59 protein-coding genes (1 of these 59 cut by a window edge) are annotated in these 55179 nt (G+C 59.3%); 31 read left to right on the top strand and 28 right to left on the bottom strand.

What is annotated here, in order from left to right:
* Nucleotides 1–35: 35 nt before the first annotated feature.
* Genes HDE79_RS16280 through HDE79_RS16265 form a run of 4 tightly spaced genes read left to right on the top strand, consistent with a single transcriptional unit; the run spans nucleotide 36 to nucleotide 6092 of the window.
* Nucleotides 36–1268, top strand: a complete 1233-nt coding sequence (locus HDE79_RS16280; RefSeq protein ID WP_184603365.1) for a TolC family protein — start codon at nucleotides 36–38, stop codon at nucleotides 1266–1268.
* Complete coding sequence (locus HDE79_RS16275) at nucleotides 1265–2563, top strand: efflux RND transporter periplasmic adaptor subunit (RefSeq protein WP_184603363.1); 1299 nt, start codon at nucleotides 1265–1267, stop codon at nucleotides 2561–2563. The genes HDE79_RS16280 and HDE79_RS16275 overlap by 4 nt, the downstream gene beginning before the upstream one ends.
* Nucleotides 2560–5739 (top strand): CusA/CzcA family heavy metal efflux RND transporter, encoded by a 3180-nt coding sequence (locus HDE79_RS16270; protein ID WP_184603361.1) that lies wholly within the window; start codon nucleotides 2560–2562, stop codon nucleotides 5737–5739. The genes HDE79_RS16275 and HDE79_RS16270 overlap by 4 nt, the downstream gene beginning before the upstream one ends.
* Nucleotides 5736–6092, top strand: a complete 357-nt coding sequence (locus HDE79_RS16265; RefSeq protein WP_184603359.1) for a copper-binding protein — start codon at nucleotides 5736–5738, stop codon at nucleotides 6090–6092. Before HDE79_RS16270 ends, HDE79_RS16265 begins: the two co-directional genes overlap by 4 nt.
* Before the next feature lie 134 nt (nucleotides 6093–6226).
* On the opposite strand, the gene mgrA is transcribed toward HDE79_RS16265, so the two are convergent.
* From mgrA to HDE79_RS16240, 5 genes are all read right to left on the bottom strand, one after another.
* Nucleotides 6227–7258 (bottom strand): L-glyceraldehyde 3-phosphate reductase, encoded by a 1032-nt coding sequence (gene mgrA, locus HDE79_RS16260; RefSeq protein WP_184603357.1) that lies wholly within the window; start codon nucleotides 7256–7258, stop codon nucleotides 6227–6229.
* A gap of 564 nt (nucleotides 7259–7822) precedes the next feature.
* Nucleotides 7823–8335, bottom strand: a complete 513-nt coding sequence (locus HDE79_RS16255; RefSeq protein ID WP_255488479.1) for a DUF4142 domain-containing protein — start codon at nucleotides 8333–8335, stop codon at nucleotides 7823–7825.
* 315 nt (nucleotides 8336–8650) lie between these two features.
* Entirely contained in the window at nucleotides 8651–9028 is a 378-nt protein-coding gene (locus HDE79_RS16250) for a response regulator (RefSeq protein ID WP_184603354.1), read from the bottom strand.
* 415 nt (nucleotides 9029–9443) lie between these two features.
* On the bottom strand, nucleotides 9444–9668 hold the full coding sequence (locus tag HDE79_RS16245) for a hypothetical protein (RefSeq protein ID WP_184603352.1): 225 nt from the start codon (nucleotides 9666–9668) through the stop codon (nucleotides 9444–9446).
* A gap of 93 nt (nucleotides 9669–9761) precedes the next feature.
* Nucleotides 9762–10064: a DUF6582 domain-containing protein gene (locus tag HDE79_RS16240; RefSeq protein WP_343205987.1), complete on the bottom strand. Its 303-nt coding sequence runs from the start codon at nucleotides 10062–10064 to the stop codon at nucleotides 9762–9764.
* Between the two features lie 194 nt (nucleotides 10065–10258).
* On the opposite strand from HDE79_RS16240, the gene HDE79_RS16235 reads away from it, so the two are divergent.
* The 6 genes from HDE79_RS16235 to HDE79_RS16210 all read left to right on the top strand — a co-directional run bounded on the left by HDE79_RS16235 (nucleotide 10259) and on the right by HDE79_RS16210 (nucleotide 15604).
* Nucleotides 10259–10525 carry a hypothetical protein gene (locus HDE79_RS16235; RefSeq protein ID WP_184603349.1) on the top strand — a complete coding sequence of 89 codons (267 nt, stop codon included), beginning with the start codon at nucleotides 10259–10261 and terminating at the stop codon, nucleotides 10523–10525.
* Between the two features lie 97 nt (nucleotides 10526–10622).
* Complete coding sequence (locus HDE79_RS16230) at nucleotides 10623–11561, top strand: cation diffusion facilitator family transporter (RefSeq protein ID WP_184603662.1); 939 nt, start codon at nucleotides 10623–10625, stop codon at nucleotides 11559–11561.
* Between the two features lie 97 nt (nucleotides 11562–11658).
* On the top strand, nucleotides 11659–12294 hold the full coding sequence (locus tag HDE79_RS16225; RefSeq protein WP_184603347.1) for an NAD(P)H-dependent oxidoreductase: 636 nt from the start codon (nucleotides 11659–11661) through the stop codon (nucleotides 12292–12294).
* Between the two features lie 322 nt (nucleotides 12295–12616).
* Complete coding sequence (locus tag HDE79_RS16220; RefSeq protein WP_184603345.1) at nucleotides 12617–12775, top strand: DUF3309 family protein; 159 nt, start codon at nucleotides 12617–12619, stop codon at nucleotides 12773–12775.
* A gap of 219 nt (nucleotides 12776–12994) precedes the next feature.
* Nucleotides 12995–14272 (top strand): divalent metal cation transporter, encoded by a 1278-nt coding sequence (locus HDE79_RS16215; protein WP_184603343.1) that lies wholly within the window; start codon nucleotides 12995–12997, stop codon nucleotides 14270–14272.
* Nucleotides 14273–14323: 51 nt separating this feature from the next.
* Entirely contained in the window at nucleotides 14324–15604 is a 1281-nt protein-coding gene (locus HDE79_RS16210) for a carbohydrate porin (protein ID WP_184603342.1), read from the top strand.
* Between the two features lie 264 nt (nucleotides 15605–15868).
* Here HDE79_RS16210 and HDE79_RS16205 read toward each other — a convergent pair whose 3' ends face one another.
* On the bottom strand, nucleotides 15869–16648 hold the full coding sequence (locus HDE79_RS16205) for an alpha/beta hydrolase (RefSeq protein WP_184603340.1): 780 nt from the start codon (nucleotides 16646–16648) through the stop codon (nucleotides 15869–15871).
* 57 nt (nucleotides 16649–16705) lie between these two features.
* On the opposite strand from HDE79_RS16205, the gene HDE79_RS16200 reads away from it, so the two are divergent.
* On the top strand, nucleotides 16706–17704 hold the full coding sequence (locus HDE79_RS16200; protein ID WP_184603338.1) for an AraC family transcriptional regulator: 999 nt from the start codon (nucleotides 16706–16708) through the stop codon (nucleotides 17702–17704).
* Nucleotides 17705–18059: 355 nt separating this feature from the next.
* On the opposite strand, the gene HDE79_RS16195 is transcribed toward HDE79_RS16200, so the two are convergent.
* Entirely contained in the window at nucleotides 18060–18704 is a 645-nt protein-coding gene (locus HDE79_RS16195) for a TetR/AcrR family transcriptional regulator (protein ID WP_184603336.1), read from the bottom strand.
* Nucleotides 18705–18782: 78 nt separating this feature from the next.
* On the opposite strand from HDE79_RS16195, the gene HDE79_RS16190 reads away from it, so the two are divergent.
* From HDE79_RS16190 to HDE79_RS16180, 3 genes are all read left to right on the top strand, one after another.
* A complete protein-coding gene (locus tag HDE79_RS16190) occupies nucleotides 18783–20012 on the top strand; it encodes an MFS transporter (RefSeq protein ID WP_184603334.1) in 1230 nt (409 codons plus the stop codon).
* A gap of 185 nt (nucleotides 20013–20197) precedes the next feature.
* Nucleotides 20198–20560, top strand: coding sequence for a PadR family transcriptional regulator (locus HDE79_RS16185; RefSeq protein ID WP_184603332.1), 363 nt, complete (start codon nucleotides 20198–20200; stop codon nucleotides 20558–20560).
* Nucleotides 20560–21501 carry a sensor domain-containing protein gene (locus HDE79_RS16180; protein ID WP_184603330.1) on the top strand — a complete coding sequence of 314 codons (942 nt, stop codon included), beginning with the start codon at nucleotides 20560–20562 and terminating at the stop codon, nucleotides 21499–21501. Before HDE79_RS16185 ends, HDE79_RS16180 begins: the two co-directional genes overlap by 1 nt.
* Before the next feature lie 33 nt (nucleotides 21502–21534).
* Here HDE79_RS16180 and HDE79_RS16175 read toward each other — a convergent pair whose 3' ends face one another.
* From HDE79_RS16175 to HDE79_RS16160, 4 genes are all read right to left on the bottom strand, one after another.
* On the bottom strand, nucleotides 21535–23031 hold the full coding sequence (locus HDE79_RS16175) for a DUF1800 domain-containing protein (protein WP_255488478.1): 1497 nt from the start codon (nucleotides 23029–23031) through the stop codon (nucleotides 21535–21537).
* A gap of 141 nt (nucleotides 23032–23172) precedes the next feature.
* Nucleotides 23173–24375, bottom strand: coding sequence for a DUF1501 domain-containing protein (locus HDE79_RS16170; protein WP_184603326.1), 1203 nt, complete (start codon nucleotides 24373–24375; stop codon nucleotides 23173–23175).
* Nucleotides 24376–24443: 68 nt separating this feature from the next.
* Complete coding sequence (locus tag HDE79_RS16165; protein WP_184603324.1) at nucleotides 24444–26012, bottom strand: DUF1800 domain-containing protein; 1569 nt, start codon at nucleotides 26010–26012, stop codon at nucleotides 24444–24446.
* Nucleotides 26013–26227: 215 nt separating this feature from the next.
* A complete protein-coding gene (locus HDE79_RS16160; protein WP_184603322.1) occupies nucleotides 26228–26515 on the bottom strand; it encodes a hypothetical protein in 288 nt (95 codons plus the stop codon).
* Between the two features lie 136 nt (nucleotides 26516–26651).
* On the opposite strand from HDE79_RS16160, the gene HDE79_RS16155 reads away from it, so the two are divergent.
* Nucleotides 26652–27260, top strand: coding sequence for a class I SAM-dependent methyltransferase (locus HDE79_RS16155; RefSeq protein ID WP_184603321.1), 609 nt, complete (start codon nucleotides 26652–26654; stop codon nucleotides 27258–27260).
* A gap of 5 nt (nucleotides 27261–27265) precedes the next feature.
* Here HDE79_RS16155 and nth read toward each other — a convergent pair whose 3' ends face one another.
* Both nth and HDE79_RS16145 read right to left on the bottom strand, forming a co-directional pair.
* Nucleotides 27266–27901, bottom strand: coding sequence for an endonuclease III (gene nth / locus HDE79_RS16150; protein ID WP_184603319.1), 636 nt, complete (start codon nucleotides 27899–27901; stop codon nucleotides 27266–27268).
* Nucleotides 27902–27911: 10 nt separating this feature from the next.
* Nucleotides 27912–28640 carry an RnfABCDGE type electron transport complex subunit B gene (locus tag HDE79_RS16145; RefSeq protein WP_184603317.1) on the bottom strand — a complete coding sequence of 243 codons (729 nt, stop codon included), beginning with the start codon at nucleotides 28638–28640 and terminating at the stop codon, nucleotides 27912–27914.
* On the opposite strand from HDE79_RS16145, the gene HDE79_RS16140 reads away from it, so the two are divergent.
* A complete protein-coding gene (locus tag HDE79_RS16140; RefSeq protein ID WP_184603315.1) occupies nucleotides 28639–29334 on the top strand; it encodes an NAD(P)-binding domain-containing protein in 696 nt (231 codons plus the stop codon). The two genes, HDE79_RS16145 and HDE79_RS16140, sit on opposite strands and share 2 nt — an antisense overlap.
* 64 nt (nucleotides 29335–29398) lie before the next feature.
* Here HDE79_RS16140 and metG read toward each other — a convergent pair whose 3' ends face one another.
* Nucleotides 29399–31519: a methionine--tRNA ligase gene (gene metG / locus HDE79_RS16135; protein WP_184603313.1), complete on the bottom strand. Its 2121-nt coding sequence runs from the start codon at nucleotides 31517–31519 to the stop codon at nucleotides 29399–29401.
* A 201-nt stretch (nucleotides 31520–31720) separates the two neighbouring features.
* Between metG and HDE79_RS16130 the strand changes: the two genes are divergently transcribed.
* Genes HDE79_RS16130 through HDE79_RS16120 form a run of 3 tightly spaced genes read left to right on the top strand, consistent with a single transcriptional unit; the run spans nucleotide 31721 to nucleotide 34346 of the window.
* The gene (locus HDE79_RS16130; protein ID WP_221440216.1) at nucleotides 31721–32860 is read left to right on the top strand and encodes an MFS transporter; all 1140 of its coding nucleotides are present in this window, start codon (nucleotides 31721–31723) and stop codon (nucleotides 32858–32860) included.
* A gap of 29 nt (nucleotides 32861–32889) precedes the next feature.
* Nucleotides 32890–33555 carry an HAD family phosphatase gene (locus HDE79_RS16125; RefSeq protein WP_255488458.1) on the top strand — a complete coding sequence of 222 codons (666 nt, stop codon included), beginning with the start codon at nucleotides 32890–32892 and terminating at the stop codon, nucleotides 33553–33555.
* An 8-nt stretch (nucleotides 33556–33563) separates the two neighbouring features.
* Nucleotides 33564–34346: a DeoR/GlpR family DNA-binding transcription regulator gene (locus HDE79_RS16120; RefSeq protein WP_255488457.1), complete on the top strand. Its 783-nt coding sequence runs from the start codon at nucleotides 33564–33566 to the stop codon at nucleotides 34344–34346.
* Nucleotides 34347–34452: 106 nt separating this feature from the next.
* Here the strand turns inward: HDE79_RS16120 and HDE79_RS16115 are convergent, their stop codons facing one another.
* Nucleotides 34453–34920 carry a DUF2147 domain-containing protein gene (locus tag HDE79_RS16115; protein WP_184603304.1) on the bottom strand — a complete coding sequence of 156 codons (468 nt, stop codon included), beginning with the start codon at nucleotides 34918–34920 and terminating at the stop codon, nucleotides 34453–34455.
* 158 nt (nucleotides 34921–35078) lie between these two features.
* Between HDE79_RS16115 and apbC the strand changes: the two genes are divergently transcribed.
* The 4 genes from apbC (at nucleotide 35079) to HDE79_RS16095 (ending at nucleotide 37965) form a co-directional block, all read left to right on the top strand.
* A complete protein-coding gene (gene apbC / locus HDE79_RS16110; protein ID WP_184603302.1) occupies nucleotides 35079–36167 on the top strand; it encodes an iron-sulfur cluster carrier protein ApbC in 1089 nt (362 codons plus the stop codon).
* Between the two features lie 2 nt (nucleotides 36168–36169).
* On the top strand, nucleotides 36170–36706 hold the full coding sequence (locus HDE79_RS16105; RefSeq protein WP_184603300.1) for an NADPH-dependent FMN reductase: 537 nt from the start codon (nucleotides 36170–36172) through the stop codon (nucleotides 36704–36706).
* A 92-nt stretch (nucleotides 36707–36798) separates the two neighbouring features.
* Complete coding sequence (gene dcd, locus HDE79_RS16100) at nucleotides 36799–37365, top strand: dCTP deaminase (protein ID WP_184603298.1); 567 nt, start codon at nucleotides 36799–36801, stop codon at nucleotides 37363–37365.
* A gap of 117 nt (nucleotides 37366–37482) precedes the next feature.
* Nucleotides 37483–37965 carry a hypothetical protein gene (locus HDE79_RS16095; protein ID WP_184603296.1) on the top strand — a complete coding sequence of 161 codons (483 nt, stop codon included), beginning with the start codon at nucleotides 37483–37485 and terminating at the stop codon, nucleotides 37963–37965.
* Nucleotides 37966–38082: 117 nt separating this feature from the next.
* Here the strand turns inward: HDE79_RS16095 and pcp are convergent, their stop codons facing one another.
* From pcp to HDE79_RS16055, 8 genes are read right to left on the bottom strand one after another with little or no spacing between them, the layout of a single operon-like run.
* Nucleotides 38083–38739: a pyroglutamyl-peptidase I gene (gene pcp, locus HDE79_RS16090; protein ID WP_184603294.1), complete on the bottom strand. Its 657-nt coding sequence runs from the start codon at nucleotides 38737–38739 to the stop codon at nucleotides 38083–38085.
* A gap of 41 nt (nucleotides 38740–38780) precedes the next feature.
* Entirely contained in the window at nucleotides 38781–39749 is a 969-nt protein-coding gene (locus tag HDE79_RS16085; protein WP_184603293.1) for a DUF979 family protein, read from the bottom strand.
* Between the two features lie 2 nt (nucleotides 39750–39751).
* The gene (locus tag HDE79_RS16080; protein WP_184603291.1) at nucleotides 39752–40447 is read right to left on the bottom strand and encodes a DUF969 domain-containing protein; all 696 of its coding nucleotides are present in this window, start codon (nucleotides 40445–40447) and stop codon (nucleotides 39752–39754) included.
* A gap of 46 nt (nucleotides 40448–40493) precedes the next feature.
* On the bottom strand, nucleotides 40494–41258 hold the full coding sequence (locus HDE79_RS16075) for a 5-oxoprolinase subunit PxpA (protein ID WP_184603289.1): 765 nt from the start codon (nucleotides 41256–41258) through the stop codon (nucleotides 40494–40496).
* Nucleotides 41255–42256, bottom strand: a complete 1002-nt coding sequence (locus HDE79_RS16070; RefSeq protein WP_184603288.1) for a biotin-dependent carboxyltransferase family protein — start codon at nucleotides 42254–42256, stop codon at nucleotides 41255–41257. Before HDE79_RS16070 ends, HDE79_RS16075 begins: the two co-directional genes overlap by 4 nt.
* Nucleotides 42253–42960, bottom strand: coding sequence for a 5-oxoprolinase subunit PxpB (pxpB, locus tag HDE79_RS16065; protein WP_184603286.1), 708 nt, complete (start codon nucleotides 42958–42960; stop codon nucleotides 42253–42255). The genes HDE79_RS16070 and pxpB overlap by 4 nt, the downstream gene beginning before the upstream one ends.
* A gap of 6 nt (nucleotides 42961–42966) precedes the next feature.
* Complete coding sequence (locus HDE79_RS16060) at nucleotides 42967–43392, bottom strand: HIT family protein (RefSeq protein ID WP_184603278.1); 426 nt, start codon at nucleotides 43390–43392, stop codon at nucleotides 42967–42969.
* A gap of 23 nt (nucleotides 43393–43415) precedes the next feature.
* The gene (locus tag HDE79_RS16055) at nucleotides 43416–44075 is read right to left on the bottom strand and encodes a dienelactone hydrolase family protein (RefSeq protein WP_184603276.1); all 660 of its coding nucleotides are present in this window, start codon (nucleotides 44073–44075) and stop codon (nucleotides 43416–43418) included.
* Nucleotides 44076–44283: 208 nt separating this feature from the next.
* Here HDE79_RS16055 and rimO point away from each other — a divergent pair, with 208 nt between their 5' ends.
* The 3 genes from rimO to HDE79_RS16040 all read left to right on the top strand — a co-directional run bounded on the left by rimO (nucleotide 44284) and on the right by HDE79_RS16040 (nucleotide 47106).
* Complete coding sequence (rimO, locus tag HDE79_RS16050; protein ID WP_184603274.1) at nucleotides 44284–45636, top strand: 30S ribosomal protein S12 methylthiotransferase RimO; 1353 nt, start codon at nucleotides 44284–44286, stop codon at nucleotides 45634–45636.
* A gap of 3 nt (nucleotides 45637–45639) precedes the next feature.
* Nucleotides 45640–46452 carry a DUF3025 domain-containing protein gene (locus HDE79_RS16045; RefSeq protein ID WP_184603272.1) on the top strand — a complete coding sequence of 271 codons (813 nt, stop codon included), beginning with the start codon at nucleotides 45640–45642 and terminating at the stop codon, nucleotides 46450–46452.
* A 135-nt stretch (nucleotides 46453–46587) separates the two neighbouring features.
* Nucleotides 46588–47106: a hypothetical protein gene (locus HDE79_RS16040; protein ID WP_184603270.1), complete on the top strand. Its 519-nt coding sequence runs from the start codon at nucleotides 46588–46590 to the stop codon at nucleotides 47104–47106.
* Between the two features lie 49 nt (nucleotides 47107–47155).
* Here the strand turns inward: HDE79_RS16040 and greB are convergent, their stop codons facing one another.
* From greB to HDE79_RS16025, 3 genes are read right to left on the bottom strand one after another with little or no spacing between them, the layout of a single operon-like run.
* Nucleotides 47156–47662: a transcription elongation factor GreB gene (greB, locus tag HDE79_RS16035; RefSeq protein ID WP_184603268.1), complete on the bottom strand. Its 507-nt coding sequence runs from the start codon at nucleotides 47660–47662 to the stop codon at nucleotides 47156–47158.
* Nucleotides 47659–48909 (bottom strand): hypothetical protein, encoded by a 1251-nt coding sequence (locus HDE79_RS16030; protein WP_184603266.1) that lies wholly within the window; start codon nucleotides 48907–48909, stop codon nucleotides 47659–47661. Before HDE79_RS16030 ends, greB begins: the two co-directional genes overlap by 4 nt.
* Before the next feature lie 7 nt (nucleotides 48910–48916).
* Complete coding sequence (locus HDE79_RS16025) at nucleotides 48917–49180, bottom strand: hypothetical protein (RefSeq protein ID WP_184603264.1); 264 nt, start codon at nucleotides 49178–49180, stop codon at nucleotides 48917–48919.
* 78 nt (nucleotides 49181–49258) lie between these two features.
* Here HDE79_RS16025 and HDE79_RS16020 point away from each other — a divergent pair, with 78 nt between their 5' ends.
* A complete protein-coding gene (locus HDE79_RS16020) occupies nucleotides 49259–50749 on the top strand; it encodes a transglycosylase SLT domain-containing protein (RefSeq protein ID WP_184603262.1) in 1491 nt (496 codons plus the stop codon).
* Nucleotides 50750–50799: 50 nt separating this feature from the next.
* On the opposite strand, the gene HDE79_RS16015 is transcribed toward HDE79_RS16020, so the two are convergent.
* Complete coding sequence (locus HDE79_RS16015; RefSeq protein WP_255488456.1) at nucleotides 50800–51237, bottom strand: hypothetical protein; 438 nt, start codon at nucleotides 51235–51237, stop codon at nucleotides 50800–50802.
* Between the two features lie 171 nt (nucleotides 51238–51408).
* Nucleotides 51409–52245, bottom strand: coding sequence for an archaetidylserine decarboxylase (gene asd, locus HDE79_RS16010; RefSeq protein WP_184603260.1), 837 nt, complete (start codon nucleotides 52243–52245; stop codon nucleotides 51409–51411).
* A gap of 82 nt (nucleotides 52246–52327) precedes the next feature.
* Between asd and prmB the strand changes: the two genes are divergently transcribed.
* The 4 genes in view from prmB to HDE79_RS15990 are tightly spaced (at most 52 nt apart) and all read left to right on the top strand, a layout consistent with a single transcriptional unit that may run on beyond the window.
* Nucleotides 52328–53251 carry a 50S ribosomal protein L3 N(5)-glutamine methyltransferase gene (gene prmB, locus HDE79_RS16005; protein ID WP_184603258.1) on the top strand — a complete coding sequence of 308 codons (924 nt, stop codon included), beginning with the start codon at nucleotides 52328–52330 and terminating at the stop codon, nucleotides 53249–53251.
* A gap of 27 nt (nucleotides 53252–53278) precedes the next feature.
* Nucleotides 53279–53842, top strand: a complete 564-nt coding sequence (locus HDE79_RS16000) for a GNAT family protein (RefSeq protein WP_184603256.1) — start codon at nucleotides 53279–53281, stop codon at nucleotides 53840–53842.
* A gap of 32 nt (nucleotides 53843–53874) precedes the next feature.
* Nucleotides 53875–54963, top strand: coding sequence for a chorismate synthase (gene aroC / locus HDE79_RS15995; RefSeq protein WP_184603255.1), 1089 nt, complete (start codon nucleotides 53875–53877; stop codon nucleotides 54961–54963).
* Nucleotides 54964–55015: 52 nt separating this feature from the next.
* Nucleotides 55016–55179 carry the start of a D-glycerate dehydrogenase gene (locus HDE79_RS15990; protein WP_184603248.1) on the top strand. Its footprint extends 832 nt past the window's final position, so the window shows 164 of its 996 coding nt (coding positions 1–164); its start codon is at nucleotides 55016–55018; the stop codon falls past the right edge of the window.

Genomic DNA, 55179 nt, shown 5'->3' with positions numbered 1-55179 from the left:
GGACCTTGTCGGTCCGCGTTCGGCGTTGCCTATTGATGGCCGCCGCTGTTCTGTTCGTGTCGCCCGCTTGGGCTGACGATCCGGCACCACCTCTAACGCTGGAAACAGCGACACGGCAAGCAGCCTCGCAAGCGTCGTTGCTGGAGGCACGCTACGCCCAACAGCAGTCGGCCCATGAGGAATCCGCGCGTGCCGGCGCGTTGCCGGATCCGCAGCTTTCCGTCGGTATCGACAATCTTGCTATCCAGGGAGCGGGTGCATTTACGGCCGGTGGGGACACGATGACGATGCGCACAGTGGGGCTCACTCAAGTGCTGCCATCACGGGCTAAACGCCAGGCCCAGCGTGACCTCGCCGACGCCAACGTCGAGCAGGCCACATCGACCACGGTAATGACTCGGTTAGGGATCGAGCAACAAGTGGCGGATGCCTGGATAAATGCCTGGGGCGCCCACCATGAATTGAAGATGCTGCAGTCCATGCGACGCGAGTGGGCCGTGGATGTTGAGGTTGCCCAGGCGAGATTGCGAGGGGGTGTCGGATCAGCAGCTGACGTTCTAGCGATGCGGATGGAGGCCCTCGACTTGGAGAATCGCATCGACGATGTGACCTCACGCGAGACTCAGGCTCGCGCAGCTTTAGGCCGCTGGTTGGGCCATCCCATCACCGAACCGCTTGCTGATCCGCCCGATTTTTCTGTACTACCCCATGACGAGCCATCGTTGCTGACCAGTGTTGATCGGCAAGGCAATCTCCTGGATTGGCCTGCACGCGAGCTGGAAGCCGAAGCCGCATTGGCCGAGGCTGAGGCCGAGAAGCATCCGGAGTGGAGCGTTGGTTTGGCTTATGGCTCTCGTGTTCGAGGGTTATCCGACATGGTATCGCTCCAGGTGGGCGTGTCGTTGCCGCTGTTTACGCGCAATCGACAGGATCGCGGCATCAGTGCCCGCTCGGCCGATTTGGATGCGGTTCGTGCAGAACACGACGATGCGAAGCGTCAGCAAGCAGAAGCCGTGCAGGCGGGTTGGGCGCAATGGGATGCGCTGGGTCGACAGACGCGTCGGCATGTCAACGAGCTTCTACCGCAAGCCAACGATCGTGCCGCGCTGGCCTTGGCGACCTATCGGGGTGGCGGCGATATCGAGCCTCTACTCGAAGCGCGTCGTGCCGAAATTACGCATCACACCGACTACGCCCGCATGTTGACCGACTACGGCCGTGCTTGGGCAGCCCTGACCTATTTACTGCCTGAAGGGGATTCCCCATGAAACGCGCACTGTTGATTTCTTCCATCCTCGCAGGGCTGTTCGTTACTGCGGTCGGCGCGTATTTGATAGGTCGCCACCACGATGGTGCTCCAGATGGAACGTCCGCCGATCATTCTGTCGGCACAGGATCGCCCACGCAGGCCGCAACCGCGAAAGTGCTGTACTGGTATGACCCGATGGTGCCCGCGCAGCATTCCAACAAGCCAGGGCTATCGTCGATGGGCATGCAGATGGTGCCCAAATACGCCAACGCCGACGCTGACCCGAACACCGTAAGCATTGATGCCGCGACCGTACAAAACCTCGGCGTGCGTACCGCTCCGGTTGAGCGCCGCATGCTGTCAGCAACGGTACAAGTGCCCGGCACGATCGGCTGGGACCTGAGCCAGGCTGTGGTCGTCAGTGCACGCGTCGACGCGGTGGTGAGCAAGCTCTACGTGCGCACTCCTTACGCGAGCGTCAAGGTAGGCGCTCCTCTAGCCGACGTGTTGGCTCCTCAATGGAGCAGCGCCGTGGCTGAAACCCAAGCGTTGCAGCACGTGCAATCAGCAGAGGCCAAAGCCTTGCGCGGTGCAGCGCAACAGCGCCTGAGCGTGCTCGGTTTATCTCCAGCGGATGGTCGTTCGATAGGAAGCAACGGTGAGATTACGTTGCGAGCCCCTCAGACTGGTGTCCTCAGCACGCTGGACGTACGTGAGGGTCAACGTGTCAACGCGGGTCAAACGTTGATGACGATCAACGGCATTTCCACCGTATGGGTAGACGCCGCTTTACCGCAGTCGGTGGCCGGCACGATGCACGCCGACACACCGGTCACCGTCAGTGTCGACGTGCTGCCAGGACAGGTATTTCATGGCCACGTCGAGTCGTTACTACCCGACATCGACATGACAACCCGAACGCAGCACACGCGCATCGTCCTCGCCAATCCCGACGGGGCATTGAGTCCGGGCATGTTCGCGACGGTGCAGCTTGATCCGGCGCCCGGCAACGCTGTGCCGGTCGTGCCCGACGATGCACTGATTGCGTCGGGCGCCCACACGCGCGTGATCGTTGCCGAAGACGGCGGCCATTTCCGTGCCATTGCCGTTCGCACGGGACGCGCGGCAGGGGGCTATACCGAAATTCTCGAGGGGCTCGCTGGCGGCGAAAAGGTAGTGGTGTCCGGCCAATTCCTCATCGATTCGGAAGCCAGCCTGTCCGGCGCATTGGAACGCCTGGATGACCCAACGGCGAAACCGGCACCCGCATCCAGCGTTGCCATGCCGGGCATGACGATGGGGGCAAACCCATGATCGCCGCCCTTATTCGCGCAGCGATCGCGCATCGCGTATTTGTCCTGCTCGCCGCCTTGGCGTTGGCGCTTGCTGGCGTGTTCGCCGCCCTGCACACGCCGGTTGATGCGCTGCCGGATCTGTCCGACACCCAGGTGATCGTACGCACGAGCTGGCCGGGGCAGTTGCCCCAGACGATCGAGGATCAGGTGACCTATCCGCTGGTCACCACCATGCTCTCCGTACCGGGAGCCAAGACGGTACGCGGATACTCATTCTTTGGGGATTCGTATGTCTACGTGCTGTTCGATGACAGCACGGATCTCTACTGGGCCCGCTCACGGGTACTCGAATACCTCAGTCAGGTACGTGATCGTTTGCCGGCGGGTGTCTCACCAACGCTCGGTCCGGATGCAACCGGTCTGGGTTGGATTTACGAGTACGCGTTGGTCGATCGTACGGGCAAACATGACATCGGCCAGCTTCGCGCATTGCAGGATTGGTTCTTGCGTTTTCAGCTCAAGACCGTTCCGGATGTCGCCGAAGTGGCAAGTCTCGGCGGCATGGAACGCGCCTGGCAGATCGTGCCTGATCCGAATCAGTTAGCCGCCCGCAACGTCACCATTTCGCAATTGGTCGAGGCAGTCCGCGAGGCCAACGGTGCGAATGGTGGCTCGGTGATCGAACAAGGTGAAGCCGAACTGATGGTGCGCAGCGAAGGCTATCTTCGCAGCAGCGAGGACTTTGAGCGTGTGCCGATCACCACCAGCGCCGGCGGGGTGCCGGTGCTGGTGCGCGACGTTGCCACGGTAAGGCGAGGCCCCAGTTTTCGGCGTGGCATCACCGAACTGGATGGCCAGGGCGAAGTTGCCGGTGGCGTGATTGTGTTGCGCACAGGCAAGAACGCCAAAGCCGCAATCGCCGCCGTGAAGGCCAAGCTCGACGAGCTGAAACGCAGCTTGCCTCCTGGCGTTGAGATAGTGCCCACCTACGATCGCTCACAGCTGATTGATGCCGCCGTTGAAAACCTGTGGGGCAAATTGCTGGAGGAATTTCTCGTCGTTGCCTTGGTGTGCGTGCTGTTCCTTGGCCATTTGCGCTCGGCACTGGTCGCGGTGATCACCTTGCCGTTGGGTGTGCTGACCGCTTTCATCGTGATGCATCTGCAAGGTGTGTCGGCCAATCTGATGTCTCTGGGCGGTATCGCGATTGCCATAGGCGCCATGATCGATGCCGCCGTGGTGATGATCGAAAATACGCACAAGCATCTGGAACATTGGCGCGATGCAAACGATGGCAAAGAACCCCAAGGCGCCGCGCGTTGGGCGCTGATCGCCGAGTCAGCGGCTGAGGTCGGGCCAGCGCTCTTTGTCAGCCTGTTGATCATCGCGTTGTCATTCGTGCCCGTATTCGCGCTCGAAGGTCAGGAAGGCAAGCTGTTCAAGCCACTCGCGTTCACCAAGACCTACGCCATGGCGGCTGCCGCTGGTTTGGCGGTCACGCTGGTGCCGGTGCTGATGGGATATCTGGTGCGTGGACGGATTCGCGCTGAAAACGACAATCCGCTCAATCGTGGCCTGATCGCGCTGTATCGACCGATTCTGAATGCCGTGCTGCGCTTTCCCAAGATGACCTTGCTCATGGCCGGGATTATTTTGTTCAGTGCGGCTATTCCGTTGACCCGGTTGGGCAGCGAGTTTATGCCGCCCATGGACGAGGGTACGTTGCTGTACATGCCGACCGCACTGCCGGGTTTATCCGCTGGCAAAGCGTCGCAGATCTTGCAGCTGACTGACCGCATGATCAAGACGGTGCCGGAGGTCGATCACGTTTTTGGAAAGGCTGGACGTGCGGAAAGCGCCACTGATCCGGCACCGCTGGAAATGTTCGAGACGACCATCACCTTCAAGCCGAAGGACCAATGGCGTCCCGGTATGACCATGGCGAAGCTCAAAGTCGAACTGGACAAGGCGGTGCACGTGCCCGGACTGACGAACCTCTTCGTGCCGCCGATTCGTAATCGCATCGACATGTTGGCAACCGGTATCAAGAGTCCTATCGGCATCAAAGTGCTTGGGCCCGATCCGTCCACGTTGCAAACAGTGGCCGACAAAATCGAAACGGTTGCCAAGACCGTACCTGGAGTAAGTTCGGCCATTGCCGAGCGAGCCGAGGGCGCTGGCTACGTCGATGTGCATCTTCGTCGCGAAGACGCAGCGCGCTATGGATTGACGCAACAGAAGGTCCAGGATCTGATCGCGACGGTTGTGGGTGGCGATCCGATCGGGCAAACGGTCGAGGGCAGAGAACGCTATCCGATCGTCGTCCGTTATCCACGGGTTGATCGTGATTCGGTCGCGGCGTTACGGCAGCTACCGATCCTCGCGGCGAGCGGTGCGCAACTGACTCTCGGCCAGATTGCCGACGTCACGTTGACGATGGGTCCTCCGATGCTGAAAAGCGAAAACGGCCAGTTAGCCACTTACGTCTATATCGACACGAGTGGACGTGATCTCGGCACTGTCGTGACGGATCTGCAACAAGCGGTGGCAAAACAGGTGACGTTGCCGCCCGGTGTCACGGTCGCTTGGTCGGGTCAATTCGAGTATCTGGCCAGTGCAATGGCGCGGCTCAAACTCGTCGTGCCGATTGCCTTGGTCATCATCTTCGGGCTGATCTATGCGGTGTTTCGCCGTGCCAGTGAAGCGGCCCTGATCATGGCGAGTGTGCCGCTCGCTCTCGTGGGCGGATTGTGGTTGATCTGGTTGCTAGGGCACGCCGTGTCGGTCGCCACGATGATCGGCTTTATCGCCTTGGCCGGTGTTGCCGCCGAGTTTGGTGTCGTGATGTTGCTCTATCTCGACCACGCATGGCAGCGACAACTGACACTCGATCCACAGGCAGGACCCGCTGCACTCGACGAAGCGATCTGCGAAGGCGCAGTGCAGCGCGTACGGCCCAAGGCGATGACCGTCGCCGTGATTCTCGCTGGCCTCTTTCCCATTCTTCTGGGCCACGGCGCGGGTTCTGAAGTGATGCAACGCATTGCCGCCCCGATGATCGGCGGCATGCTCACTGCGCCATTGCTATCCATGCTCGTTCTCCCCGCAGCCTTCCATCTGCTGATCTTGCGTCGATTGGGCAAGGCAAGCGAAACGAATGTTGTACTCACTACCCACGAAGGAACAAACCCATGAAAAAACTTATTTTAGCCTTCGCGCTCGTCGGCACATTGACCGTCGCGCCCAGCTTTGCCATGGCCCAAGCGATGGATCCCAACATGCCGGGTATGGCAGGCATGCAGCACGACGCCAAACCGGCAGATGCTCGAGGCACGGGCGTCGTCAAAGCGATCGACATCGCCAAGGACACCATCACGCTGCAACACGAGGCAATCACGTCCATCGGCTGGCCGGCAATGACCATGGCCTTCAAGGTGGCCTCGCCGGATTTGCTCAAGACCGTGAAGGTCGGCGACAAGGTGAAGTTCACGCTGCGCCCGGCGGGTATGGACAGCACGGTGACCTCGATCAAACCGATCAAACCCTGAGCAACACCTGGAACGACATAGGAAGATTCATCATGAATTGCTCCTCTTTAGCCCAGGCACGGCGCATGCGTTTTCTTTGATCCGCTGGCCGCCCTTTGCCGCGCTGCTGTGCGCGGCAAAGGGCGGCATGGATATCAAAGTTCCGCCGACTTTTTCCACAGATCCGTGCCGCCATCGGTCGCGTACTTTTCAATTTCGGCCAGTTCTTCAGCAGTGAAGTCGAGCGCATGGACCGCGTCCAGTGAATTGTCCAGCTGCTCGATGGTGCGCGCGCCTATTAGTGCCGAGGTTACGCGCGGATCACGCAGCGCCCACGCGATGGCCATCTGCGCCAGCGTCTGGCCTCGTCGTTCGGCGATTGCGTTGAGTGCGCGGATACGCTCAAGATTCTTCTCGCTCAGCTGGTCCTTGCCTAACGAGCCTTCTCGCGTGGCGCGCGCATCAGCGGGGATCCCTTTGAGGTACTTCGACGTGAGCAGGCCCTGGGCGAGCGGTGAAAATGCGATGCAGCCGGTGCCAAGGTCCTCGAGTGTCTCGAGCAGACCGTCTTCGATCCAGCGGTTGAACATGGAGTAGTTGGGCTGGTGGATGAAGAGTGGCACGCGTTCTTCGGCAAGGATCGCCGCCGCCTTGCGGGTGAGTTCGGGTGAATAGCTGGAGATGCCTATGTAAAGGGCTTTGCCCTGGCGATGCAGATGCGCGAGCGCACCCATGGTTTCTTCCAGCGGCGTGGTCGGATCGACGCGATGCGAATAGAAGATGTCGACGTAGTCGAGACCCATGCGCTTGAGCGATTGGTCGAGACTTGCGATCAGGTACTTCCGGCTGCCGCCGATGCCACCATAAGGACCCGGCCACATGTCCCAGCCGGCCTTGCTGGAGATGATCAACTCATCGCGATACGCCGCGAAGTCGCTGGCCATGATGCGACCGAAGTTTTCCTCGGCCGAGCCGTATGGCGGGCCGTAGTTGTTCGCGAGATCAAAGTGGGTGACGCCGCGATCGAAAGCGCGTCGCAGGATGGCGCGACCCGTCTCGAAAACGTCCGCGCCGCCGAAGTTCTGCCACAGTCCTAGCGAAATGGCTGGAAGGTCAATGCCACTCCTGCCGCAACGGCGATAGGGCATAAGGCCATCGTAGCGATTCGGTGCTGCTTGATAGGTCACAAAGATTCTCCAGAAGGTGGGGCGCTGACGATCTAGCGTTTGATGCGCGTCTGGCTATTTTCCAAGAAAAGTATCGATCTGTGTTCGCGCGTGATCGAGTAGTTCACCTTCGGCCGGCCCATGTATATGAAATTTTCCGGGCATCGAACTTGCCACCGGCATCGTGGAGTGGCTTTCGCTCTGCAAACTTTTCTGGACGTGTCTATCAGCCGGAAGATCAAAGTGGGCGTGATAGAGGTCATCTTGGATCGAGTAACCATATCGAATCTCGATCGCTTCGTAGATCTCTATTTTTGGCAGCATTTTGACGATCCTATCCAGGTCGACGGATGGTTACTTGTCAGGCATGCAAGCGACGTGCAGACGTCACTGGCGCGATGCTGGCGGTGGGCACGATGATGGCCGCCAATAGAGCATCCGAGGTTCCTTCATTGCGCTATCTCGATGTAGTAACAGATGGGAAACGCCACAGGAATTTTCTCGATAGAAAAGCACCAAGCACTTCTGCTTGGTGCCTTGTTACCCTCAGATCCAATCACTTGTCGCAATCACGGCTTGCGGCAGTCAAAGTTTTTTTGCCATTGTCATATGCTGCTGGAGTGTGGGCAATGTCTGCGACGCAAATGACTTCAGGTCGTCGTTCTTACCCACCATGGACTCTTTCTTGAAGAGCGCAATTGTCTCGCGATGATCCTTCAACATCATCGCCGTATAGGCTTTATCGAACGCCGCGCCATTCAGCTTTCCGAGCTGCGACAGCTCCTTTTGTTGCATCGGCATCGGGGCAGCGGATGGCGTGAATCCGTCCTTCTGAGCGATGGAGGACAGCATGTCGCCAGCTTTCGTGTGGTCGGTCACCATCGTCGAGGCGAAGCTCTTGATTGCAGTGGACTGCGCATGGGAGTCAGCCAATTGGCTTGCCTGGATTTCCGTCATGCCGCCTGCCGATGCTTTGGCGACAAACATGGTGTCCTGCTTCGACGGAGCGGTTGCACCTGCATCTGTCTGCGCCATCGCCAAGGGGCTGAGCACCAGAGCGCCGATTGTCGCAAGGGTTCCAAATATCTTGTTGGTCATCTGCACAAGCATCTCTCCAGCGTTAAGGGAGATGCGATCGTGGGCGCGAGACCGTGACGACGTAGTGTCGGTGTGGAATGCGCGTTTTGGTTTTGGAATCAACCGGTCGATGCAACAGGTTGATGAAATCGTTCGGCCGGTGTTGCGCAGGGGACGGCCAAACTACAATCTCGTAACTTCCGCATCAACGTATCCTAGGTGTTCGCCCTTCAGAAGTGACTGGTCCAAAAGGATGGGGCTGAAAAAAACATGGATCGTTGAACTAGCCGTTCAATGGATCTGTTGATCCATGTAAGCCTAAAGGAAAAACGCCGTTCAACTTGAGGCGGCGTTAGGCGGCATCTGACAAGCTCGGGCGATGGCATCTAGCAGATCATGGCTATCGAACGGTTTTATGAGCAATGGCATCGCTCGTATTCGAGGCGAATCAATATTCGCCAGCGTCAGTCCTGTGATCGGAACGAAGGGGATACTTAGTTCTTCCAATAATTCGATCAATGGCAATGCTTGATCGCCAGCGAGATCAATATCCACGACCGCGCAATCGCAGGGTGTTTCTTTGACCAGAGCCATCCCGTCAAGCAAATTGTTGGCGGTGCCGACGATCGTACCGCCCTTTTGCTTCAAGACATCCGCCAGAAGGTTTCGGATCGCGACATCGTCTTCCACAATGACAAGGCGCATAAGTTCCATAGTGTATTCCCCAGCAACCTATTGGCCCCATCATACGCCCGTCCAGATTCGAGACCTTGCAGAGTTAGGAGGCCTGGTGTGCTTTGTGAACTTCAGTCGACGTCACGACTGACATAAAGATCCCAACACCTCGGGCATAGCCGCGAAGTGACCTCCCACACGTGCAAGTCGTTCAGGCGAATCACTGTAGGTGCGAATCGGATTGGTCCGGCGATCTTCTTCGGCTCGAGCCCGCGTGGTGCGACTTCCAGAAAGACACGTCCGGACTCTCATTACGCCGAAAGCTATACAACGAGTACGGCATGCCTTCAAAAACCTTTCAGCGCCGACCGGCTTCTGGCGGCAAACGACGAGCCAGGCGTGCTACTGAGATGGATCGTTTGATATCTTCTCAGCTGCTCGAGTCGACGCATGTCTAAGCGACGCCTTTTGCCCGGTGGTCGAACATGCGCCATTGACCGTCAATGCCCTCGACGGTGATCAGAGAGTCATTGCCCTGCTGATGCGCCTTCAGAGCAGAGCTGACTGCAAACCGAAGTGCGTCATGGCGGCTTTTGAATTCTGGATTACCATCATTGCTCACCTCCACAGACCATTCGCCGCTATGCAACGGCGCATACGGAATATCGAAGATGATCATAAATACCCATAGGCGGTTGGATCATCTGAAGCGTGGCCTTATTGCCGTGACTACACTGTAAAAGTCGACGACGGCTCGTAGCCAACTTTTGTGTCAGCCTTTGCTCATCTCGTGACGACTCTTTTCGCTGAGTTCGACGCCGTACTTCTTCGCAGCTGCCTGGATGCGTTTCCATGCCTCATCTTTTTCTTCAGCGCTTGCGCCTTCGACTTGGTTAAAACGCGCGACGGCATTGCGCACATGCGCGGCGTCTTCAAGATGTTCCTTGCGCTGTCTGGGAAACGCGAAGTGACTCTCTGTTAGGTCGTCGCGTTTTTCCGTGTCGATTTTTGCCATGTCGTTTCTCTTTTCATGCTGATTATTGGAATTTCGCAGTGGAGATGGAGTTTTCACCATCAGAGCCTACTCAAGAGCGACTTTGACCGAGAAACTACTGTGGCCCTCACGCATGCATTTCTTGCGTGAAGTGGTTGCTACGTTGTGTGAGGGACTTCCAGCGAGGCTTGATGCAAACGCGGTCTGAAGCTGGAAATTCTCAGGCTGTTCACGTCGATGAAAGCATCGTGCGAGAGAACTTGAGGAGGCCTTGCATGCTGCAACTCAATCCGCCCCTACCGATGAACACACCCAAAGGCGAAGGATTTGCCCACATCCTTATCGACTATGGCCCGGAATCTGATCTCTATTGGACTGTTTTGATCACGGCGACAGGTGAGATATGGACGTTTGCCAATCGTCATGTGCGCGCGTCAAAGAACATCACACTGGGGCGAACAGATCCTGCCATGCCTCAGGCGTATGGCTCCGACCCCGTTCCGATGCGTCCCCGTGGCGTAGAGAACCAGGAACGATCATGAGCCTTCAGGCGGTGATGCCTTTCATCATGCATCTGACATGACGAGATTGAAGCACCAACTACAGGCCTGACGCTTGCCTACCACCGGTTCGCGCAAAGTGGTCTACGTTGCCCTCGCCGGCAATCTGATGATCGCCATCGCCAAGTTTGTGGCGGCAGGGATATCCGGCAGCTCGGCAATGCTTAGCGAAGGGGTGCATTCCCTGGTCGATACCGTCAACGAACTGTTGCTTCTGTACGGCTTGCACCGCGCGCAGATGCCGCCGGATCGCACGCATCCATTCGGTCACGGTCGTGAGCTGTATTTCTGGAGTTTCATCGTCGCGTTGCTGGTACTGGCACTGGGTGCAGGTGCATCGCTCTACGAGGGAGTGATGCACATACGCCAGCCTGAGCCCATTACTCACCCGTCATTGAATTACGGCGTAATTGCCGTGTCGCTGCTTTTTGAAGGAAGTTCCTGGTATGTGGCACTCCGCGAGTTTCGTTTGCACAAGGGGCGAATGGGTTACTTCGAAGCCTTTCGTCGGAGCAAAGACCCCAGCACGTTCACCGTGCTGCTGGAAGACAGTGCGGCACTGCTCGGCCTGATGGTGGCCTTGGCAGGTCTTGCTGGCGCGCAACTGCTCAACCTGCCCGTGCTCGACGGTGTGGCATCGATCGGCATTGCATGCGTGCTCGCTGTTTCAGCTTCGCTGCTGGCGCGTGAGACCAAGGGGCTGTTGATCGGTGAAGCCGCGCATCCGGTGGTAGCCGATTCCATTCTTGCGATTGCCTCGGGCGATGCCGATGTGCGCTGTGCCAATGGCGTAATGACCGTACAGATGGGCCCGAACCAGGTGGTAGCTGCACTCAGTGCCGAGTTCGAGGACGCGTTGACCACGCCGCAGATCGAGGACTGCATCAACCGTATCGAGAGGCAGGCCAAGATCGCACATCCGGAAATCACCTCTCTTTTCGTCAAGCCCCAGACTGCACAAACCTGGCGTGAGCGGCGCGACGCGATCGAACACAATTCAGATAACGCGGAATCCTAGATTTGCTGACAGTAGTCTGCGTCTACGTTTCATCATCCCACGACGCCTCCCTCCCTAATCTCGATTTCCCTTAGTCAGCTGCAAGGGCAAATGGATCATGGACAAGAAGGGCTCGAAAGAATCCAAGTCACTCACCGCATTCGGAATGAACTGCACGCTCAAGCAAGGGCCGGAGGAGTCCTCTACCCAGAAACTGCTGGACCAGATTCTGCACGCACTGACTCCGTACGGTGTAGGGGTATCCCATGCCCGCGTTGCGGATTACGTCGTCAAACCTGGCGTCAAGGCTGACGAGGGTAATGGCGATGAGTGGCCCGCTCTACGCAGCAAGGTGCTCGATGCGAACATTCTTGTCCTCGCCTCACCGATCTGGATGGGTCAACCTTCCAGCGTGGCCAAGCGCGTGTTGGAGCGGATGGACGCCTTTCTCGATGAGATCGACAAGCAAGGTCGCTACCCCACGTTCGGCCGTGTCGCCATCGTCGCCGTCGTTGGCAATGAAGACGGCGCACACCATGTCACAGCCGAGCTCTACCAGGCACTCGCCGATGTCGGCTTTACCATTCCGGGTGGCAGCTCTGCATACTGGGTCGGTGAAGCCATGGGCAGTGTCAATTACAAAGACCTGGCTCGCATGCCACCCAAACTCGCCAGTACGATCAAAACACCGGCATGCAATGCAGCGCACCTCGCGGCGCTATTGAAAAAGAGTCCTTATCCGGCGCCTGGTTGATCGCAGTACGCCGTCCTGCAAAAAGCTTTACAGCATCACCGAACCGTACCGCCTCGTACTCAAGCTGCGGTCAAAACCGGAACAGCAATTACAATTACGTTCCGGCTTCGATCTCCTTTAAGCATCGCTGATTACGCATGCAGGTAAAGTCATTTCCCCGTGAGCACGCTGTGATCAGTGCAGGGAGGTTTGTATTGACAATCCATGCACTGATGACTGGTTATCATGCATGAGTCGCGCATAGGTTCGAAATTCTGCGCGATGAGACATCCATTGCGAACCTTGCCTAGGGCTCACCGCAGCTGACGACAAGGACACCATCATGTCTCTTTCATTGTTGTTGCTCATCGTGCTTATTCTGCTGTTGATCGGTGCGCTGCCGACGTGGGGCTATAGCCGTTCATGGGGCTACCGCCCGATAGGTGGCCTCGGCATCGTTCTCATTATCGTGATCGTGCTGCTGGTGCTCCACGTTATTTGAAGCACGCATTGGTGCCCCAACGAAGTGTAGTTACCGGGTGGTGTTGCTTTTGCCGTCATCCCGCTTGTCGCCATGCTCGGGATAGTTCTTTACTTGAGTGCTAACGCCAAGGAATTGGGAGTTGGAGCTTACCCGTAACCGAGAGCGTCACCTTCGTAACCGGAAACATTTCGCCACACCTGTGCTTGATGCGTAAACACATTGATAGAGGGTGCCTGCTTGAACGACTTATCGTCCACGAAATCCAAGCCCTCCCTGCTGCGAAAATTGAGTGCGGGTCTGATCACGGGGGCAGCGGACGATGATCCGAGCGGGATTGCCACTTACTCGCAAGTAGGTGCCGCCTATGGCTATGCCACGATTTGGAGCCTCTTTCTTGCGATGCCGCTGATGATCGCGATCCAGGCGATCAGCGCGCGGATTGGTTGCGCCACGGGCAAGGGGCTGTCCAGCAGCATGCGTAAGTACTATCCACGTCCATGGGTTTATGGACTGGTGTTCTCTGTACTGGTAGCCAACGTGATCAACCTGGCAGCCGACATCGGCGCCATGGGAGCCGCGCTGAAACTGCTGATCGGGGGCCCCGCGGTGTTGTATGCAGCAGGTTTCGCAATCGTGTCTCTGCTGCTGCAGATGTATGTCCCGTTTTCCCGGTATTCGCCGATCCTCAAAGTTCTGACACTCAGTCTGTTCGCCTACGTGGCGACGGTATTTGTCATTCATGTTCCTTGGGGTGAAGTGGTGAAAGGCATTGTCGTACCCAAAGTGCGGCCCAATGCCAAGTATGCCGTTGCTATCGTTGCCGTGCTCGGCACGACCATCAGTCCCTACCTTTTCTTCTGGCAAGCGGCTCAGGAGGCCGAGGAAATCCGCGATGATGGCGATCGCCGGTCATTGAAAGCGGATCCATCGCAGGGGCCCGAACAGATCGAACGTATTACCGTCGACACGACGATCGGGATGGTGTTCTCGAACATCGTAGCCATTTTCATCATCTTGACGGCGGCTGTCGTTCTGCATGCGCACGGAAAGACAAATATCCAGTCAGCGTCGGACGCTGCCGAAGCACTGCGCCCCCTCGCTGGACGATTTGCCTTTGGGCTATTTGCCGCAGGCATTATTGGCACAGGTCTACTTGCCGTGCCCGTACTTGCTGGATCGACTGCCTTCGCGGCAGCGGGTGCGCTGGGATACCGCAGCGGGCTTGAGTACAAACCGCATCAAGCGAAGTTCTTCTATGGCGTACTCGTCTTCGCCAGCCTTGTGGGGATCGTGCTCAATTTCACTCCCGTCGATCCCATCAAGGCGCTCTATTGGTGCGCAGTAATCAATGGTGTCGCCGCAGTACCCATGATGATCATGATCATGCTGTTGGCCATGAATAAAAAAGTGATGGGCAAATTCACCCTCAACACATCGCTCAAAGTATGGGGGTGGATCGCTACGGGAGTGATGACAGCCGCCGCTGTCGTGATGTTCGCCACCTGGGGTCAATGAGTGAATCGATGCGCAACAATTATTGTTGCGACAATTGTTGTGTCTGTGAGCATGAGTGACGTCATCGCCGACGAAGTCCAGTACTTTGTGCCGCAATTGCTCGGCGCGCAGTACACGTTCATCACGCAGATCCAAAACAGCTTGCACTCTCCCTACGAGGGTCCTCTCAGCCTGAATCCGCGAGGAGACCATGCACGTTCCCACACATTCGGAGCCTATTTCGGGCTACCCGTGACTTCGCGCCTTTCTGCTTATTTGGATATAGAAATGTTCCGTGGTGAAGCTGTCAGCCACAGCACTGGACTGGCCGGTTTGACCAACGGCGATGTAATCCGTGGTGGCGGTGGCACGCTCGGGCGTGGTGCTTACGTCGCGCGCGCCTTCCTTACGTACGACATCCCACTGGGCGACAAAACCACGAAAGTCAAACGGAAGATGGATCAACTGCCGGGCGATCAGGCTGACGATCGCCTGAGCTTCAAGTTGGGGCTCATGGCTGTGAACGACGACTTCGACCAAAGCCGATATGGCAATTCGACGCGAACCCAGTTCATGAACTGGAGCTTGTTTAACAGTCCAGCTTGGGATTTCGCCGCTGACACGCGAGGCTACACAGTCGGCGGGCTCGTGACTTATGTTACCGGCCCCTGGACTTGGCGTTACGGCGTATATCAGATGCCTACGCAGGCCAACGGGCCAAATCTGGAAGGTCCCATCGGCCGGGCAAATGGCCAGAACGCGCAAGTGACTTGGCAGCACGATCCCCAAAGCAGCAGCGTGTGGCTGCTCGTATTTCAAAACAAGGCACGGATGGGCATCTATGACGATGCTTTGCTTCGAGCTGAAGAAACGGGCAGTGTTCCAAACATTCGCGCCGATGACCAAAACGGTCGGTATAAATATGGAGCGGCGGCGGGCGTTGATGTTCCACTCGCTGACGAGGGGGACACGGGTTTGTTCGGACGTGTCGCGTGGAACGACGGGAAGACGGAGTCATTCGCCTTCACCGAAGCGGACCGCAGCGCCAGCATTGGCGCGCAGCTCGCCGGAACAGAGTGGGAACGTCCAAAGGATCGAATCGCCATTGCGTTTGCAGTGAACGGGCTTTCGCCGGAACACCGAAACTACCTGGCAGCAGGCGGATCAGGCTTCACGTTAGGGGACGGTCGGTTGAACTACGCCACCGAGCAGATCGGGGAGGCGTACTACGATCTTGCCGTCACGTCGTTTGCGTTCGTAACGGCGGATATCCAGCTTGTTCACAACCCTGGCTACAATCGGGACCGCGGACCAGCCCGGGTTGTGGGATTACGTGTCCACTTGGAGTACTGATCGATGAAGGTGACCGAATGGATCATCTGACGTCGGTTCGCTATTTCGACACTACTGAAAAGTAGAGATACGGTCACTTCAGCCGAGCCTGGACAGGGCCGGCTCAAGTAAGTCGTTCGTACTCCCCAAGAGATACGCGATTTTGACCAAAGTTGAATCTTTTGAAATGACCGACGACCTCAGAACAGAGAATGGCCGTCCGCTGCTCAAAACGGAAATATGCCAAATCACGCCAGAGTCTGTTTTAGATGGAATGTGGAGTATTTACTGTTTCGCGTTGGTCTGTGCCCAAGCGAGCGCTTTGCTGGCAACTTCTTCCCAACCCGACTCGGCGATCAACCAATGGCTACGATTCGGAAATTCCATGATGTCCGTGCGACTGGGGGCACGGCTGTGCTTGCTATACATGGCTCGCACCATTGATGGTGTGCTGGTGCGATCCTTCTCAGCCGTGATCAGCAGGAGTGGTGGTCGCTTAGGGTTATTGAAATGGACGGCATTACCGATACCCAGTGCTGCCTGAAAATAGATGCGCCCTGGCGCCGGGACGATCTGCTTGTCATAGGTCCGACGCTGCTCGTCCCTTGCCAAGGTATTGGCGAAAGTATTCGCGAAGCTGTCGAATGACATCGTCAGGATGCGGCTCCAGCCGCGCCACGCCAGCAAAACAGGCAACGCCGCCTTGATCGCCGTGAAGCTAGGCAACACACCACGCGGTGGGCCGGCATCGATCGCCACACCCACAGCACCCAATCCTCGATCGAGCAGCATTTGCACGATCAGTCCACCGAACGAATGGCCCATCAGGATCGGCGGTTCGGGCAGGGTACGGATCTGCTGCTCGAAGTAATCGACCAGATCGCGAATGGTGATATCGGCTAGGCGCGGATCCGGTTGTTGACGAAGATATTCGACCGGTTGGTCAAGGTATGGCCATGCTGGCACCACCACGCGATAACCTTGCTCTTCATACAGACACCGGAAATGGGTCCAGCTCGCGGTGGTCACCCACGCGCCGTGGATCAGCATAATGGTCTTTGACATTGCAGCCCCTCCGTGCAAACGATGTGTCCATCCTAGGGGTTGGACGGACGCTGACGCATGACGAAGAAGCCGGAATTTTATGCTCAAACACCGGTTGGACAGGACGATCAGGCAAACGATCCGTTTGCGTTCAAACGCGATGCCTTATCCGACGTACTTGAATTGATGCGCGTGCGTGGCAACACGGTGTTTACATGCGCAGCTTCGGCACCTTTCGGCATCCGTTATCCATCCGGAAAGCATCGACTGCACATCGTGCGTAGCGGAAGTATCGCGATTGCTGCAGAGGGCATCGAACAGACCTACCGGGCGTCCCAAGGTGACTTGGTCCTGTTCACGCATGGCCACGGCCACGTGATCTCGGATCAGCCTGGCCGTAAGGCAGACGGTCTCTATGATCTGGCGAAGCGGGACTACGATGAAACGCGGCTGGCGCTTGGCAGCGGGGAGACGGTCTGGCTATGTGGTGACTTTGGCTTCGACGGCATGCTGTCGCGGCGCCTGCTGTCGATACTTCCGCCGGTGATTATTCTGAAGGGACTGCGAGACCGTCCGTTTGAATGGCTGGAGCTAAGTTGCCACTTTATTCTCGACGAAGCACTCAATCCTCGCGCCGGCGCAGCGGCGATGATCTCCAGACTGCTTGACGTGATCTTCGTGCAATTGCTACGCACTTGGGCGGCCGGTGGCGAGGTAGGATACGGCTGGCTTTCTGGCGCGATCGATTCACGTATAAGCGGCGCCATCGTTGCCATGCATGCTGAACCTGGCCATGCCTGGAGTGTCACCGAGCTGGCCGAGCTTACCCATCTGTCCCGCTCGGCTTTCGCCGAGCGTTTCCAGCGAGTTGTCGGTCAGACGCCGCTGGCCTATTTGACGGGGTGGCGGATGGCTCGCGCGGCCGAATTGATGCGCTATGGTCGAGCGTCGATTTCGGACATTGGAGCCCGCGTCGGCTATACATCACAAGCTGCGTTCAGTCGTGCGTTCAAGAGCCAGCACGGCATGTCACCCATGCAATGGCGTCAATCAGACGCGGATGACAACGTTAATTGATCGGAAGCTAAAGTACATGATCGGTAGATTCGAGTCCACGCGAATACGATGACAGCTCGACAAGCTTGCAATGACCGCCATCGCAGCAGACATCAAGTTTGCAACGACGTGTTTCGAAGTTGGCTGCGGATTCCGGCGATGTTGAACAGCGATTCCGGTCAGCGATGAATTTGCCGCTGGTATTGAACAATGAGTGGCGACATACAGCGTTGCCTCACGATGGAATTGCCAGCGAGCTGGAGTGGGCCGTTTTCACCCAGGCGGACATATGGGTCCTTTCGTTGACGGATGCCTCAGTTAGCTGTTCCGGCAGAGCTTGTGATCGCGAGACAAGTTTAGGCAACGGTGCACGCTGTTAAACGGCGTCGATGTAACTAAGAAACATGCGCGTCAACTCGCGCACCAACGATTCGTTGTCGTTAGGAATAAGGTGTTGCCAATTCTCCATGTTGTCGTCGCTGAGAAACAGCTCGACCAGTGTTCCTGTGAGCATGACGAAGGCCAGAAGCAGAGCTGTCTTGGGATCCGGGTGACGGACGTGGTTTCGATGCGTCATCAGCATCTCTACGACATGTTCCAAGTTGCGGGTTTCCAGCGCCGCCGCCTTACGCTTGAATGCCCGGTGATCGCTACCCTGCACAAACTGCCGCAATGCAGTGAGTAGCGTTGCGTGACGCCGATAGCCCACCAACGTGGTGCGGACCAACTCTTCGACCAGCGCTGCCAGCGTGCTCTTGCTTGCGATCTCCAGCGTGAACGTTCGCTGCAGGTGCTCGGTCTGATCTTCAATAATCCTTATGATGACTCTTTCCATCAGCGCATTCTTGTCAGGGAAGCGACGGTAAACCGCACCCGGCGTCAGCCCCGCAAGCTCGGCAACACGAGGGATGGTTGCTCCCTCCAGACCCAACCGCCCGAGCAGATCCACCGTCGCCTTCATCAACTTTTTTTCAGATTCGCGGCTGCGTGCCTGGCGGGGTGCCAAGGATGGCGTGGTCATCGGTGATTCCTTGTTGACCTCGATAGTAGACATCAGCTATATGTAAATGTAAATTTACATATACATTAAGGAGAATTCATGGACGTCGAACAGATTGCACATGCCGACACCTCGGTAACCAATGGGCATCCTTTACGAAATGCCGCTTATCGCCGATGGCTTATCGGTAGCGGGATTTCACTCCTGGGCGACCAGTTCTATCTCGTGGCACTGCCTTGGCTGGTGCTTGAAAAGCTCGGGTCCGCCACGATGCTGGGGGCACTCATGATGGCCGGGGCGATCCCTCGGGCAGCCCTCCTTCTCATCGGTGGCGTTGTCACCGACAGGGTCTCGGCGCGATGGATCATGGTCGTAACTGCCATGACACGGGCACTTTGCGTCACGGTTACCGGGGTTCTTGTTGCACATGGCGATCTGGGTGTCGTAGCGCTGTATCTGCTGGTGGTGATCTTTGGCATAGCCGACGCGTTCGCCATGCCTGCGCAGTCTGCATTCCTCCCATCGATTCTGCAGAGCGAACAACTGGTAGCCGGCTCTGGCCTGAGCCAGGGTGTCGCTCAACTCACCGCCATCGTTGGTCCCCTATGCGCAGGCATCGTGATCGCGAAGCTTGGCGTTACTCTCGCCTTTTACATTGATGCCGTGAGCTTCCTCTTTGTGATCGGAGCCTTGCTGCGACTCCCTGATCCACCACGGTCGCCCTCTCATGCAAACGTTATAAAGGCCATGAGCGATGGCATCGCGTATGTGATGCGCGACTTACCCTTACGGGCGATGGTGTTGATGGCCATGATGGTGAACCTGTGCGTGACGGGTCCATTGGCGGTTGGCATTGCGGACATCGCAAAGTTCCACCTCGGATCGTCGTCTTCCTATGGCATCCTGGTTTCTACAGCTGCTGCGGGTGGCCTTGCCGGGGCGATACTCGCAGGGGTGTGGCGAGTTAAGCGGCGTGGAATATTGATTCTTGGCGGCAGCGTTCTGTTGGGTATGTGCCTTGCTACCATCGGCATCGTACCCGCTAACATCTACTCTCTGTCAGCCGTGCTTGCTTTGATTGGATGTGTGGCTGGCTGCATCAACATTCACATCGGCGCCTGGGTCATGCAGCGCATCGACGTTAGCGTGCGTGGCCTGGTCTCTAGCGTACTCATTTTAATTTCGTTGGGAGCAATGCCCGTATCGATGGGTCTTGCGGGTTTTGCCGTTGCGCAGAATACATCCGCGATGTTTCTCCTGGCGGGGATTGCTCTTTTATGCATCACGGCGGTAACCGCAAAAGGCCCGTCGATAAGGCAAATCGCCTAGCATCACGTAACCGGCAGACTGTTCATTCAAACCAGCACCTGCAGATGCGGCTCTCGGGTCGAAATCCCATAGTCAGCTACGCCTGCCCACACAACGATTCGCATAAGCATGACTTCAGGCCCATGTACTAGTACTAAGTAAGTACTACTGTTTACTCACGACTATGTAGCCGTGCAGGTAAGCCTGTGGAAGACACCGCCAGCCAGTTGAAGAAATTCCAGAAGGAGCTTTCCAGCGGAACTGTCTCGTTGGTGTTGCTGGCTGTGCTTAGCCAGTCGCGCCAGCCGATGTACGGCTACCAGATCGCCAAACGACTGGAGGAAACCGGTGAGGGCGTGCTGGCCGGCAAACAGAGCGCGTTGTACCCGGTGCTGCGCAATCTGGAATTGGCCAGCCTGCTGTCGAGCGAGGTCGAGCCGTCGGTTAGCGGGCCACCACGCCGTTATTACCGCATCACCAAATCAGGGCGAGACACGCTGCGCGAATGGATAGCAGCGTGGAACGCCACCCGCGATTCCGTCGATAACGTTTTGCAAGGAGGGGTGTGATGAAACCATCGTCGCCAACGACGCCACGCACGATCGTCGAATATCTCAATCAGCTTCGTGCCGCGCTGCGCGGTGCCGACCCCGCCTTGATCCAGGATGCGCTCTACGATGCCGAGGAGCATCTGCGCGCTGAGCTGGCGGATCATCCCGGTCGCGATGAGGCCGCCATGCTGGAACAGGTGGTTGGCAGCTATGGCGCGCCGGATGAAGTGGCCGAGATCTATCGCGATCAGGAAATAAAAATCCAGCGTGCAATTCGACCACCGCCCGCGCCACAGCGGCGCTCGCTGGCTGGGCGTTTCTTCGGTGTCGCAGCTGATGGTCGTACCTACGGTGCACTGTTTTACATGCTGCTGTCGCTGGCCACCGGCATCTTCTATTTCACCTGGGCGGTAACCGGCGTGTCGATGTCGGCCGGTCTCTCGGTACTGATCATCGGTATTCCCTTCGTTGTGCTTTTTTTCGGCAGCGTGCGTGGGTTGTCGTTGCTGGAAGGGCGCATCGTCGAAACCATGCTGGGCGTGCGCATGCCACGGCGACCGGCGTATACCGCGCAGCCGGGGCAGCCGTTGTTCAAGCGCATCGGCTCGATGTTCACTGACGCGCGGACCTGGACTACGCTGCTATACATGTTTTTGATGTTGCCGCTGGGTATTGTTTATTTCACCCTTTCGGTGACCCTGCTGAGCGTGTCGATCGCCTTCGTCTTAGTGCCGTTGGCGCTGCCGTTCCAGTATCTCTGGGGGGACAGCGTTTTCATCGGCAACCGAGTGACTGTCGACTGGGGCTTTGGCCAGCACGTACCCGGCTGGAGCGAAGCGATCGTCATATGCGTGATCGGCATCGCCTTGCTATTCATCACGCTGCACCTGGTGCGCGGGCTCGGCAAGTTGCACGGACAGATCGCCAAACACCTGCTGGTGCAGAGTTCCTTCGACTGAGCTGATCGCCTCGTCCGAGGCGATCAGGGCGAATCAGCGGTAGTTCAAATCCGGCGATGCCAGCAGAAAGCTGTTCCACTCCTGTTGTGATGTGGCCTTGGCGAGCGCGTCGTGTGTGGCTGGAGACAGGTAGGGCTCGATGGTGTCGTAGTAGAGGCGCGTGGTCAGCATCGGAAAGCCGCCGCTGCGTGTGGTGCTGCCGACGGGAGTGAATAGTTGATTGTTGCCGTTGCCGATCGCACGGGCGATGTCGAAACGTTTGGCCATCTGGCCGGAGCTCGACCAACTGGCACCATCAAGTGGCCAGCCATCGGGCGTGATGCGGCCGAATAGTGGTTCGTCCAGCTGGTTGAGCCAGTTGACGAGCGGCAACGCGTTGGCGACAGGCTTGCCATCGAAGGCCAGCCGCACTGACGACACGACGAAGCGCATCGGGTCGTCGAACTTCGGATTGTCGAATTTCTGATGATTGCCGGCTAGCCATTCCCGTGATTCGATCATCGTGCGCATCACCTTGGCGATGTCACCGCCGCTGCGCTGAAAGGTATGCGCCATCTTCTTCACCAGCGCCGGTGGCGGGTTGTCGGCCACGAAATATTGGGCCAGCTGGCGCGAGATGAATTCGGCGCAGGCCGGTTGCTGCACGATGATGTCGACTGCCTGATTGACCTCGTCAAAGCCGCTGCCCTTGATCGTGTGGCCGAGGAAAACCTTGTCGCTGAAATCGTGGCGCTGTGGATTGAACTCGAACAAGCCATTGCGCACAACCAGCGGTGCGAACTGCGGATTGAATTTCTCCGGCTTACCGTTGATCGGCGCAATGCCGACGCCGGAAAGGATCAGCGCTAGTTGTTGCACGTCTTGCTGCGAATAGCCTGAGCCCACGCCCAATGTATGCAGCTCCATCAGCTCGCGCGCGTAGTTCTCGTTGACGTGTCCTTTGGCATTTTGATTATTGTCCAGAAATTCCAGCATGGCCGGACTTTCCAGCGTGGCCATCACCAGATCACGGAATTTGCCCAGCGCGTGTGGACGAATCGCGTTCTGCATATAGTCGCCCAGCTCCCAGCGGACACGGCCCTTCGGCGCGTAGACGCTGAAGTGATTCAGCCAGAACCACACCAGCTGCTCTTTCAGTTGATTCGGGCCGTACACCGCTTGCAGCATTTCGGCCTGCTCGGCCTGCTGTTGCAGCTGGTTGACCAAGTCTTGCAGGTCTTTTTTCGCGGCCACCTGATCGGGGCCATCCGGTATCATCTTGATGTGCTGCTGCGCCGCGTCCAGTTCCATCAGCAGCTGTTGTGGCGACTTGGCAATCGCCTGATAACCGTCGATCAGCGACACGATGGCCGGCGGCAGCGGATCGTTGATGCGATCGGCGAGCTGCGCATCCAGCAGCCCGCCGCGGCCCAGTTCGCGGTAACGCGTCACGCTGGCAGTGTCGAGTCCGAACCCATCGCGGCGCAGCCAGCTGATGTCATCGGGTTTCAGCGGAGCGCTGCTGCGCGCGTTGGCCAATAGCGGTGTCATCAACAGCAGGGCGCAGGCGAAGAGATGCAGGCCGCGCAGGAGGTGACTCTTCGAAACAGTAAATTGAACAGGGCGCATGCGAGGCGTTTCCTTGAAATCCACTAAGGTCGAGCGAGCAACATATGTTGCCCCATCATGCGCTCAGACTAGCTGCAGATCGCGCGGCTTTGCCTGAGGAAATACCGCTTGCATGCGATTACCTTGCAGCCCCCAGACGCGACCCAGCAGACCGGCCAGCACGTCACGATAGTTGTTCAGCACTTGGTAGTCGCGATTCTGCAGCAAGTTCTGCTGGTTCACCGCGATTTGTTCGCCGGCGATGCGGCCACCTTTGACCTTGCCGCCGAGCACCCAGTGCACGGTACCGTGGCCGTGGTCGGTGCCCTTGTCGCCGTTCTCGCGGAAGGTACGGCCGAATTCAGACACGACTACCACCGTGGTGTTGTTCCACTCGTCGCCCAGGGCGTCAGCATAGGCGGCCAGACCCTCGCCGAGATTCTTCAGATTGTTGGCGAGTCCGCCGGTGACGCTGCCTTGATTGACGTGGGTATCCCAACCGCCAACATCGACGAAGCCAAGCCGGTATTGATCACGCATCAAGGTGGCGATACGTCGTGTCTCGTTGGCGAAATTGCTCGCGTTGGGTGCGCCGCGGCTGGCTTTGGCCATTTCATCTTGCAGATCTCTCGACACTGTCTTGCGTAGCTCCAGGCCATCGGCTGTGGCAGATGCCAGCGGCGTGCCGCGATACATGTCGGTGAGAATCGCCGACTGCCGCGCGTCGAATGACGAGTTGGTATTGCCACGTAGCGAGATATTCGGCACGTCCTTGTCCGAGCCCTGCAGGCTCAGCGGCAGATCGTTGGTAAAGGCGATGGTGGGTACGCTGTGCAGCTGACCGGACAGACGCGCGAGAAAGCCGGAACGATAGTTGCCGGTCGCTCCCATGGCCTGACCGCGTTCGATGTTGTCCTGTGTCTCGAAATGGCTGCGCGACAAATCATCGGTGCCGGCAAACGGCACGAAAGCAATCTGCTTGCGTTGCCACAGCGGGTAAATCGAATCGCGCAACACGGGATTGAGGCCCCAGTTCGAGTCCAGCGCAATGGCGCTGTTGGGGTTGTTGGCGTCGGGGCGGGCGATTGCCAGGGTCGGGCGTGACTCGTAGTAGAAATCGCTGCTGTAAGGCACCAGCAGATTGTTGCAGTCGTAGCCGCCGCGCAGAAAAACGAATAGAAAGCGCTGCGAGCTGACTGGCGCGGCAAACAGCTTGCCGGAAAAAGACAGCGTCGGGATGGCCACGGCAGCACTGGCGGCGGCAAGCAGGAATTCGCGACGGTTCATAGACACCTCAACGGAGTTGGTCTTTGCTGATGAAAGCAGAGCTATTGATGTGATTCATTGGATGTGAGTCATCGATAGTTAAAGTCCGGCGACGACAGCAGAAACGTATTCCATTCTGCCGGTGAGGCCGCCTTGCTCAGCGCGGTACGAGCAGCCGATGACAAGTCAGGTTCGATGGTCTGCTGGTAGATGGCATTGTTCATCGTCGGCGGATCGACGTGCAGCGGCGGCCCGTCGCCGCTGGCAAACAACCTGTTTTTGCCGCTACCAATCATGCGCGCCACATCAAAGCGTTTGGCCATCTGGCCGGAGCTCGACCAGCTGCTGCCGTCCAGCGGCCAGCCATCGGGTGTGATGCGGCCGAATACCGGCTCGCCCATCTGGTTGAGCCAGTTTACTAGCGGCTGCGCATTGGTAATCCGCTGACCATCGTAGGCAAATCGCATCGCAGAAACCAGGAACTGAGTCGGGTCCTTGAACTTTTTCGGCTCGTTCGAATAACTTACGCTGGCAGTGAGTTCGTTGGATAGAAACATCGTGCGCAGCACGGAGGCGATATCGCCATCGGTGCGGCGGAAAGTCTTTGCCATCGCATTGACCAGGGTTGCTGGCGGCTTGTCAGCGACGAAGTACTGCGCGATCTGCTGCGAGACGAACGTGGCGCAAGCGGGTTGTTGCACGATCAGGTCGACTGCCTGCGCGATTTCGTCAGCGCCGCTGCCCTTGATGCTATGGCCAAGAAAAATCTTGTCGCTGAAATCGTGTTTGTTGGGATTGAAGACGAACAGACCGTTGCGAACCATGCCGGGCGGCTGGTGGTGAAAGAATCCTCCGTCCATGCCATTCCCTTTGTCGGGTGCCAATCCTGCACCAGTGAGGATCAGCGCCAGCTGCTGCACGTCCTGCTGCGAGTAGCCCGAGCCGACGCCCAGTGTGTGCAGTTCCATCAGTTCGCGTGCGTAATTTTCGTTGGTCTTGCCTTTGACGTTTTTCGCGTTGTCGAGAAACTGCAGCATGGCCGGGCTTTCCAGGGTGGCCAGCAGCAGGTCGCGGAACTTGCCTAGCGCGTGCGGGCGAATCACATTTTCCTCGTAATCCGCCGCGCCTACGTGCACGCCCCCCTTGGCCGCATACACGCTGAAATGGTTGAGCCAGAACCATACCATTTGTTCCTTCAACTGGTCGGTTCCATAAATGGCACGCAACAATTCGGTCTGCTGCGCCTCCATGGCCAACTCACGGCCATGCACGCGTAATGCTTTTTTTGCCGCGATCTTGGCGTCACCGTCGGGCATCGCCTGAATGCTTTGCCGGCTGTCGCGGAACTGCGTGGCCAGCTCGGTGAGCGGCGTATTGATGGCCTCGTAGCTCTTGATCATCGCGGCGATATCGGGCGGCAGCGTGTCGCCCGCATGGTCAGCGAGTTGCTCATCGAGAAACCGTACGCGGCCAAGCTTTCGATAATCTGACAATTCGGCGGAGTCGATGCCAAACCCTACCCGCTGCAGCCAGGCGATATCGTCACGGCTAAGTGGCTTATCGGCTGCGAGCGCGGGTGTTGCAGCCAAAGCGCAAGTTACAGCGATGATCAGTGCGGGCGCCGATTTTTGCAGTTGAATGACAGTTTTTGCGAGCATTGCTGGATTCCCACGCGCCGTTCGGGAAGCCGCCCGGTGGCGACTTGTCCAGTATCAACGTGTCGGTGTCGCGATAGGCTGACGCGGGAATCAATCATGGGGGCGGCGCGTTGGGTTTGATTCACCTAACGCCTTAGCGCGTGTCATCCGTGGAAACTAACTGCGAAATAATGCGGTTTCTTGCCGTGAGAACTTGCGCGCAGGTCGGCTGCGTGTCAGAACTCGTCGACGAACTCGATACCGGCTTCCAATTCGTAGGCAACCGCTTCCGCGCTGCCGCGTACGGTATCGGCGACCTGATCGTTCGGCGTATCCACTTCGATGCAATAGATCTGACCTTCGCTGTCGCTTACCGACTCGCTGGAGCTGGAGTCGTCGCGCATCATCGGCATCAGGTCATCGACTTCTTCAATGTGTTCGACGTTGTTGATGCCGTGCAGTGCGGCAATGATCGAGTCAGCGTCGGCACGATTGCCGATCAGACGAAAACGGACCATGGGCATGACAAACTCCTCAAGTACTATTCAGCGCCGATACTCCCAAGCAAGGCGCATACGCGAGGTGACGCCCGTCGCTATTCGCTAGTATGGGGATCGAATCAAACCTTGCTATTTGCCCTTCATTATTCAAGAGCTGGCTATGCCGAAGACCTATGACCGCGATTATTTCGACAAGTGGTATCGCGATCCGAAACACGCAGTGGGCTCACCGGCCGAATTGAAGCGCAAGGTCGCGATGGTGGTCGCACATGCTGAGTACTACCTTGGGCGAACGCTGCGCAACGTGCTTGATGTCGGTTGTGGCGAAGGGACTTGGCGCGCGCCGCTACGGGCATTGCGGCCCGGCATTGCATATCGCGGGCTCGATGCCAGCGAGTATGCCGTTGCCCGATACGGCCGTAGCCGCAATATCGGCCTCGCGCGCTTCGGCCAGCTTGAGCAGTTACGTTTCGATATGCGCTTCGATCTGATCGTCTGCACCGACGTGTTGCATTATCTGAAGCCGGCGGAAATCCGGGCAGGTCTCCATGGCATCAGCGAGATGCTCGAAGGCATCGCTTTTCTGGAAGTGTTTACCAATCGCGACGATGTGGCTGGCGATCATCATGGCTTCGTCTCACGCGCACCGGCATGGTACCTGCGTCAGTTCGGCGAAGCGGGCCTCTTGGCGTGCGGCTCGCATTGCTATCTGGGACCGCGACTGGAACGCCATATCGCGGCGCTGGAACGGGCGCAACTGCCGGCTTGATGCCATCAAGCGGTAGTCTTGTCCTTGTAACGACACAGATCCCGAATCACGCACTGCGGACAGTCCGGCTTGCGCGCCTTGCACACATAGCGGCCATGCAGGATCAGCCAGTGGTGAGCGTCCATCTTGAACTCGTCAGGAATCACCTTGACCAGCTTGTCCTCGACGGCGCGCACGTCCTTGCCGGGGGCCAGTCCGGTGCGGTTGGAGACGCGGAAGATATGCGTATCGACCGCCATGGTCGGTTCGCCGAAGGCCGTGTTGAGCACAACATTGGCCGTCTTGCGGCCGACGCCGGGCAGCGCTTCCAATGCCTCACGGTTGTGTGGCACTTCGCCATCATGGTGTTCGATCAACAGCCTGCAGAGCGCGATAACGTTTTTGGCTTTCGCATTGAACAGGCCGATGCTGCTGATGTATCGCTTGAGGCCGTTTTCGCCTAAATCAAGAATCGCCTGCGGCGTGTTGGCCACCGGGTAAAGTTTTTTCGTGGCCTTGTTGACGCCCACATCGGTTGCCTGCGCCGACAGCACCACGGCGACCAGCAGTTCGAATGGCGTGGTGTATACAAGTTCGGTGGTTGGATGTGGATTGAGTTCGCGCAGGCGCGTGAACAGCTCGATGACGTCGGCACGCTTCATGATGGGAATTTCACGATTTGGGTGTCTGCTGTTTGGCCTTGGCGCGGGCGAGCGCTTCCAGCACGGGATTGCGTTGCACGGCATTCTCGGCCACTGCAGCCTTATGCGCAGCAAGTTCGGCATCACGCTGCAGACGCTGATGCTCCAACCGAGCCTCACGCCGGTTGAAGTGTTCGCGTGCCGCATCGGCATGGGGGGTATCGATCTGTGCCGCTGGCATCGGCAGCAGCACGATGCAGTCGACAGGGCAGGCCGGTACGCACAGCTCGCAGCCGGTGCAGTCGTCGGCAATCACGGTATGCATCAGCTTCGACGCGCCCACGATCGCATCGACCGGGCAGACCTGGATGCACTTGGTGCAGCCAATGCAGTCGGCTTCGACGATGCGCGCCAGCGTACGCGGCTTTTCAACACCATGATCGTGGTTAAGCGGTAACACCGGTCGATTCAACAGTGCCGCGAGCTTTTCGATACCGATGGACCCGCCGGGAGGGCACTGATTGATTGGCGCTTCGCCACGCGCTATCGCCTCGGCATACGGCCGGCAGCCGTGATACCCGCATTGCTCGCACTGTGTCTGCGGCAAGATCGCGTCGATGCGGCCGGCGAGCGGACTGGGAGAGGGATCGATTTTCACTGTCGCATTGTAGCGACGTGTGGTCTGCTTCGATGCCGGTTGAATTGCACAGCGATCGCCGCATGTATTGCATAGACCCTTCGCAATACGAGGAATGATCATGAAAATAGGCATTATTGGTGCGGGACAAATCGGCGGAACGCTGGCTCGTCGTTTTACCGAGCTGGGTCATCAGGTATTTATCGCCAACTCCCGCGGGCCCCAGTCGCTGGCAGACGTGATAGCAAAGACCGGTGCCACCGCCGTGACTGCGCACGAAGCAGCGCGTGCGGGCGACGTTGTAGTGGTGACCATTCAGCAAGCCAGAATCCCGGAATTGCCGAAGGATCTTTTCGCAGGCGTACCTGACGACGTCGTGGTGATAGATACCGGTAATTACTATCCGCGGGAACGCGATGGCCGTATCGAGGGTATCGAGGGTGGATTGCTGGAAAGTCGCTGGGTAGAGCGGCAGCTTGGTCGCCCGGTGATCAAGGCGTTCAACAATATTTATGCGAAGAGTTTGGGTGAAAAAGGTTCGCCGGCTGGCACGCCTGGACGAGTCGCTCTGCCCGTCGCTGGCGACCAAGCCGCTGGCAAGGCCACCGTGCTGAAGCTGGTTGAGCAATTGGGTTTTGATGCCATCGATGCAGGTGGGCTCGACGAGTCGTGGCACCAGCAGCCCGGCACTCCCGTCTACTGCAAGGATTACGACGCCAATGGTGTCCACAAGGCATTGTCGGAAGCCAGTCGGCAGCGCACGGCACAGTGGACAGGTACCGAGAAAAGCCCGGGTACGTTTGCTGCCCCAGCCTGATTTCGTACGGGCTCTAAAAACCCGGCGGCTTCCGAAGCTGCCGGGTTTTCAGGTCAATAGGCGATCAGCGAACGGTAGCACCCGGCGCCGCACCCTGATCGGCATCAAGCAGAAACAGATTGCTGCCACCATCACCTGCCGAAAGAATCATCCCCTCGGACAGGCCGAAGCGCATCTTGCGCGGGGCGAGGTTGGCGATGAACACCACGTTGCGGCCGACGAGCTTTTCCGGTTCGGCGTAGGCGGCACGAATGCCGGAGAAGATCTGCCGTGTCCCCAGCGTGCCGGCGTCCAGTTCGAAGCGCAGCAGCTTGTCTGACCCGTCCACGAATTCGCAGGCGGTGACCTTGCCGATGCGCAGATCGAGTTTGGCGAAGTCGTCGATGGAGATGGTCGACGTCGCAGCGGCGGTATCGCCGGTGGCTGGCTTGCTATCGCTCATGGGCTTGCTGGATTCCTTGGGCTTTTTGACGGACGCTGCCTTTACTGGCGCGAAGACAGGTTCGCTGGATGTGCCTAGCGACTCCTTTGATGCCTCGACCATCGCCTCGACGTGCTTGGGATCAATGCGGCCGAGCAACGATTCGAACGGCTGGATGGTCTGGCCAAAAAGAGTACGTCGCGCATCGTCGAAACTGCTGATAGGCGCGGCGAGGAACTGTTCAGCGGCAGCCACCGTGGCGGGCAGCATCGGTTTGAGCAAACCGGCAAGCAAACGGAAGCCGTTGAGTGCCAGCGTGCAGACCTGTTGCAGTTCATCGCGGCGGCTATCGTCTTTCGCCATCAGCCATGGTGCCTTGGCGGCGATGTAGCCATTGACGAGATCAGCGATGGTTATAAAACGGCGCGTCACTTCGGCAAATTCGCCGGTTTCGTAAAGCTGGTCGATGCCGTCGTAATGCGCCAGCATTGTCTGCCACAGCGTGGACTCCTCAGCGCCGAAATGATCGGCCAGCCGGCCATCGAAGAATTTCTGGACGAAGCCCGCAGTGCGGCTGGCGATGTTGACCCATTTGCCGATCAAGTGCGAATTGACGCGCTCCTCGAACGCTTTCAGGTCGAGATCAACGTCGACCGGCGCATCGCTGAGCATGGTCGCGAAGTAGTAGCGCAGAAATTCCGGATGCAGGCCGGCGTCGAGATAAGTGCGCGCCTTGATGAAGGTGCCGCGCGACTTTGACATTTTCGCGCCGTTGACGGACAGATACCCGTTGACGTGCAGCGCGGTGGGTGTGCGCAACTGCGCGCCGTGCAGCATCGCTGGCCAGAACAGGCCGTGGAAATTGATGATGTCCTTGCCGATGAAGTGGTGCATCTCGGCAGTGCTGTCGGGCGAGAGGAAATCGTCGAACTTCAGCCCGGTCTGGTCGCACAGCGCCTTGAAACTGGCGAGATAACCGACTGGCGCGTCCAGCCATACGTAAAAGAACTTGCCCGGCGCATCGGGTATCGGAAAGCCGAAATAGGGCGCGTCGCGCGAGATGTCCCAGTCCTTCAGGCCGCCATCCAGCCATTCCATCAACTTGGCCACCACGCCACTATTGGCTACCGGCTTGCCGGCAGTGAACTTGCCGCCGAACCAGTCGCGCAGCAGTGGCTCGAACTTGCTCAGCTCGAAGAAGTAATGTTCCGAATCGCGCAGCACTGGCGTGGCACCGGACATGACTGAGTACGGATTGATCAGGTCGGTGGGCGCGTAGGTGGCGCCACAGTTTTCACAGTTGTCGCCGTACTGGTCGGGCGTGCCGCAGTTGGGGCAGACGCCCTTGATGTAACGGTCCGGCAGGAACATGTCCTTTTCCGGATCGAACAGTTGCTGGATGGTGCGATTGGCAATGAAGCCGCCCGCGCGCAGCCGAGTGTAGATCAGCGAAGCCAGCTCGCGATTCTCTTCCGAGTGAGTCGTGTGGTAGTGGTCGAAGCTGAAATGGAAGTCCGAAAAATCCGCTTCATGGCCCGCACGAATCTCGGCGATGAACACCTCTGGCGACACGCCGGCTTTCTCGGCGGCCAGCATGATCGGCGTGCCGTGTGCATCGTCCGCCGCCACGAAATGCACTTCATTGCCCATCATCCGCTGCGCGCGCACCCAGATGTCGGTCTGGATATAGCCCAGCATGTGGCCCAGGTGCAGCGGGCCGTTGGCGTAGGGCAGGGCATGGGTAACAAGCAGGCGACGGGACATGGCGGCTTTGATGATGGCGATTCGATAGCGGGATAGCCCTGAATTATGGCATGCAGGTGCTACTCCTGCTGCAGGCGGCGCGTGTGAGTGAAGAGCGATGCGCGCCCGAATAAATGGACAGTAGTTGCAATGCACGTTTATGCATGTTTATATACGTTTACGCATATTGATGCGAAAACATTGGAGATAAAAGTGCTGAAGATGGAAGGCCGTACGACCCTGCAAAAGGCGACGCGGGCGACGCGGATGATCTTTCTGATGTCGGGATTGGCCATGGCCAGCTGGGCGCCGATGGTGCCGTACGCGAAGGCACGACTGAATCTGGATGATGCGAGTCTGGGTCTAGTGCTGCTGGCCTTCGGCGGCGGCTCGATGTTGTCCATGCCAGTGATTGGCTGGCTCGCCAGTCGCTATGGCAATGACAAGGTGATTGGCATCGCCGGTGCCTTGATGTGTCTGGCGCTGCCGGCGCTGGCTCTGGTCCAGACGATCGCGATGCTTGCCATCGGCCTGTTTTATTTTGGAGCGATGCTCGGTGCGGTGGACGTTGCCATGAATGCGCATGCGGTTGAGGTGGAGCGGCTGGAGGGGCGTGCGGTAATGTCCGGCTTCCACGGGCTTTTCAGTCTGGGTGGTCTGGCAGGTGCGGCGGGGATGAGCGTGATGCTAGCCAGCGGTTTACCTTTATTTGCCTGTGCGCTGTCGGTATCGGCCGTGCTCGCGCTGATCGTCATCAGCCAGCAGACAAGTCTGTTGCGCACGGCAAACCATGCGGTCAGACAATCGTTCGCCTTTCGGATGCCGCGTGGATTGCTGCTGCTGGTGGGGGCGCTTTGCTTCGTCAGCTTTCTTGCGGAGGGATCGATGCTGGACTGGAGTGCGTTGCTGCTGCGAGATTTTCGCGGCTACAGCGCGGCCTCTGCCGGCATTGGTTATGCCTGTTTTTCAGTGGCGATGGCGGTGGGCCGGCTCACCGGGGATCGCCTGATTGCGTGGCTGGGCCCGGTTTGGACGGTACGTGCCGGCGCCATGCTCGCTGCTGCCGGGTTCCTGATGTCGGCGTTGATGCCGTGGCACGCGACCGCTTTGCTTGGTTTTGTGCTGGTGGGTTTGGGCGCGGCCAATGTGGTGCCAGTGATGTTCAGCGCGGCCGGTCGTTTGCCGGATGTGGCGCCGGCGGTGTCGATTGCGGTAGTCACCGCCTTGGGTTACGCCGGTCTGCTGCTGGGTCCTGCGTTGATCGGATTTGTCGCCCATGCCACCAGCCTGCCTGTCGCGCTGGCCGCCGTGGCGGTGTTGCTGATGCTGGTTGCGGCATCCGCCCCCGTCGTGCGTCGTTGACCGCCAATTATCCTGTTCGAGGTATTGCCATGAATGACTCATTTGCCAACGGACGAGAACGGCCGATGCCGGATACGGTGATTTTCGATATCGGCGGCGTATTGATCGACTGGAATCCGCGCCATCTTTACCGCCCGTTGTTCGCCGATGAGGCGGCGATGGAGCAGTTCCTCACTGACATCTGCAGCCCGCAGTGGAACGAGCAGCAGGACGCAGGCCGCGAATGGGATGAGGCAATCGCACTGTTATGTGCGCAGTTCCCCGCGCAGGCGTCATTGATTCACGCCTATCGTGAACGCTGGGAGGAAATGCTCGGCGGCCCATTGCACGATACCGTGGCCGTTCTCGATGCGCTCCGTGCACGTGGTGTACGGCTATTCGCGCTGACCAACTGGTCGCACGATACCTTTGCTATCGCCCGCCAGCGTTACGCCTTTCTGGACTGGTTCAAGGACATCGTGGTCTCGGGTACCGAGGGCATGATCAAGCCCAACCCGGCAATTTTTCAGCTGTTGTTGGCGCGTGGCGGGATCGATCCGGCCCGCGCGGTCTACATCGACGATACTGCACGCCACGTCGATGCGGCGAAAGCGCTCGGCATGCGTGCTTTGCTGTTCCGGGATGCTGCAACGCTGCGCCGCGAGCTTTCGTCACTCGGTTTGCTCGAACCGATAACGACCGGGGAAACGTCATGATAAAAACCATGCCGAACGAAGCACTGCCGCAGGAGCGTCAGCAGTGGATTCTGGATCGCCTGCGCAGTCATGGTCGCGTGGTCGCGGTGGAACTGGCAGAAACGTTTCAGGTGTCGGAGGACTCAGTCCGCCGCGACCTGCGTGAACTGGCGGCGCAGGGTCTGTGCAAGCGTGTTTACGGCGGTGCGTTGCCGCTATCGGCTGCATCGACGCCACTGAAGCAGCGCCGCAGCGAACACGGCAACCGCAAACTGGCACTGGCACGCAAGGCGGTGACCTTGGTCCGACAGGGTCAGGTGTTGCTGATCGACGCAGGCTCGACCAATGCTGCGATTGCCGCGGCCTTGCCGGAGCGTTTTGATCTGACCGTGGTGACTAATGCGCCCGATGTCGCGCGGATACTGATCGATCGCGAAGGCTTCGAGATCTTGCTGATCGGTGGGCGCATCGATACAAGCATCGGCGCCGCCGTTGGCGCACAGGCGATTCAGGAAATTGGCCGCGTGCGCGCCGACCTGTGTTTTCCCGGCGCCTGTGCCATCGATTCGTTACATGGGCTGTGGAGTTTCGACAGCGAAGAAGCGTTGCTGAAGCGCGCGATGATCGAAGCCAGCGGCGAAACGGTAGTGGTAGTCACGCAGGAAAAACTGGGTTCGGCCGCAACGCACCAGGTAGCCAGCATCGAGGAGATACAACACTTGGTGATCGAACATGCTGTGGATCGCGCAAGCCGATTGGTATTCAGCGCGCGCGGGGTCGCGGTGCACAGGGCGGATGCTGTCAGCGGCTAAGAACCGATAGCATGTCTCGAGCGGAGCAAATAAAAACCCCATACGACAATTCGCATGGGGTTTATCGTGAAGCCGGTTGTTTACACGGACCCGGAGGCCCAGACGGTCATTCCGCTAGACGGAACCAGGTCTGCGAGCGGCCGAGCAGCGAGAAGCCGATATAGCCACGCACGTCGAGCTTCTGGCCACCGCTGTCGAGCGTGAGCTTGACCTTGTAGACCTTGCCGGTTTTCGGGTCGATGATCTTGCCGCCGTCCCATACATCGCTGTCTTTCTTGACGCCATACATGATGGTCATGCCTTCGACCGGCTGATCCTTGCGGGAGCCTTCGCACAGCACGCATTTCGGGTGTTCGCCGCCCTTGCTGATTTCTTCCGGTGACAGGTTCATCACCTGCAAGACCTTGCCCTGCAGTTCGCCGCCGTTGTCGGTGATTTCGATGACCGATTTTTGCTTGCCCGAAACATCATCGATCTGTTTCCATTTGCCAACTGGTGAGTCGTTGGCGGCCAGTGCCGCACCGGCGGCTAGTAACAGGCCAGTAGCGAATGCGATGCGGAACAATTGCTTCATGGTATTTCCTCCCGTACGAAAGCGTATGGATGAAGACTGACCAGCCTCCACGAGGTGGTCAAGTTGCACTGCGCAAAGACCCATCGTTCACATCCGTGACGGTTGTGCAGCGCCGGCTGGCATAATTGGCAGTCTTCCTTTCCAATTGCCTATATTCAATGAATTTTCCCAGCGAAGCCCTGGTTCGCCGCATTCTCGCTGAGCTGATTGATGCCCATACTGGCGGTCCGCTGGTCGACGCCGTGAGGGCCCTCGGTGTCGATGGCGGGCGCGTTTCGGTCGACCTGCAGTTGGGTTATCCCGCTGCCGGAGCGATCGAGGAACTGACGGTACGAGTGCGGCAGGCACTGGAAGCCGACCCGGCGATCGAGTCGGCAACTGTCTCGGTCACCAGCCGCGTCCATGTACACAAGGTGCAGGGCACGCTGGCGCCGCTGCCGAACGTGAAAAATATCATCGTTGTCGCATCGGGCAAGGGCGGCGTGGGCAAGTCCACGGTTTCGGCCAATCTGGCGCTGGCGTTGCAGGCCGAGGGTGCGAAGGTCGGCGTGCTGGATGCCGATATTTACGGCCCCAGCCAGCCTCGCATGCTCGGTGTCAGCGGCAAGCCGGAATCGCCGGATGGCAAGACCATCATTCCGATGCAGGCACACGGCCTGTCGGTGATGTCGATCGGCTTCCTGGTCGAGGAGGACACACCGATGATCTGGCGTGGCCCGATGGTGACCCAGGCGATGATGCAGCTGCTCACCGACACGCGCTGGGAGCAGTTGGATTACCTGATCGTCGATCTGCCGCCTGGCACGGGTGACATTCAGCTCACGCTGTCGCAGAAGGTGCCGGTGGCCGGCGCGGTAATCGTCACCACGCCACAGGACATCGCATTGCTGGATGCGCGCAAGGCGCTGAAGATGTTCGAGAAGGTCGACGTGCCGGTACTGGGTGTCGTCGAGAACATGGCGACACATGTGTGCTCGAATTGCGGCCACGAGGAACACATCTTCGGCGAGGGCGGTGGCGAACGTATGGCGGCGCAGTATGCCGTGCCTTATCTGGGCTCGCTGCCGCTGGATATCCGCATTCGCGAACAGTCCGATGGCGGTACGCCGACCGTGGTGGCGATGCCCGATTCCGAGTTAACCGCTCGCTACCGCGAGATTGCCCGCAATGCGGCTGGCCGGCTGTCGCGCCAGCCGCGCAACAAGTCGTTGGGGTTAGGCAAGATCGTGGTGCAGGGGGCTCCGTAAGCGTGGCAGAGTGGCGCGTACTGTGTCTGTCGGGCAGCTTGCGGCGAAGATCCGGCAATACCGCGTTGCTGCTGGCGGCACGGCAGCTTGCACCCAACGCACTGGCGCTGGATATCTATGACGGCCTGGGCCAGTTGCCGCTATTCAATCCCGATGACGAAGTCGATCCCTTGCCTGCCGCGGTGCAGGTATTGCGCGCCGCCGTTGGTACCAGTGATGCGTTGTTGATCGCTTGTCCCGAATACGCGCACGGCATCCCTGGTGCGTTCAAGAACCTGCTGGACTGGCTGGTGGGCAGTCTGGAGTTTCCCGGCAAACCGGTGCTGCTGCTGAACACCTCTGCGCGCTCGCACCACGCGCAGGCTGCGCTGCGGGAAGTGTTGCAGACCATGTCGGCGCGGTTGCTGGATTCGTCTTGCGTGACGATTCCGTTGCCGGGCGCAGGTTGCGAGGTCGAAAGCATCCTGGCCAATGACTCGTTCTGCAAGGACTTGCGTGACGCACTGAACGCCTTGTGCCGGGCGCTGCTGCGGGAATGACTGCGCCAGCTATGGCGCGCGACATGGTATTTTGGACAACTTAAGACCAGGCCGAGGCCTGCGTCGCATCCGTTACGACGATTGGAGCACGTGTGAGCATCAAACCCGACAAGTGGATTCGCCGCATGGCCGAGCAGCACGGCATGATCGAGCCGTTCGAGGCCGGTCAGGTCAAGCTGCGCGATGGCCAGAAGCTGGTCTCGTACGGCACGTCGAGCTATGGCTACGACGTGCGTTGTGCCAGCGAATTCAAGATATTCACCAATATCAACTCGACCATCGTCGATCCCAAGCATTTCGACGCGGGCAGCTTCGTCGATGTGACGGCAGACGTGTGCATCATTCCGCCCAACTCCTTTGCGTTGGCGCGGACAGTCGAATACTTCCGTATCCCGCGCAAAGTACTGACCATCTGCCTGGGCAAGAGCACCTATGCGCGCTGCGGCATCATCGTCAACGTCACGCCGCTGGAGCCGGAGTGGGAGGGCCATGTGACGCTGGAGTTTTCCAACACCACGCCGCTGCCTGCCCGCATCTACGCCAACGAGGGTGTGGCGCAAATGCTGTTTCTCGAGTCCGACGAGGAATGCGAAACCAGCTACAAGGACCGCGGCGGCAAGTATCAGGGCCAGCAGGGCGTGACCTTGCCGCGTACCTGAGTCATCGCATTCTTTGGCTATCTGCGCCTGAATGGCCTGTGTAAAGGCCGCTGCCATTGCTGCAGCCGGGCGTTACACTTCAACTGATTAAATCGATCCACCGCACGGGAGACTTGCATGATCCGTTTTTCCACACTGCTGAAGCGCGCCACGGCCGCGATCATGCTCGGCAGCCTGTTGTTGCTTGCCGGTTGCCACTTCGGGGGCACCAAAGGCGTCCCCTCTTACTCGGTGAAAGGTCAGTTTGACACCACGATCCAGGCCTACAAGGAAGGTCAGTTTCTGATTGACGGCGCCGTGCTGTCGGCTATTGATGCCGGCAGCCACTTTGCCTATCTGAAAGATCAGGGCAAATTGCCAAAGACGATCTTGCTGACGGCCAGCGACGACTCGAAGATCCGCAAGCAGCACCTGCAGTACATGGCGCGCATGCAGCTCGACTATGGTTTCCGCGTGTACTACGAAGAGAAGGGTCAGTTGATCGAAATCAATCCGGTGGACACCAAGGCGCGCCCACTGGAGGATCATCATGACAAGGCGCCTATCGAAGACACCGCGCCACCTCCGCAGGATCACACTGGCTCGGGCAGCGGTTACTGATCTGGCAATGTCATAGCGTTACCGAAAGCCCGCGGAGCGATCCGCGGGCTTTTTCTTGTTTGATCGTTTCAGTTCTGATTGTTTGGTCGCATGGGCTTGCCGAATACCGCCGCCGGTTCAGTCGATAGCCCCGCCAGCAAGCTTGCGATCAACCGTGGTGGCAATCGCGGTGCGCAGCGCAATCTCCAGTGCGCACACGACATCGGTCGTGGCCATGCTCGCTACACCGCGCAGATGAGCGGCTTGCTCCGGCAAATACGGAATATGGATAAAACCGGCACGTACGCCGCGTCGCTTCGACGCCAGATGCAGCATGGCGTAGGCAATGTGATTGCAGACATAGGTGCCGGCTGTTTGCGATATCTCGGCCGGCAGACCCTTTGCCTGCAGTGCGGCCAGCATTGCCTTGATCGGCAAGGTACTGAAATAGGCGGCCGGGCCGTCGGCGATGACGGGTTCATCGACCGGCTGCACACCGGCGTTATCAGGGATACGCGCATCCTGCACGTTGATCGCCACGCGTTCGATCGACAGCTGCGCGCGTCCACCGGCCTGCCCGACGCCAAGCAACATCACAGGCGTAATTTCGCGCACAGCGGCTTTGAGCGCACGCAGTGAGCCGGCAAATTCCGTCGGCAGCTGACGCGCGATGATCCGATGGCCGCCAATGCGACGCCCATCAAAAAGGCGCACAGCCTCCCATGATGGATTGATGCTCTCGCCACCGAAGGGATCGAAGCCGGTCAGCAGGATTCGCGGAAAATTCTGGCTCATGGTTTTCTGCATCGTGGGTTGATGTGGCATCAGTGATTGAATCAGCGGAACACGAACACATACATCAGCAGAATGTTTGCAGCAAGAATCGCCAGCGCGCTGCCGAGCTGCGCACGAATGACGCCGTATGGGCTACGCAGTTCCAGCAGCGCAGCGGGTACCAGGTTGAAGTCGGCTGCCATCGGCGTCATCAATGTGCCGCAGTAGCCACACAACATACCCATCGAGCCGAGAATTGCCGGGTTGGCTCCGTGCTGTTGGATCAGCAGAGGTAGTCCGATACCAGCCATCATCACTGGGAAAGCCGCGAACGCGTTGCCCATGATCACGGTGAACACCACCATGCCCAGTGCGAACGCCAGCAGGCAGGCCAGTGCGCTACCGGTCGGCAATACGGTGCTGGCCAGCCCGGCAATGGCAGCGCCAACGCCACTCTGGGTAAACACTTCGCCGAGCGCGGCGAGCAGTAGCGGTAAAAGGACAGCCCAGCCAATGGCGTCGAGCAGGCGTCGGCCTTCGATCAATCCTTCAGGCATCGATGAACGGGTGACGCGTGATGCAGCAAACAGTGCGATTACGCATGCCAAGGCCAATCCGATCAGCGTCATCTGTGGTTTGGCGAACACGGCGTAGCCAGCAATCGACAGATGAGAACCAAACAGCGCGACCAGCAGAGTCACTGCGGGAATCAGCAGAGCTGGCACGAACAGTCGATGGCCAAGCCGTATCGCCGAATGCACGCGATGTTCGCTGCTGACGTTTTCCGCGTGCGGGGTACGTCGCAGTTGCGGCGCCAGCAGGGCGAGCAGGATCACACCGCCGCCAGCCAGTTCTGCCGGCAGCGCATTGCCAGCGGCTTGCTGCGCCAGCACCTCGTCGCCGCCGGCGAATAGTGCACCCAGCAACAACCAGAACAGTGCGCGCCAACCTCGGCGCTCCAACAGATTGCGTAGTCCCGCGTAAAGCAGAAAGGCAGCGATCAACCAGTAGGCGTATTCGACACGCAACATGCTCAGTTCGTCCTTTCGCTGCGCGTGTTGGCAGCACGACGTTGCAGCTGACGTTGATACAGCCAGACGCGCACCGACTGAATCACGAAGGCGGCAATGGCTGTCGGCATGGCCCACAAGGCAATCGACAGTGGCGTTAACTCAATCCCGTGCTGGGTGTAGAACGCCTGGATCAGCAGCACGGCACCCAAGGCAATGAAGACGTCCTCACCGAAAAAGCGGCCGATGTTATCGGTGGCGGCAGCTATCGCGCGCACTTCATCGCGGTCTGCACTGTCCAGCTCGGGCAGAATCTTTTCCGCTGCCGCTTCGCTCATCGGTGCGAGCAGCGGGCGTACGGTTTGTGCCGCACCGGCGACACCGGTCAGGCCGAACATCGCAAGCACCTGCCGCAGTAACAGGTAACCCGTCAACAGGCGTGCCAGGCTCAATCCGTGCAGCCGACCGATCCAGCGTTGCGCGTGTTCGCGTAGCCCCGCGCGCTCAAGCAGGCCGATCACCGGTAGCGTCAATACATAGAGCAGCAACAAGCGGCTGGAAACGAAACTCTTGCCCAGCAGTGCCAGCAATGCCAGCGGCGTCAAACCTGCCAGCAGGCCACTGGTCAGCGCCGCGCAAACCACCACCGGCACCGGATTGAAGCGCAACAGAAACCCGATCACGATTACCGCGATACCGAGTAGTGGCCAATAGTTCATGGGACTGTTTCGATGATAGATGTGCCGGTGATGTATGCGAACGACATCAGACGGCGCCGGGCGCGGCGATACGCAAGCCCGCTGCCTGCAGTGCTTCACGCAACTGACTGGCAAAGGTCAGCGCATGCGCGCCGTCGCCGTGCAGGCACAAGGTGTCGGCATGCAGCGATAGGCGGCTGCCATCGGTGGCAGCGACGCTGTTGTCCTGGGCGATACCGATGGCTTGCGTGGTCGCCTGTGCAACATCCTCGATGACGGCGCCACTTTCGCCGCGTGGCTGTAGCGAACCATTGGCGCAGTAACGTCGGTCGGCAAAAGCCTCGGCCGCCACCGGCAAACCGATGGTCATGGCCGCATCAATTAACGCGGAATTGGCCAGGCCGAACAGGCGCAGCTGCGGATCGAACTGCTGCACGGCGCGGGCGATCGCTTCGGCCAGTGCCGGATCGCGCGCAGCCATGTTGTAGAGCGCGCCGTGAGGTTTTACGTGTGCCAGCCGTGTGCCGGCGGCCTGGGTAAAGGCGTGCAGGGCGCCGATCTGATATAGCGTCATCGCGTGCACCTCGGCCGGCGTGACGCGCATCTCGCGGCGTCCGAAACCCTGCAGGTCAGGGAGCGAGACATGTGCGCCGATCGCCACGCCATGGGCCATGGCCTGGGTCACCGTGTATTGCATGATGTCGGGGTCGCCGGCATGGAAGCCGCAGGCGATGCTGGCCGAGCTGATCAGCGCCAGCAGAGCATCATCGTCGCCCATGCGCCAGGCGCCGAAGGATTCGCCGAGATCGCAGTTCAGATCGATGCGTTTCATGGCAACCGTTTCCATCGAGAATGTTCCAGCCTTTCAGTCAGTGTGCGGAGCAGGCGTGTCAGGCGCTGCTGCTGCCCGGCTTGGCGCAAGCTGGCCTCATCCAGCGTGGTCTGACGAAAGCATACGGTATCGCCGGGGCGGCGTTGCGCCAAGCGCGGCAAATCGACAGCCGCGATCTGGCCAATACGCGGATAGCCGCCGGTCACCGGAGCTTCGGCCAATAGTGCTATGGGCTGCCCGGACGGTGGCAACTGCAGTGTGCCGGGCAGCGTCGCCTCCGAGATCAGTTCCAGCGACCGGCGAAGGCGCAACGTATGGCCGTCCAGACGGCTAGCCGTGCGGTTGCTGTCCTTGCGCAGGACGAATTTTCCGTTATTCAATAGCTGCTGCGAGCTGTCGTCCAGCAGCTTCGAGTGGCTGCCGGGCAACAGTGCCAGCGGCTGGAATGCGAAGTCGAACCAGGGATGCGGATCGATGCTCCACGGCAGGCAGTGCACGTCTTCCATGTCGTGCGACCATCTCAACGGTGTTGCGATGCCTAACGGCAGCTCGTCGCCGGCGCGCAGGGCGCGGCCGTGCGCATAGCCGAGCTTTGCATGCAGATCGCTGCTGCGGCTGCCGAGTATTGGCCTGACGTCGAAGCCGCCACGCACGGCCAGATAGCTGCGGCAGCCAACCGTCATGCCGCCAAGCTGCAGCACGCTGCCGGCGGGAAGCTGGCAGCGTGTCCACATCGGGATCGATCGACCGTCTATATATGCACTTATCGCTGCACCCGTCAGCGCGATCACGGCGGGTTGAGAAAAATGTAACGTCGGGCCGACCAAGGTGCATTCGATCGCTGCCTCGCCGTGGTGATTTCCTGCCAGCGCATTCGCCAATTGCCAGGCAGGTCCGTCCATCGCACCCGCACGTCCCACGCCAAGCGCGGCAAATCCTGGGCGCCCTGCGTCCTGCAGCGTGCTGGATAGCCCCGGTTTGATGACGGTGACGCTCATCGTGACTTTGTCGCGGCAAGCTGCTGGAAGGTGGCTTCATCGATGGCGTGGAATCGCACGCGGTCGCCGGCAGCCAGCAATGATGGAGTATCGGCGGTGACATCAAACAACCGCTGCGGCGTGCGTCCAATCAGTTGCCAGCCGCCGGGTAGTTCGTTGGGATAAATGCCAGTCTGGCTGCCACCGATCGCCACGCTGCCAGCCGGCACGCGTTGACGCGGATCGGTGCGGCGAGGTACTGCCAGCGCGGGATCCAGTCCCAACAAATAAGGAAAGCCCGGCGCAAAGCCAAGCATGGCCACACGATATTCGGTGGCGCAATGACGCGCGATGACTTCGTCGATCGAAAGCTCGGTGATCGCCGCTACTTCGACGAGATCAGGGCCATCGGTATCGCCGTAGTGCACCGGAATGTCTACCAGTCGCGTGTCCACCGACTCGGTGGATAGGTTATTCAACGCATCCTGCACAACATCGCCAAGTCGCTGATGCGGCGTGCGTCCACTGGTGCTCGACCACTCATTTGGATCAAAACGCAGCAGCAGGCTGGCGTAAGCCGGCACGCATTCCAGCTCAGGCCATCGCTGTCGCAGATGGCTGGCGGCTGCATGCACGCGAGCGTTGATGGCAAGGTCGATGGTGTCACCGAATCGCAGCAGCAGGGCGTCTTCCGCCATCGCCTCACACTGGATGGCAGGGGGCATGCCTGCTTAATCCGCCGCGTTGGTCAGGACGTGTCGCAGCGCCTCAACACGTGCGGCCAGTGTTTGTACTTCGTAGGCTTCGGCTTTGCCGTTGCCCCACACCGGTCCCGGCCACGCGGCATCGCCTTCAATGCGAGCGACGAGGTGAACATGGAGCTGGCGCACGATGTTGCCGAGTGCGCCAAGATTGAGCTTGTCGCAAGGCGCCACCGCTTGCAGTGCGGCGGTGGCGCGATTCACTTCCTGCCAAAGCAAGGCTTGTTCGTCGGCAGCCAGGTCGGTGATTTCGGACAGGCCGCTGCGACGTGGCACCAGAACCAGCCACGCATAACGGGCATCCTTCATCAGCAGCACTTCGCACAGCGGCAACGATGCCACGGCAACCGTGTCGGCTGCCAGTCGTGGGTCGAGTGCGAAGGGTTGATCGATCATGCGTCGAGACCGTAAACAGGCTCTTAGGCCAGGTTCTTCTCGAAGAAGGCCAGCGTGCGCTCCATGGCCAACTTGGCACTGGGAGCGTCGTAGCTGCCGCGCTGGTCGCAATTGAAGCCGTGATCGGCATCGTAAACGTAGAACCCGGCGTCGGGATTGGCGGCCTGCACCTTGGCGCGGTCGTCTGCGCTGATATGCGCATCGCGCTCGCCGTAGTGGAACAGCAGGGGTGCCTTGGCCTTCTGGTCGACGAACATGATGTTGCGGCCACCGTAGTAGCTGACGCCCGGCAGGCCAAGCTTGATCGCTGACAGATAGGCGACGCTGCCGCCCCAACAGAAGCCCACCGTACCGACTTTTCCGGCACTCGCAATGCGCTTGGCTGCTGCTTCCACGTCCTGGATCGGTTTGTCGAAGCCGAGCTTGCTGACCAGTTCGATGCCCGTTTTCATGCCGGTCTCGTCGTAATTCAGCTCGACGTTTTTCTTCTCGTGATCGAACAGCGCCGGTGCGATCGCGGTGTAGCCGGCCTGCGCGAAGCGATCGGTGATGTCGCGGATATGGCTGTTGACGCCAAAGATTTCCTGGATAACCACCACGCCGCCCTTGGACGGGCCGGCGGGTTCGGCGAGATAGGCGTCGATGGTGGTGTTGCCGCTTTCAAGCTTGATGAACTGACCCATGAGTGTCCTCGGATAGTGGTTGCGGGAGAGGTGGCGGGCACGCCGAACAGCGGGGATAACGTGCCAGTCGAGAGGTGATTCGTGCGTGCAAAGTCTAGCCCGAAGTGTCACCCCGGCATGTTAGGCATTCGTCGTCGCAAGGTGCTACGGCCGATGCACGCGGCGCGCGGGGTACAATAGGCAGACTTGTCATCAACGTTTCCAGCTTATGTCCACTTCTGCCAGCCCTTCCGCCAGCACGCAAAAAATCGGTTTCGTCAGCCTTGGTTGCCCCAAGGCATTGGTCGATTCCGAGCGTATCCTCACCCAGCTGAAGGTCGAGGGCTACGAGATCGTACCCAGCTACAACGCGGCCGATGCGGTGGTGGTGAACACCTGCGGCTTTATCGATTCGGCTGTGCAGGAATCGCTGGACGCAATCGGCGAAGCACTGCACGAGAACGGCAAGGTGATCGTTACCGGCTGCCTCGGCAAGCGTGAGAGCCTGATCCGTGAAGCGTACCCCGACGTGCTGTCGATCAGCGGGCCGCAGGACTACGCCAGCGTGATGACCGCGGTGCACAAGGCGCTGCCGCCGATGCGCAACAAGTTTCTCGACATCGTGCCCGATACGGGCGTCAAGCTCACGCCGAAGCACTATGCCTATCTGAAGATTTCCGAAGGCTGTAATCACCGCTGCAGCTTCTGCATCATTCCGTCGATGCGCGGCAACCTGGTGTCCCGCCCGGTCGATGAAGTATTGCTAGAGGCCGAGCGGCTGGTGAAAGGTGGCGTCAAAGAGCTGCTTGTCATTTCGCAAGACACCAGCGCGTATGGCGTGGATCTGAAATACGTCGAGCGCCAGTGGCGCGACAAGAGCTATCGCACGCGCATGACGGAGCTGTGCGAAGGGCTGTCCGAGCTGGACGTGTGGTCGCGGCTGCATTACGTCTATCCGTACCCGCACGTCGACGAAATCATGCCGTTGATGGCGGAGGGCAAGCTGCTGCCGTACCTGGATATTCCGTTCCAGCACGCCAGCCCACGCATCCTGAAACTGATGAAGCGTCCCGGCAATATCGATCGCACGCTGGAGCGCATCAATAACTGGCGCAAGGTCGTGCCGGATCTCACCATTCGCAGCACCTTCATTGTAGGCTTTCCCGGCGAAACCGATGCGGAGTTCGAGGAACTGCTCGATTTCCTGCGTGAAGCGAAGCTCGATCGCGTGGGCGCATTCGCCTATTCCCCGGTGGACGGTGCAAAGGCCAACGACTTGCCCGATCCGGTTTCCGAAGAGCTGAAGGAGGATCGTCTCGAGCAGTTCATGATGGTGCAGGCCGAAATTTCCGCGGCCAAGCTGCAGCAGAAGATTGGCCGCACGATCAAGGTGCTGATCGATGAAGTCGGCAAGAACGGTGCGATCGCGCGTTCGGCGGCCGATGCGCCGGAGATTGATGGCACGGTGCTGATCTCATACGAAAACTTTGCTGATGGCCAGAAGCTGCGGCCTGGTCAGTTTGTCGAGGTGCTGGTCGAGTCAGCCGACGAGCACGATCTGCACGCGCGTCTCGTCGGCTGATCCATGCGTTACCACGCGCCGCCGCGCGAAGCTGTCGATCCGGCGATGTTTGCGCGGCAGCCGCTGGCCGCGTGGCATGAGCATGCCGCGTTGCTCGAAGGCGACGAATGGCCGTCTATCGATGGACTCAACGACGCGTTACTGAATGAAGCGACCATCCGCTTCGTGGCGCAAACACCGGCCCTGCTGGCCGATGGCATGCACTACGAACAGCGTATCGCCGAACGCGGCGAGGTCGCGACCCGCGAAGGCAACTGGCATGATCTGCTCAATGCATTGATCTGGCTACGCTACCCGGAGCTCAAGCAATCCTTGAATCAGCGCCAGATGGCGGAAATCGCACGGATGGGGCCAAAGCTGCGCTCGCGTGCGCAGTACGCGATGACCCATTTTGACGAAGCTGGCGTGATTGTTGTCGTGCGCGATCCCGCGCTGCTGGCGCTGTGGGATGCGCACGACTGGTACGGCTTGTTCTGGCGACAGCGGCAGGCGTGGCTGGACGGTGCGATCCAAGTGGAGGTATTTGGCCACGCGCTGCTCGAGCATGCGCTGAGCCCGGACAAGCTTCTGGTGGGCAAGGCGTTGGCGTTCCATGCGGCATGCGAGGTGGACATGATCGATGTCCGTCGTGCGTGCATCGAGGCGATTGCCGCAGGGCAACTTCTCTGCGATCCGCTGGAGTTGCGGCCATTGCCGCTCTCGGGGATCCCGGGATGGCGTGCCGACAACGACGACGAGGCGTTTCACCGCACCACCGTCTGCTATCAGCCACGGCGACTGGACCGTCAGTATCCCGAAGCCATGCGCCTGGTTTGATCTTGCCTGGGCTGATATCTCGCACACGTGAGGTGTGTATTGCAGTTGCTGAATCGAAAGTTGTCGCAAACTCATACTCGCAAAAGGTGGCGATGTTAGGCTCTGCGTTCACCTGAAGCCACCGAGGAGCGTTTGATGAAAACACATACGATTTTACGCAAGCGCCTGATGTATTCGCTGCTGGCATTGCTGGGCGGCATGCTGTTGCTCGCGCCGCTGTGGGCGCAGGCTCAGCAGGTGCCGGTGTTTTCGGCTGCCGACAAGCAGGCGATCGAGAGTTACAACTTGAACGAGGATAACTTCAAGCGGCTCGCTGCTGCCGTCAAGGAAGTGCACGAGGAGGGCATCAGCCCACCGCCGCCGAAGGATTTTTCGAATGTGCATAGTCTGGACGATCTGGCCAACGTACCCGTAGCTGAGGACAAGCGCATCCTGCCATTGCTGCAGAAGTACGGATTCACGCCGCGCGAATTTCTGGTGGCCAACTTTGCATTGGCGAATGCAGGTATTGCGGTACAGGCGAAAAGCAATCCGGAGGCAGCGAAGTACATGGACAAGAACCGCATCAACCCGGCCAACGTGAGCTTTTACGAAGCGCACGAAGCGCAGATTGCCGCGTTGCAGCAGCAGTTTGAAGACGGCAGCAACAAGTAGGCTCTCATCGTGTGCGGTGGGCGGGTCTGGCGCTAGTCATACTTCTATATCAGTTGGCGTTATAGCTGATGTCGATGATGGCGAACGCCGCCGGACCACCCGGCAATTCCACATTGATTTCATCGTCGGTACGTCGCTTCAGTGCCGCCCGCGCCAGCGGCGAATCAATGCTGATCCATCCGAGTTTTGCGTCGGTCTCGTCGGGGCCGACAATGCGGTAGTGCAGGATCTCGCCGGTATCGACGTTTTCCAGTTCTATACGGGCGCCAAAAAACACCAGGCCGCGATCACCTGGTGATCCTTCGGCCACCTTGAGATCCGGAATGCGCTTGCTCAGGTAGCGGGCGCGCCGATCGATCTCGCCCAGCTGTTTTTTGCGGTAGATGTACTCGGCATTTTCCGAGCGGTCGCCTTCGGCCGCGGCAGCAGCCAGCGCCTTCACCACTTGCGGTCGCAGCACGTGCCACAAGTGGTCGAGTTCGGCCTTCAGTCGCTCGAAACCTTCGCGGGTGATGATCGCGGTGGAGCTGGGTGAGGGCGGACGCCAGCGACTCATGGAGTGCGCGCCAATCGCGATCGCTGCAGCCCGATCTCGGCATGCAGCGGGTGGTCCGGCCACGCCGATTCCAGCGTATCCAGCAGTCGGGCTGCTTCGCTTTTTTGCTCCGGATCTTCAGCCAGAAGGCGTGCGGCGAGCATGCCGATATGGGGTGTCTGCGTATCCCGCGGCCACGCGTTGAGAAACCCGCGGCAAAGGTGCAGTGCGATACGGCGCATGCTCAGTCTTGCCGACAGATCGGCAAGCTCGGCGCACGTGCGCGGGTCGTCGGGAATGAAGTCCGCATCGATGCCGCAACACTCCTGCAGCACCCCCAGTGCGCGCTTGGCTTCGCCCTGGGCGATCAGCGAGGCCATCCAGATCTGACCGTGGACCAGCAACCCGTCGCGAAAGCCCTGTTGTTGCAACAGCCTTCGATACGCCAGGTGAAGCGAGGTCGGCGCCACGCGATTCTGCATTCGTGCGACCAGCAAGGAAGTGGCCGCTACCGTGTCATGTGGCGCCAGTGCGTCGACTTCTGCCAGCAGATCCTCGTCAGCATCCTGTCCGCCGATCTTCGCCAGCTTTGGCGCTTCCGGCTCCAGCCCGAAGCGCTCGTGGCGCTGATGAATCATCACGCCCATCAGATGAAAGGCCAGCACCGCGAGGTAAGTGCTTGCGAATGCGAACAGCGGCAACGCCAGTAATTGCGGCAGCAGGGCCGTGGTGACCGAGGCGATTACAATCGTGATGCCCAGCAGCAGATTGATCGCTACGGGTATCAGGTACGCGCTGCCAAAGGCACCGATCACGCGAGCCCAATTCAACGGGTTGATCGCCAGTGCCATATTGCCGTCGAACGCCAGTGACATGTCGATGGCCGGCAGCACCAGTGCAAACAGGATGAGAAAAGGCACAAGCAAGTGCGGGTAGAACACGATGGCGATCACGCAAAAGGCGACCACCAGCAGATGGATCGCGACTAGCCCCCAGGCGCTGGTATCGCTGCTTTCGACGCCGACATCCGGCGGATCGGCATAGCCGTTGGCCGTGTGTAGCAGACAGGTGGCGGCATAGCGCCAGGTAGCAGCCCACACGAATATGCTGGCCAGCGCGCCGATGTACGACGGCAGCAGCCCCACGTAATGGATAAGTGCCAGTGCGACACAGGTGGCCAATCCGGAGCCGCGCAACGGATAGCCGAAGCCACCGCGCAGGCGTTCGGGGAAGGGTGCATCTACGGAGGCAACTTCGATACGTGGCATGCGTGACTCAGCGCTTGTCGTCGACGATGTAATTCATTACGCCGTTCGGAATTTGCTGGCCCAGCTGGCTGCCAATGCGGCGTTCGACGGAAATGATCTGGAGAACACACTTCCCGGAATCGCTCAATTCAAGTGCGTGTCCGAGCAGGGTTGCCCCCATGCTGGATGGAGGGGCCATGCTCACGCAGGTGCGATCATTGCTGTCGATCAAGACTTCCATCATGTGTTTTGCATCCGTGGGTGGCCAACCGATTGTAGCGACCATGCTCATGCTGTCGCGTATCCGTGGTCGTTGAGTCGGATCGCAGCGCCGGCTATGGTGGACACTTTGCAGCTAGCGAAATCCCCCATGTCGGTACTCTCCAGCTACCTCCGTATCGCGCCTCTCGCCGCTGCCATGACCCTGCTCGGCGCCTGTGCAAGCGCGCCGTCAGCGGCAGGCAAGCCCAGTGCCTCGGTCAATGCGCTTTATGCGCAGCTCGACCAGGCGAGCAAGGGTTACGAGGTCGCGCTGCAGCAGTCGCGCGAGGGCAACCAGCAGGCATCGCAGCTGACACTGACGCAGTCATTGGATCAGTTGAAAGCGGCGGCTGCGCACTGCGGCACGACGCCGGGATGCGATTCACAGCGGTTCTTTTCGGTGTTCGATCGCTTGCTGCGGCTGAAGGATGGTGACTTTGGCGGCGATCAGGATCTGGATAGCGATGTCGATCCGTCCCAGGCCGCGCTGCCTACCGGGAAGACCGGCGCAGCCAGCCTGCCCGAGGCGCAGCGCAGTGTGACCCTGCTGCACGGACAGAAACTGTCCGAATTGATCGCGATGAACGGGCCGGTCAAGGCGGCGCTGGAGATGTGGCTCACCCAATGGCGCCCGGCTTTGATGGATGCCTACGTCAATTATCAGTACATGCGCTTTGAGATGTGGCCGCAGTATGAGAGCGCTGATCTGCCCGAGGCGCTACTGTTCGGCATCATGGCCAAGGAGTCTGGCGGCAAGGTGCATGCGGTGTCGCGTTCGGGTGCCGCCGGGCCGCTGCAGTTCATGTACGCCACCGGCACGCGTTTCGGACTGACCAGCGACGACGGATTCGACCTGCGCTACGATCCAGCGGAGTCTGCCCGGGCCAACGCCGAGTACATCAATGAGCAACTGGGCCAGTTCAACAACAATCTCGAGCTGACCATCGCGGCCTACAACGGTGGCGAGGGCCGCATGCGACGACTGGTGGGCGACGATACGTCGGTGAGCTTCTACGACCCGCGTGTTTACAACCAGTTGTCGCAGGAAACCCGCGATTACGTGCCATCGGTGCTTGCGGCGGCGTGGCTGTTTCTGCACCCGGACAGCTACAACCTGAAATTTCCGAAAGTGGATGGCGTACCGGGCAAGATCATCCTGCAGCGCATGACTTCACTGTCCGAGCTCACCGTATGCCTGGGTTCGTCCTATGGCATGAGCGATGGCTGGTTCCGCACGCTGCGCAATCTCAATCCAAGGCTTGATCCGCAGGTCGAGCAACCCGCCGGCAGCCAGCTGCAAGTACCCAAACCACTGGAAAAAGTCTATGCCTCGCGCTGCGTCAATGGCCCGTGGCCGATTCTCGCCAATGATCTGCATACGGCGGTCATACCGACGGTGGCGTACACCCCGGCAGCGCCTGCGCCGGTGGCGAAAGCCGAACGCCGCTACAAGGTTTACAAGGTCCGTCGTGGTGATTCGCTCGCCAGCGTGGTGCGCAAACTGCAGTGTTCCAGTGTGCAGGAAGTCGCGGACATCAATGGACTGAAGCACCACTCGATCAGTGTCGGACAAACCCTCAAACTGCCGGATTGCCGTTGAGCCAGCAGGTTTAGTGAAGAGCTGACAAATTATCGAAGGCAGCGGTTACGTCAGGCCGCCTGACTTGACTGCATCCAGCTGTCGACGGTATCCCCGCTGGTGCGAACCTCTTTTATTTCCCGCAGCAGCTGCATCAGCTGACGGTACTGCGGTTGCAGGCGTGCGTGCGGCGAATTCTTGGTTTCGTGATACGCCACGGCCAGCCATAAGGCGATGCCACGCATGGCGACCTCCGGATTGTTCGAGCATGCGCGCTCAAAACCCGCCTCGGTGCCTTGACCCCATGGCAGATAGCGCGCTTCCGGCGCGGTGCCATACAAATGTGGAAACTCGGTGCGTGATGCCTGACCGATCTCACGCAAAGCCAACATGCTCATGCGGGGCCGACTACGTTCCGGCAGTGCGCGGACGCTGCGCTCGATGCCGCGAAACTGGCGGGCCAGCTGGCGCGCGCGCATCATCACGATGACGGGTGTGAGTAATCGCATGAGTTCCCCTTGATGATCAACGGCAAGGCAGCATCGCTGCGCGGCTGGCGGTGATCGTAGTAGAGGACTATACGCGATTGCGCCTAGAACGTCACAAAATGACGTATTGCGTCATCACGCGATGAGTGGCTGAATTTGGCAGCAGGATCTTGCATACACGCGTGGACGATTTCAGCAGGAGCCGATCCGCTGGCCAACCTGCACCGGTTGCTGGTGTTGCAGGGTATCCAGTGTCGCCATGCCTTCAGGCATCAACAGGATCACCGTGGAGCCCATATTGAAACGGGCCATCTCGGCGAAACGTTCCAGCGTGATGTTCTGGCCCTCGAACGACTTGCGGCGGATCGATGACGCATAGGGCGGAATCACCAGGCCGTCCCACACCGTGGCCACCGATGACACCAGAATCGCACCGACCATCACCAGTACGAACGGACCATGCTCGCCTTCGAAATGGCAAACCAGCCGCTCGTTGCGCGCAAATAGCCGGGGGATCGCCTCCACCGCGAATGGCGCCACGCTGAAAATGCGACCTGGCACGTGTACGGTCTCCTTCAGTCGCCCGGCCAGCGGCATGTGCACGCGATGGTAGTCGCGCGGTGAGAGGTAGACGTTGACGAAGCGACCGTTGCGATAAGGCGCAGCGGCGGCTTCGTCACCCAGCAGCTCGGCGGCGGTGTAGTCGTGGCCCTTGGCCTGAAAGATCCGTCCTTCGACGATGTCGCCGGACTGGCTGATGCGGCCATCGGCTGGGCAGAGCAGGGTGGCTGGATCGGCATCCGCAAGCCGCGCGTCGGCGCGCAGCTTGCGGGTAAAGAAGGCATTGAAATGCTGGTAGGCCAACGGATCGGGCTGGACCGCCTCGGTCATGTTGACCTGGTAATTGCGCACGATGGTGCTGATCAGCCAGTTTTTCCACGGCGCAAACGTCCAGCGCGTAGCCCAATAAACCACTCGCGACAACGCGCGGTGGGGCAGCACATACTGGAGGATGATTTTGAAGGTCATCCGCCCAGTATAAGCAAGCCGGGCGATCCGGGTCGCTGGCTTTATACTGCCCGCCCTTGACCGCGTATGCCCAGGATTCTCCGTGACTGCCGAACTTGCCTCGATCATCGACTTCATCCGCTATGGCGCAAGTCGCTTCTCGGCCGCCGGGCTTACCTTCGGGCACAGCCATGACAACCCGATCGACGAAGCCACGCACCTGGTGCTGGCCAGTCTGCATCTGCCGCCGGACATTCCCCCGGCTTACGGCGCCGGCCGCTTGACCAGGGATGAGCGCGAAAACGTATTGGCGTTGATCGACCGACGCATCAATGAGCGTTTGCCGGTGGCTTACCTGGTCGGCGAAACCTGGTTTGCGGGACTGAAGTTCAAGAGCGATCGCCGGGCACTCGTGCCGCGCTCACCGATCGCCGAGCTGATCGAGTCGCGCTTTGCACCGTGGCTGGACGATCGCCACATCGAGCGCGCGCTGGATCTGTGCACCGGCTCGGGCTGCATCGGCATCGCGATGGCCGAGTACAACCCGGAGTGGCAGGTCGACATCGTCGACATCAGCGAGGACGCGCTGTCGCTGGCGCGGGAAAACATCGTGTTCCAGCACCTGGAAGGCCGTGTCAATGCGATCCAGTCAGATCTCTTTGCCGGCGTCAAAGGCCAACGCTATAGCCTGATCGTCTCCAATCCACCGTATGTCACCGAGGACGAATACACCGCGTTGCCGGGCGAGTACCGGCATGAGCCGAAGCTCGGCTTGACCTCCGGCGAAGACGGTCTCGACCTCTGTTTGCGCATGCTCAATGAGGCGGCTGACTACCTCACCGAGGATGGCTTGCTGATCGTCGAGGTTGGCGAGAGTGAGCACGCGCTATCCGCTTTGCTGCCCGAAATTCCCTTCGTGTGGATCGAGTTCAAGGTTGGCGCGATGGGCGTATTTGCGATCGAGCGGCGCGATCTGCTTGAGCATGCCGATGCAATTCGCGCGGCGGCGGATCGACGTCCTGGTTGATCTGCCGGCAACTGGCAGGCGACGGCAATGCAGCTGACTACGACACGACTGCGGCTCGACGGGCTGCGCCGCGAAGATGCCGAGGTGCTGTTTCGCTATCGCGCCGATCCCGAGGTCAGTCGTTACCAGGGCTGGCGGCCAGCATTCGTGGACGACGCGCGTCGCTTTATCGAGGCCTGTCACGCGGTTGCGCCGGATACACCGGGAACCTGGTTCCAGCGGGCTATCCGATGGAGCCGTACCGACGAGCTGATTGGTGATGTTGGCTTGCATTTCGTGGCTGATGCCGAGGCAGCTGTCGAACTGGGTATCAGCCTGTCGCCTTCTTATCAGAAGCGAGGCATTGCGACCGAGGCACTGAATGCCGTGTTGGGCTTCGTCTTCGACAGTTTGCACAAGCATCGCGTGTTTGGTTCGGTTGACCCGCGCAATCACGCCAGTATCAAGCTGCTCGAGGGTGTCGGCATGCGCAAGGAAGCGCATTTTCGTGAAAGCCTGCGCATGGATGGCGAGTGGGCCGATGATGTGATCTACGCTATGCTCGATCGGGAGTGGCAGGCCTGCTGCACAGCAAAACCTCATCGCGGTTAAGCTGTCACGGTTTTCAACGGCATCCAGGCGCCATGTCCAGCAATTCCTTCGGCAAGATTTTTACTGTCACCACCTTTGGCGAAAGTCACGGGCCGGCGATAGGCTGTGTAATCGACGGCTGCCCCCCTGGGCTGCCGATCGGGGTGGAAGAGTTTCGCCGCGATCTGGATCGGCGCGCCACTGGCAAGAGCCGCTATACCTCGCAGCGACACGAGGCGGACGACGTGGAAATCCTGTCCGGCGTCTACGAGGGCAAGACTACCGGCACGCCGATTGGGCTGCTGATTCGCAATACCGATCAGCGCAGCAAGGATTACGGCGATATCGCGCAGACGTTTCGTCCAGGTCACGCCGACTACACCTATTGGCAGAAGTACGGTATCCGTGATCCGCGCGGCGGCGGTCGTTCTTCCGCGCGCGAGACCACAATGCGGGTAGCTGCGGGCGTGATCGCCAAGAAATGGCTGGCCGAGCGTTATGGCGTGCGCGTGCGCGGCTATCTGGCCCAGATCGGCGAGATCACGCCGAGGGCTTTCGATTGGGACGCGGTGGAGCAGAATCCCTTCTTCTGGCCCGATGCCGCGCAGGTTGCCGAGCTGGAGATGTTTATCAACGCGCTGCGCAAGTCCGGTGACTCGGTCGGCGCGCGTGTGAACGTGGTGGCCGATGGCGTGCCCCCGGGCTGGGGCGAGCCGATCTACGGCAAGCTCGACAGCGATCTGGCCAGCGCGCTGATGTCGATCAACGCGGTCAAGGGAGTAGAGATTGGTGACGGCTTCGCCGCCGTGAATCAGCGCGGCAGCGAGCATCGCGATGAGATGCGTATGGACGGCTTTACGTCCAATCACGCGGGTGGCATTCTCGGCGGCATCAGCAGCGGGCAGCCGGTGACAGCATCGATCGTTCTGAAGCCGACCTCAAGCATCCTGATTCCCGGTCACAGCGTGAACACAGCAGGTGAAGCAACCGAGGTCGTGACCAAGGGTCGCCATGATCCCTGTGTCGGCATCCGTGCCACGCCGATCGCCGAGGCGATGATGGCACTGGTGCTGATCGATCATGCGCTGCGTCATCGCGCGCAGTGCGGAGATGTCGGTACGGTCGAGCCCAGGATTCCCTGATGCGGTCGGGAATTTTTATGGGTCGACGGGCTATTGAGGAGGCATTTGCTGGATGAGCAAGCGGCAACGCGTGTGGATATCTCGGCCACTTTTCCCCGATATCGTGACCAGGCTCGAACAATATTTCGACGTCGTGGCAGAGACGGTCGACCAGAAACGCTCGGCCGAACAGCTGAAAGGCACGCTTGCCGATTTCGATGGCGCCATAGTGGGCGG

The sequence above is a fragment of the Rhodanobacter sp. MP1X3 genome, from assembly GCF_014207165.1.
Lineage (GTDB): Bacteria > Pseudomonadota > Gammaproteobacteria > Xanthomonadales > Rhodanobacteraceae > Rhodanobacter.
The sequence above is the reverse complement of the archived record's forward strand: the minus strand, read 5'-3'. Positions and strand labels throughout refer to the sequence as shown.

What these genes read in the sequence shown, in the direction of transcription:
- HDE79_RS16275 (WP_184603363.1), top strand. Translation starts at nt 1,265, where the DNA reads ATGAAACGCGCACTGTTGATTTCTTCCATCCTCGCAGGGCTGTTCGTT.
- HDE79_RS16280 (WP_184603365.1), top strand. Translation starts at nt 36, where the DNA reads ATGGCCGCCGCTGTTCTGTTCGTGTCGCCCGCTTGGGCTGACGATCCG.
- HDE79_RS16145 (WP_184603317.1), bottom strand. Translation starts at nt 28,640, where the DNA reads ATGATCATTCCTCGTATTGCGAAGGGTCTATGCAATACATGCGGCGAT.
- HDE79_RS16115 (WP_184603304.1), bottom strand. Translation starts at nt 34,920, where the DNA reads ATGAAGCAATTGTTCCGCATCGCATTCGCTACTGGCCTGTTACTAGCC.
- HDE79_RS16200 (WP_184603338.1), top strand. Translation starts at nt 16,706, where the DNA reads ATGACGAAGAAGCCGGAATTTTATGCTCAAACACCGGTTGGACAGGAC.
- HDE79_RS16030 (WP_184603266.1), bottom strand. Translation starts at nt 48,909, where the DNA reads ATGCCACGTATCGAAGTTGCCTCCGTAGATGCACCCTTCCCCGAACGC.
- HDE79_RS16265 (WP_184603359.1), top strand. Translation starts at nt 5,736, where the DNA reads ATGAAAAAACTTATTTTAGCCTTCGCGCTCGTCGGCACATTGACCGTC.
- nth (WP_184603319.1), bottom strand. Translation starts at nt 27,901, where the DNA reads ATGAAGCGTGCCGACGTCATCGAGCTGTTCACGCGCCTGCGCGAACTC.
- HDE79_RS16075 (WP_184603289.1), bottom strand. Translation starts at nt 41,258, where the DNA reads ATGAAACGCATCGATCTGAACTGCGATCTCGGCGAATCCTTCGGCGCC.
- HDE79_RS16140 (WP_184603315.1), top strand. Translation starts at nt 28,639, where the DNA reads ATGAAAATAGGCATTATTGGTGCGGGACAAATCGGCGGAACGCTGGCT.
- HDE79_RS16095 (WP_184603296.1), top strand. Translation starts at nt 37,483, where the DNA reads ATGATCCGTTTTTCCACACTGCTGAAGCGCGCCACGGCCGCGATCATG.
- HDE79_RS16080 (WP_184603291.1), bottom strand. Translation starts at nt 40,447, where the DNA reads ATGAACTATTGGCCACTACTCGGTATCGCGGTAATCGTGATCGGGTTT.
- HDE79_RS16220 (WP_184603345.1), top strand. Translation starts at nt 12,617, where the DNA reads ATGTCTCTTTCATTGTTGTTGCTCATCGTGCTTATTCTGCTGTTGATC.
- aroC (WP_184603255.1), top strand. Translation starts at nt 53,875, where the DNA reads ATGTCCAGCAATTCCTTCGGCAAGATTTTTACTGTCACCACCTTTGGC.
- HDE79_RS16270 (WP_184603361.1), top strand. Translation starts at nt 2,560, where the DNA reads ATGATCGCCGCCCTTATTCGCGCAGCGATCGCGCATCGCGTATTTGTC.
- HDE79_RS16195 (WP_184603336.1), bottom strand. Translation starts at nt 18,704, where the DNA reads ATGACCACGCCATCCTTGGCACCCCGCCAGGCACGCAGCCGCGAATCT.
- HDE79_RS16180 (WP_184603330.1), top strand. Translation starts at nt 20,560, where the DNA reads ATGAAACCATCGTCGCCAACGACGCCACGCACGATCGTCGAATATCTC.
- HDE79_RS16155 (WP_184603321.1), top strand. Translation starts at nt 26,652, where the DNA reads ATGCCGAAGACCTATGACCGCGATTATTTCGACAAGTGGTATCGCGAT.
- HDE79_RS16250 (WP_184603354.1), bottom strand. Translation starts at nt 9,028, where the DNA reads ATGGAACTTATGCGCCTTGTCATTGTGGAAGACGATGTCGCGATCCGA.
- HDE79_RS16245 (WP_184603352.1), bottom strand. Translation starts at nt 9,668, where the DNA reads ATGATCATCTTCGATATTCCGTATGCGCCGTTGCATAGCGGCGAATGG.
- HDE79_RS16205 (WP_184603340.1), bottom strand. Translation starts at nt 16,648, where the DNA reads ATGTCAAAGACCATTATGCTGATCCACGGCGCGTGGGTGACCACCGCG.
- HDE79_RS16210 (WP_184603342.1), top strand. Translation starts at nt 14,324, where the DNA reads ATGAGTGACGTCATCGCCGACGAAGTCCAGTACTTTGTGCCGCAATTG.
- HDE79_RS16040 (WP_184603270.1), top strand. Translation starts at nt 46,588, where the DNA reads ATGAAAACACATACGATTTTACGCAAGCGCCTGATGTATTCGCTGCTG.
- HDE79_RS16120 (WP_255488457.1), top strand. Translation starts at nt 33,564, where the DNA reads ATGCCGAACGAAGCACTGCCGCAGGAGCGTCAGCAGTGGATTCTGGAT.
- HDE79_RS16060 (WP_184603278.1), bottom strand. Translation starts at nt 43,392, where the DNA reads ATGATCGATCAACCCTTCGCACTCGACCCACGACTGGCAGCCGACACG.
- HDE79_RS16225 (WP_184603347.1), top strand. Translation starts at nt 11,659, where the DNA reads ATGGACAAGAAGGGCTCGAAAGAATCCAAGTCACTCACCGCATTCGGA.
- HDE79_RS16130 (WP_221440216.1), top strand. Translation starts at nt 31,721, where the DNA reads ATGGAAGGCCGTACGACCCTGCAAAAGGCGACGCGGGCGACGCGGATG.
- HDE79_RS16175 (WP_255488478.1), bottom strand. Translation starts at nt 23,031, where the DNA reads ATGACACCGCTATTGGCCAACGCGCGCAGCAGCGCTCCGCTGAAACCC.
- HDE79_RS16000 (WP_184603256.1), top strand. Translation starts at nt 53,279, where the DNA reads ATGCAGCTGACTACGACACGACTGCGGCTCGACGGGCTGCGCCGCGAA.
- metG (WP_184603313.1), bottom strand. Translation starts at nt 31,519, where the DNA reads ATGTCCCGTCGCCTGCTTGTTACCCATGCCCTGCCCTACGCCAACGGC.
- greB (WP_184603268.1), bottom strand. Translation starts at nt 47,662, where the DNA reads ATGAGTCGCTGGCGTCCGCCCTCACCCAGCTCCACCGCGATCATCACC.
- HDE79_RS16125 (WP_255488458.1), top strand. Translation starts at nt 32,890, where the DNA reads ATGAATGACTCATTTGCCAACGGACGAGAACGGCCGATGCCGGATACG.
- apbC (WP_184603302.1), top strand. Translation starts at nt 35,079, where the DNA reads ATGAATTTTCCCAGCGAAGCCCTGGTTCGCCGCATTCTCGCTGAGCTG.
- HDE79_RS16015 (WP_255488456.1), bottom strand. Translation starts at nt 51,237, where the DNA reads ATGCGATTACTCACACCCGTCATCGTGATGATGCGCGCGCGCCAGCTG.
- HDE79_RS16025 (WP_184603264.1), bottom strand. Translation starts at nt 49,180, where the DNA reads ATGAGCATGGTCGCTACAATCGGTTGGCCACCCACGGATGCAAAACAC.
- HDE79_RS16190 (WP_184603334.1), top strand. Translation starts at nt 18,783, where the DNA reads ATGGACGTCGAACAGATTGCACATGCCGACACCTCGGTAACCAATGGG.
- HDE79_RS16045 (WP_184603272.1), top strand. Translation starts at nt 45,640, where the DNA reads ATGCGTTACCACGCGCCGCCGCGCGAAGCTGTCGATCCGGCGATGTTT.
- HDE79_RS16160 (WP_184603322.1), bottom strand. Translation starts at nt 26,515, where the DNA reads ATGCCCATGGTCCGTTTTCGTCTGATCGGCAATCGTGCCGACGCTGAC.
- HDE79_RS16020 (WP_184603262.1), top strand. Translation starts at nt 49,259, where the DNA reads ATGTCGGTACTCTCCAGCTACCTCCGTATCGCGCCTCTCGCCGCTGCC.
- HDE79_RS16240 (WP_343205987.1), bottom strand. Translation starts at nt 10,064, where the DNA reads ATGGTGAAAACTCCATCTCCACTGCGAAATTCCAATAATCAGCATGAA.
- HDE79_RS16085 (WP_184603293.1), bottom strand. Translation starts at nt 39,749, where the DNA reads ATGTTGCGTGTCGAATACGCCTACTGGTTGATCGCTGCCTTTCTGCTT.
- HDE79_RS16170 (WP_184603326.1), bottom strand. Translation starts at nt 24,375, where the DNA reads ATGAACCGTCGCGAATTCCTGCTTGCCGCCGCCAGTGCTGCCGTGGCC.
- HDE79_RS16165 (WP_184603324.1), bottom strand. Translation starts at nt 26,012, where the DNA reads ATGCTCGCAAAAACTGTCATTCAACTGCAAAAATCGGCGCCCGCACTG.
- pcp (WP_184603294.1), bottom strand. Translation starts at nt 38,739, where the DNA reads ATGAGCCAGAATTTTCCGCGAATCCTGCTGACCGGCTTCGATCCCTTC.
- asd (WP_184603260.1), bottom strand. Translation starts at nt 52,245, where the DNA reads ATGACCTTCAAAATCATCCTCCAGTATGTGCTGCCCCACCGCGCGTTG.
- HDE79_RS16255 (WP_255488479.1), bottom strand. Translation starts at nt 8,335, where the DNA reads ATGACCAACAAGATATTTGGAACCCTTGCGACAATCGGCGCTCTGGTG.
- HDE79_RS16235 (WP_184603349.1), top strand. Translation starts at nt 10,259, where the DNA reads ATGCTGCAACTCAATCCGCCCCTACCGATGAACACACCCAAAGGCGAA.
- rimO (WP_184603274.1), top strand. Translation starts at nt 44,284, where the DNA reads ATGTCCACTTCTGCCAGCCCTTCCGCCAGCACGCAAAAAATCGGTTTC.
- HDE79_RS16070 (WP_184603288.1), bottom strand. Translation starts at nt 42,256, where the DNA reads ATGAGCGTCACCGTCATCAAACCGGGGCTATCCAGCACGCTGCAGGAC.
- HDE79_RS16055 (WP_184603276.1), bottom strand. Translation starts at nt 44,075, where the DNA reads ATGGGTCAGTTCATCAAGCTTGAAAGCGGCAACACCACCATCGACGCC.
- pxpB (WP_184603286.1), bottom strand. Translation starts at nt 42,960, where the DNA reads ATGCCCCCTGCCATCCAGTGTGAGGCGATGGCGGAAGACGCCCTGCTG.